Origin of the sequence: Oceanobacillus picturae (genome assembly GCF_000612865.1) — a bacterium.
GTDB classification, from domain to species: Bacteria; Bacillota; Bacilli; order Bacillales; family Amphibacillaceae; genus Oceanobacillus_B; species Oceanobacillus_B jordanicus.
Window position 1 is genome coordinate 807,402 of the sequence record NZ_CCAX010000001.1, and the last position, 57,671, is coordinate 865,072.

Sequence of the window (57,671 nt, forward strand, 5' to 3'; positions counted from 1 at the left end):
TTATACCAAGAACTAAAGGATGAGATTCCAGTCCGAGAACGCACAAAATGTGCATATGTAGAAGCGGACTCTGTTCGAGAAGTTCGTTCCAGTTTAAATGAGAAAAAATTCAACATTGAATATATCCATGTTCTAGACGAGGCACATTTAGAATATGAAAAACAATCAGAAACCTTTAAAGTGGAGAACGCTTAACACATGAAATTTGTTAAGAATGACCAAGCAGCAGTTTTTGCACTCGGAGGTTTAGGTGAAATCGGAAAGAATACCTATGGGGTGCAGTTCCAGGATGAGATTATTTTAATTGATGCTGGAATTAAATTCCCAGAAGACGAACTATTAGGTATTGACTATGTTATTCCTGATTACACATACCTTGTGCAAAACCAAGATAAAATTAAAGGTTTAATCATTACACACGGACATGAAGACCATATTGGTGGAATACCATATCTTCTCCGTGAAATTAACGTGCCGATTTATGCAGGGAAACTTGCACTTGGATTAATCAGAAATAAACTGGATGAACATGGACTATTAAGAAATGCAAAATTAAACACAATTCAAGAAGATGATGTTATAAAATTCCGTAAAACATCTGTAAGCTTTTTCCGTACAACCCACAGTATTCCTGATTCTTATGGAGTAGTCGTTAAGACACCACCGGGGAATATTGTACACACTGGTGATTTTAAATTTGATTTCACACCTGTAGGGGAACCTGCAAACCTTTCCAGAATGGCAGAAATAGGCAAAGAAGGCGTACTTTGCTTACTATCTGATAGTACAAATAGTGAAGTACCTGGTTTTACAATGTCAGAAAAGGTAGTCGGTGCTAACATTCATGATATTTTCGGCAGAGTGGATGGCAGATTAATATTTGCCACATTTGCTTCTAATATCTACCGTCTCCAACAAGTTGTAGAAGCGGCAGTTAAGCACAACCGCAAAGTTGCTGTTTTTGGCCGTAGCATGGAATCTGCGATCAATCTCGGGCAGGAGTTAGGCTACATTCAAGCCCCAAAAGACACGTTTATTGAAGCTAATCAAATAAACCGTCTTCCTGCAAATGAAGTTACGATTTTATGTACCGGGTCACAAGGTGAGCCTATGGCTGCCCTCTCACGTATCGCGAATGGTACACACAGGCAAATTCAAATCATTCCTGGTGACACTGTTGTATTCTCTTCTTCACCAATCCCTGGAAATACAGTAAGTGTTGGTAGAACGATTAATAAACTTTACCGTGCCGGAGCAGATGTTATACATGGGAAACTAAGCAACATCCACACCTCAGGTCATGGTAGTCAAGAAGAACAAAAACTAATGTTACGATTGATTCAGCCAAAATACTTTATGCCAATACACGGTGAATACCGTATGTTAAAGGAACACACCAAGCTGGCAGAATTATGTGCTGTAGATCAAGATAATTCCTTTGTAATGGATAATGGAGATGTTCTAGCATTAGGTAAGGATAATGCTATTATCGCAGGTAAAATACCTTCAGGATCTGTTTACGTAGATGGAAGCGGAATTGGCGATATTGGAAACATTGTATTACGTGACCGCCGCATCCTTTCTGAGGAAGGTTTGGTAATTGTTGTTGTTAGTATTAATATGAAGGAGTTTAAGATCTCTGCAGGTCCTGATATTATTTCACGTGGATTCGTCTATATGAGAGAATCAGAAGACCTTATTAATGAGGCACAGAAGCTTGTCTCCAATCATTTAAATAAAGTAATGGAACGTAGAACAACACAGTGGTCTGAAATTAAAAATGAAATTACAGATACCATTGCACCATTCCTTTATGAAAAGACAAAACGTAGACCAATGGTTCTACCGATTATAATGGAAGTTTAATTAATATGGGAAAAGCCCGGGAATTGTTCCCGGGCTTTTCCCATATTAATAGTCAGCGAAATTAATCTAACTTAATCTTCGATAACAAGATTTTTCTCAAAACGAGAAATATCCTTGTCTGAACCTATTACAATTAGCACGTCCTCTTCTACAAGAACATCCTCGGCAGCAGGAGACACATTAATGTCCTTCCCTTGCTTAATCGCTACAACGTTACAGCCATAGTTCGCACGAATATCTAGATCAATCAACGTCTTGCCAACCATTTTCTCACCAGCTTTTACCTCTACAATACTATGATCATCTGAAAGCTCCAAATAATCCAGTATATTATTGGAGATTATATTATGCGCGATTCTTTTCCCCATGTCTCGTTCTGGGTGAACCACATTGTCTGCCCCAATTTTGTTAAGGATTTTTTCATGATAATCATTTTGCGCTTTTACTGTAATTTTCTTAATTCCTAGATCGGTAAGAATAACAGTAGTCAAAATACTTGCCTGAATATTATCTCCTATAGCAACAATAACATGGTCAATATTTTTAATACCTAACTCTTTTAATGAGGCTTCATCCGTGGCATCTGCGATTACCGCATGAGAGGCTATATTTTTATATTCATTGATTTTATCTTCATCATTATCAATAACTAGTACTTCCATTCCTTCCATGCTTAATTCGCGGCAAATACTTCCCCCAAATCTTCCTAATCCGATTACTGCATAATCACGTTTCATTATTTTTCCTCCATCACTCAACTTAGTCAATATAGCTATCATACATGATGAATCGAAAAAGGAGCAACCTCTTTTCGAGTTGCTCCTTTCATTTTTACATTGCATCAAGCATTTGGAACTGAGATTTCACCAATCCAAAGTACTCTCCTCGCTTAGCCATCAATTCCTCATGGTTCCCGTTTTCGAGCACTTTTCCATTTTCTAGTACAAAGATATTATCCGATTCTCTAATTGTAGATAGTCGGTGCGCAATAATAATTGCAGTTCTACCCTTAAGTAACCTATTTAGCGCCTTTTGTATTTTCACTTCTGTTTCTGTATCTATACTTGCTGTCGCTTCGTCTAAAATGAGGATAGTTGGGTCCGCTAGAAGTGCTCTAGCAAAGGAAAGTAATTGTCTCTCCCCTGCTGATAAGATACTTCCCCTTTCTTCAACTTCGGTACCATATCCTTCTCCCAACCGTTGAATGAAGTCGTCTGCTCCAACTACTTTAGCTGCTTCCATAACTTCCTCATCCGTTGCGTTAGGCTTACCAAAACGGATATTTTCCATTATGGTGCCCGAAAAAATAAAGGTATCCTGTAAAACAACACTGATTTTTTGACGAAGGCTATTAATTTTAACATCTCGTAAATCATGCCCATCAATCTTTACAACCCCTTTAGTAGGGTCATAGAATCTACTGATTAAGTTAGCAATAGTCGATTTTCCACTCCCTGTATGCCCCACAAGAGCGATTGTTTGGCCTTGCTTGATATCAAGGGATATTTCATGGAGAGCAATTCTGCCTTCTTCATAAGAGAATTCCACTTTATCGAATTCTATATGCCCCTTCATTTCATCAATGTGATAAGAATTTTCCTTTTCGTCGACGTTTGGCTTTTCATCAAGAAACTCAAAAATCCTTTCCGAGGCTGCCATTGCCATTAAAAGTTGATTATACATTTGCCCAAGACGTGAGATTGGTTCCCAGAACATACCAAGGAAAAAGGCAAATGCTACAAACGTTCCCAGTGCTATTCCGCCATTCTCTTCACCAAGTAATATAAGATGTGCTCCGTAAGCAATTAATATTACTGTACCAATCGCATTACACATCTCAACGAGTGGTCTAAACATCGCACTCTTCTTTGACGCACCACGAAAACTTTCAAAGAAACCATGGTTCACACCATTAAAATATTCCCCATTCTCCTTTTCTTGTGAAAAAGATTGTGTAATTCGCATTCCTTGGAGACCCTCATTTAAATGCGAGTTCATCCTGGATTGCTGAATGCGCACTTCTTGCCATGAGCGGCGAATGTTTCTCCGCAGTTTTGTAGAAATATAGAACATGATCGGCAATATAACCATGATAGCAAGTGCGAGCTTTGGACTTAATACAAATAAGATAACGATAATGCCGATTAATGTCACAACATCCATTAGCAGGTTAATGATTCCATTTGTAAATAATTCCTGTAATGAATTGATATCATTCATAATTCTTACAAGTATTGAGCCCGCTGATCGCGAATCAAAAAAGCGATGTGATAAACGTTGCACATGAGAAAACAAATGTTGTCTAAGGTCATAAATAACATTTTGACCGAGAATATTTACCCACTTAATTCGGAAGGTGTTTCCTACAAAGCTTAATAAATAAAGAAGGCCGATGCCAACCACGAGATAGGTTAACATTGTGGTATCCTTGTTTTTAATGGCAATATCAATCGCGACCTTACCAATTAAAATTGGTACAGTTAGCCTAACTGCCGTAGATATCATCATGGCAATGATCGCAGCAGGTAAATAATTTTTCGAATATGGTTTCAGATAGACGAGCAAACGCATCATCTGTGTCCAGTTAAATTGTTTTTCAATTGCCTGATCAACCGTATAGTGAAATCGCGTTAGATGTCTGTTTTTATCTTTAGCGTTACTAGTATTCGCCATCGAATCCCCCCTTATATTTGTACAGTTCCCATAATTGCTTCCCGGTCCTGGTATTGAATATCATATATACGTTGATATGTTCCGTTATTTGAAACTAACTCATCGTGTACGCCTCGTTCCACGATTTTTCCATCTTCAAGTACTAATATTTCATCCGCATGCTTTAGAGAAGATATCCTGTGAGCAATTATGAAAGAAGTCCTCCCCTTCATTACTTCCTTAAGGGCTTTTTGTATTTTAAATTCTGTCTCCATATCCACTGCTGAGGTAGCGTCATCTAGTACGAGGATGCTTGGATCCACACAAATAGCACGAGCAATGGCGATACGTTGTTTCTGGCCACCTGAGAGTCCCATCCCCCTCTCTCCTAGCATCGTATCGTATCCTTTCGGCATTTCCATAATAAAATCATGAGCTTGCGCACGTTTTGCAGCATCAATCACTTGCTCATCTGTCACATTGGGATTTCCATATGCAATATTTTCCCTAATTGACGTTGAGAATAAGAAAGGTTCCTGTAAGACGAAACCAATGCTGCTCCTCAGTTTTTTGAGTTCATAATCAACTACTGGGTGGCCATCAATAAGTACGTCGCCTTTTTCCGCTTCGTAAAAACGGGTAATCAATTGCGTAATACTTGTTTTACCTGATCCCGTAGCGCCGATCAATCCAATTACTTTACCAGGAGGTGCATCAAATGAGATATTTTTTAGCGCTGCATCATCATCCTCTATATAGGTAAGTGTTACATCTTTAAACGTCACATGGCCTTTAATATCCGTTTGAAGAGCATTTTCTTTTTCTACAATATCTTCCTTAGCATCTAGAATTTCAAGTAGTCTTTCTCCAGAGGCTTTGGCTTGAGAAAACTGATTTACGACAAACCCTAGATTCATTAGTGGTCCCATAATATACCAAACCAAACTAAAAAATGCGATGAGTTCACCAGGCGCTAGGCTTCCTGAAATAACAAGATATCCTCCAAAGGTCAGTAAGGCTACAGCACATACATCCCCTATGAATTCCATTAACGGGAAATACTTCGCCCAAATGTACGACGTCTTTAAGTAATTCTTTCGGTAGTTATCGTTGTTTTTGGAAAATCGCCCAATCTCGAAGTCCTCTCTTGATAGTGATTTCACTGTGTTCATGCCACTAATATTTTCCTGGACTCTGGTGTTAAGATTTCCAAAGGACTTTCTAATCTTTCTAAAAGCAGGGTGAACCCGTTTATCGAACTTAAATACAACAATAATTAGAAAAGGCATCGCTGCCATTGTTACCAGTGCTAGTGGAACGGAATAGTAAAACATAACAGCTAAACTAAGTCCGATTAATAATACAATCCGGATTAATTCTGCAAAGCCCGCTGAAAGAAAAAAACGGAAACCTTCCACATCTGCTGTCATTCTAGACATGATGTCACCTGTTTTAGCATTATCATAGTATTTAAATGATAATGTCTGTAACTTCCCATACAATGCATTTCTAAGTTTATAAACAGATACTATTCCAAATAAATCTCCCAAATACTGATGAAAATAGGTCGCAAAACCTTTAACAACCATTAAAAGAATAAAGATTCCTGCAATGTAAGGAATCAGAGAGTATTGATCCCCTAAGACAACATTGTCGATGGTTTGTTGCAGTATAATTGGATAAACTACTGTGATTGCCGTTACAAAGATAAGAAATACTAGTGATAAAATGAAGTATTTCTTATACGGCCAATAAAACAGCTTTAACTTTTTAAACGTATTCAAGTTGTTCCCTCCCTTAGGATGTTTATTTCCGTAATTACTAATATAACGGGTTCCGAAATAAATATCTACTGCTTTTGCTTAATTTTTTAAATTATTTTTCAAGTTAGGTTATTTTTACTTCTTATGTAGCATTAAGCAGAAATTCATCGTCGACGGAAGAATATAAAAAGACATCAAGGAAGCACTTACTCTATAGATAAGTGCGCTCTTGATGCCTTTATAAAAGCAAATCGTATTGGCTACGCTGTTAAAATGACTTCACAACACCAATGAAGCTTAATCAACAAATCGCTCAATGCGCTTTTTTAGTAACCTTGCAGAGCCACTAGTCTGTTTATATCTCAGTTGCCCTTCCCCATCGAACAAAAAATAAGCAGGCACTGTCCGAACAGAAAAAGAATGGGCTAGAGAATATTGGTCATCGATTGCAATTGGTTGTACGATATTATATTTTTGGGCTTGTTGGATAACTTGCTTAAGATCTTTATCCTTCTCGGAACGTGGCATATGAACCGCAATGACTTGAATTTTCCCCTTATGGGCTTCCATAACAGAGTTTAAAACTGGAATATTCCTCTTACAGGAATCACAGCTCACAGACCAAAAATGTATAAGAACGGGAAGACCATGTTCTAATTCTTCTTTTCTAATTTCCTGATGAAGCCAATTTGTTGCACCTGAAAGATCCGGAATAGATTCTCGTAGTTGCATAACGAACCTCCTTATTTTGCTCCTTATTCCTTCTATCTATATGTCGTACAACTCCACTTTGGTGCCTATAGAGAGTAATTCTAGTAATTTTTGACGATAATACCTACTCTCAAAAAAAGAAAAGCCCTCCTATAAGGAGAGCTTTGTACCTTCAAAAAACTTTATTATCAGCTAAACTTTTGGTTTACCTGATCACACACTGCAGCTGCATTTGTACCCTGTGCATTTATGACAGGCCCAGAAATAATCGTATCTGCCATTCCCATTAGATCCTTATCCTGGCCAGAAATCACACAGCAATCACAATATGCTGCATCCTCTGCTGATTTTAGGTCAACAACTTCATGCCCCATTTCCATGAGGGCCGCTTTAACATCAGACAACGTACCTTCAACACCAATTCGAGCCATATTATACAGCCTCCTATATAGAAAATCTCCTATATAGTTTCTGCATTCAGATTAATGTTATGCATCATTTACTGTCAATTCTGCAATGGTTTGCACCACTGCCTTTACACCAACAGATAAGGCGTCTTCATTTGGATTTAGTTGCGCATGATGGAGCCCGTAAGGTGAGGAAACCCCAAGCCAAAACATAAACCCAGGAATCTCTTTTAGCATGTAGCCAAAGTCCTCTCCCGTCATCGCTGCAGGCGCTGTATCAAATTTAATATCGTTTTCTTTCATTACTTTGGAAAAAAGATGTACATAGGAAGCATCATTATATACTTGGTAATAGTTTGCTCCATAATCGACATCTATCTCACACTCATAAGCGAGGGAAAAACCATCTATTAGCTTTTGTAGCTTGTCCTTAATAATTGGCATGGTTTGCGGACTAAGGGTTCGAATTGTACCTTCTAGTCGGGCCGTTTCCGCAATGGCGTTCTGTACATAGCCACTTTCCATTTTGCCTATCGTAATAAGGGCACTCTCCAATGGATCAATTCCTCTGGAAATAACCTGTTGGAGTTGCACAACAAATTGACTTGCGGCAACCGTCATATCCTTGGCTAAGTGGGGATACGCAGCATGCCCGCCTTTTCCTTTAAAATCAATGAACAATTCACTCGTATTAGCGAAAAGTAACCCTTCCTTGCTCGATACGGTTCCTACTGGTAGCTCAGGCGCAATGTGTAGCGCAAAAATGATATCTGGAAACCACGCTTGGAACACGTCAGATTGGAGCATGGGCAAAGCGCCACCCGGGCCTTCCTCTGCTGGTTGAAAAACAAATAACAGATTATCTACTGGCGGGTTCTCAACAAAGTAATGGATAGAACCAAGTGCAATTGTCATATGGAAGTCATGTCCACATGCATGCATTCTTCCTGCGTGAGTGGAAGAAAAGGCAAGTCCAGTATCTTCTGTGATAGGAAGCGCATCTATATCAGAACGAAATCCTATTGTTTTTTTCGGATTGGTACCTGCTATTCGGACTAGCAAACCAGTCTTCCATTTTTTTACTTGGACCCGTTCTGTCTGCCACGCTGTCAACTTATCCAATAAATACTGCTGGGTTTTTGTTTCCTGAAATCCTAGTTCGGGTATCTGGTGTAATTCTCGCCGTATCGAACGTAGTGTTTCATCACTCATTGTTTCACCCGCTTAATTATCAAGTTTACGAAGTTCTTGCTTGATTTCTGTCTTAGATTTGGTGCTTTCATCAATTTCTTTAAGTACTTTTGCCGGTGTACCTGCAACAAGAGTATTTGGAGCAACATCCTTTGTAACGATAGCTCCAGCAGCGACAATCGCCCCTTTGCCTACAGTTACTCCTTCCAGAACAACTACATTTGCACCTATCACTACATCATCTTCGATAACCACAGGTTTTGCTGAAGGTGGTTCAATAACTCCTGCAAGTACTGTTCCAGCCCCTATGTGGCAATTTTTACCGACTGTCGCTCTTCCACCAAGTACAGCATTCATATCAATCATCGTGCCTGCGCCTATCGCTGACCCAATGTTAATCATAGCCCCCATCATAATGACACAGCCGTCACCAATTTCTACTTGGTCTCTAATCACTGCTCCTGGTTCGATTCTAGCGTTAATTCCCTTTAGATCTAATAACGGGATTGCAGAGTTTCTTCTGTCATTTTCTACAACATAGTCTGACACAACGGCCTTATTTTGTTCCAAGACTGCCTTAATAGCATCCCACTCACCAAATAAAACGCCGCTTTTATTTTCAACAAAGGCCTGGATACTCTCACCAAATTCTAATGCATCCAGATTATCACCTTTTATGTAGACTTTCACTGGGGTACTCTTTTTACTGTTTGAGATAAAACTAATAATTTCATTTGCATCCATCATGTTCAATATCTTTTCCTCCTAATACTATACTATCTTTACTTTAGCAGACGCCTTTTCCTCAAGCAATTATAAACTATTCTGTATTAGAGAAACTCGCATTTGGCCGTCTTTTGTGAATGTGTATGTATTTCTTATACGGGGACTTCCAAATTTCGAACATATCGTTATTGCTTCCTAGCTAACATTTTATGCTTCTGACCCCGTAAAAAAACGATGACTCATCTCTATGCTTCTTAAGAGTCACCGCCTACTATATTTTTATTCATATAATGATGTATAGATATCTTTCTTGAGCTTTTTAAGTATTGCTCTTCTTGTTAAGATTCCATCAAAGTACCCTTCCTCATCTACTACGCATACGAAAGGGTGATCAATAACTGCATTTAATCCATCCATTATATTATCTTCCTTTTTTAAGCAAGGCAGACCTTCATTCATAATATCTTTCACTTCCATGTGAGCAAGCTTCTCCATCTCAAATCGTTCCAGACCAAGAATTTCATTCAATATTTTCGTCTTACCGACCGTACCTTTTAGTCGATAGGAAGGATCCAAAACGGGGACAGCTGAGTAGCCAGATTTTACTAAGACGAGTAAAGCATGTTCCAACGGATTGTTTACTTGAACATGCGCTACCTTCTCTGAAGAAATCATTAAATCCCCTACTGTACCAGCAGTTAATTGATTAGCTTGAATCATACTCATAGCATGCGCTCCTTTTACATCTATCTTCACAGTTAACAATAATTTTCCGTTTACACGACTAGCGTAAAAATTTCCAGTTACATGTACAGTTTATCATAACTGAACAAATAGAAAAAATATCTTACCACGCGCCTTGATTATTAAAGCGCACTTATATTACAATATGAGCATATGATCATATTGTAAGGGGGAATTGACTTGAACTATACTCCAATTGATGAAGCATTAATAGATAATGTTTCCTTAACTTTTAAAGCACTAGCTGATCCGACGCGAATAAAAATACTCCATTTATTATTTCAACGGGAATGTTCTGTTAGTGAAATTGCAGAAACATTAGATATGAATCAGTCAGCCATTTCACATCAACTAAAATACTTAAAACAACTCCGTCTAGTAAAGAGCCGGCGAGATAAAACAAAGTATTATTATTCTCCAGATGATTACCATGTTATGAACTTGCTTGAACAATCGATTGAACATGCAAAACATATAAGTTAAAGGGGGCGATAAAATGGGCCATAGCCATGAACATACTCATAGTCAGGGACATCACCATCATCATACCTCGAATAAGAGGGTACTATTTTGGAGCTTTGTAACCATTTTTACGTTTATGATTGTGGAAGCAATCGGAGGTTACCTAACAAATAGTCTTGCCTTATTATCAGATGCGGGTCATATGCTAAGTGATGCTGCAGCGTTGGGGTTAAGCTTACTTGCTTTTAAAATCGGTGAAAAGCAAGCCACCTCTGATAAAACATATGGGTACAAGAGATTTGAGATTATCGCAGCATTCATAAACGGTTTAACTCTCATTGTCATTTCGCTCTATATTTTTTATGAAGCCTATCATCGTTTTCTTGAACCACCAGAGGTAAGTGCAGGTATGATGTTTATAGCTATTATCGGCTTGCTTGTAAATATTTTAGTGGCTTGGATGCTAATGCGTGGCGATTCTCATGATAACCTAAATATTAAAAGTGCACTCTTACACGTTTTCGGAGACCTCTTAGGTTCCATTGGTGCTATTATTGCCGGAATATTAATTATGCTTTTTAATTGGAACATTGCTGATCCAATTGCTAGTGTTATCGTGTCCGCTTTAATCCTTTTCTCCGGGGTAAGAATAGTAAAAGATTCCCTTCATATATTAATGGAAGGAAAGCCAGCAAATATTGATGTAACATCCCTTCACGATTCTATTGGAAAACTTGAGGGAATCGCTGATGTGCATGATTTACATGTCTGGTCCATTACATCAGAATTTCCAGCGTTAAGTTGCCATGTAGTTGTTAAGAACAACGTTGATAGGGACCAGTTGCTTGTTAAAATCAATAACTTAGCGAAGAATACCTTTCAAATCTCCCATTGTACGATACAAGTAGAAGGGGAAAATACTTCCATTCATTCTAACTGTGATAATTGTGATTAGTATTACCGAGTTTTTATTCCAGAACCTCCACGTTACTTTCCTGTGGAGGTTCTTTTGTTTCCCTCACAGCATAGGATAGGTATTAGAAAGGAAACTTATTCAGCCATTGGCCCCCGTCTAATGTAATTACCTCTCCATTCATATACGCTGCTTTTTCGGACAACATAAAATGTGCAAGGTCTGCAATTTCTTCTGGCTTACCTAATCTCCTCAACGGAACGGATTGGATGGTACGCCTAGCCGCCTCCTCTGATTCAAATAATTTATCTGCCCCTCCTGTACGCTCGATTGGGCCTGGAGCAATCGCGTTTACCCTTATTCCATATTTAGTCCCCCACTCGACAGCCAATGTTCGTGTCATATTTAACACTCCTGCTTTCGCAGCTGAAGAGTGAACTACACCGGCTCCCGCATTCCAAGCATAAGTTGCTACCATGTTAATAATCGAGCCCTTTATATTCTGTTCTATCCAGTACTGCCCCACTTCTTTGCTACAATAAAACGTACCATTTAATACTATATTAATAACAGAATTCCACCCATTTACCGATAACTCTTCTGCTGGGACAATAAAGTTACCAGCTGCATTGTTAATGAGATGATTGATAGCTCCAAAATGTTCTACTGATTCCTCTACGACTCTCTTTACAGAATCCGGATCCCTTACATCTAATTGGATAGCATGAATCGAGCCCCCGACTTGTTCAAGTAATTCTTGTTTAACCGCTTTCAATTTGTCATTGTCTCTTCCTGTTATGACGACGTTTAACCCCTCGGCTGCAAATTTCGCAGCCATATGCTTCCCCATACCACTTGTGCTCCCGGTTATGAGAACTGTTTGACCTTGCATTGTCATACCCTTCTCCCCTTCCTACTATTCATACTATTCGGAATCCACCCCAAAGTCAAAGAACAATTAATTAGGTGAAATTTTTTTAAAAACTGTTGTCTTAACATGTTATAATTTACTTTTAACGTTTGAAATAGAAAGGTATGACCATATGAATCGACGTTCCTTTTTAAAAAGATCAATTGGCAGCTTACTGGCTCTGATAGGAATAGGTGGAGGTACTTACTATTACGCCAGGGATATCGAGCCAAGGATGCTACAAGTTCAGAATGTGAAAATAATGGATGCTTCAATCCCTGCCTCATTTAATGATTTTAAAGTTGTGCAATTCTCAGATACACATATTGGATTTCACTATAGTGTAGAACAACTACAAAAGCTTGTTAATAGAATAAATGAAGAAAACCCAGATCTTATCGTTTTTACTGGCGATTTGGTGGATGAACCCCACCTATATACATGGAACAATGATTTAATAAATGTTCTTCAATCTCTTGAAGCTCCTCGTGGTAAGTTTTGGATTTATGGCAACCATGACCATGGAGGTTACGGAACAGAAAAAGTAAGAGACGTTATGGAGGCTTCAGGCTTTACCCTCTTACAGAACGAGCATTCTGTAATCGAACAAAACAATGAACGAATCATTCTTTCGGGTATTGATGATGTTATGCTTGGTAGTCCTAATCTAAGACAAGCGTTAGAAAACGTGAACCCTGACCTTTTCACGCTATTACTTGCGCATGAACCAGATTTTGTTGATGTAGCAGTAGACTACTCTGTTAACGTACAATTGTCAGGTCATAGCCATGGTGGACAGGTTCGTTTACCATTTATCGGGCACCTTTATACCCCTAAGTATGCAGAGAAATATGTAGAAGGAAAATACTTACTAAACGACGGAAACCTACAACTTTTTGTTAATCGAGGCATTGGTACTACCCGTTTGCCATATCGTTTCTTATGTAAACCAGAACTTCACGTGTACACCTTACACAAGGAATGATATTAACCCATCCTGCAATGCTTGCATAGACTATAAGGAATATAAGAATGAAAGGGAGATCATATTGTATAATCCCCATTATATGCCTTATCGCCAGTACCAGGACCAAGAAGATACACGTTTTTTTCCTGTCATACCATTTTTGACGGGACTTGCTTTCGGGCCAATACTATACGGTGCCTTCCAAGGTGGAGGATATCCTCCTTATCCTCCCGCACCTTACTATCCATATGGATATGGCTACAGTCCTGGCCCACCGTATTATCAGCCGTATTACAATCCATACTAATGAGCATGCAGTCGATCTATTTAGTCGGCTGCTGTTTTCGTTTACATTTTCGACATGGTTTTTTATCCTCCTTCATGCTAAAATTAATGAGATCTTAAAAGAATGGGGGGCCATACATATGTCTACAAGGTCTAAATTACTTTTTTTATTTCTGGGATTGATATTACTATTGGCAGCTTGTGGTGAAAAAGATTATAATGGAGACTTTTCATACGAAGTAAGTGATTTCTCATACACTAACCAGGATAATGAACAATTCGACAGTGGCGAATTGGAAGGTAAATTCTGGATTGCTGATTTTATTTTTACTAACTGTGAGACAGTCTGTCCCAACATGACTTCTAATATGGTTGATTTGCAAAAAATGCTTAAAGACGAAGGGTTAGAAGATATAGAGTTCGTATCATTTAGTGTTGATCCTGAACATGACACCCCGGAGAAACTAAAAGAATACGCTGCCTCAAGAGGAGCTTCCTTTGACAATTGGAACCTGCTGACAGGGTATGAATTCCAAGAAATCAAGGAACTCTCTATTAAATCTTTTAAAACAATGTTAGAAGAAGCCCCTGATTCAGACCAAATGATTCATGGAATCAACTTTTTCGTTGTAACTCCAGAAGGAAATGCGATCAAAAAGTTTAATGGGACACAACCAGCAGAGATGGAAAATATCGTACAATATTTAAAAGAAGTTTATTAGTAGATGCGTTGTAAAGTTTGCAAGTAAGACCTACAATAGATAAATTTCTTCTTTGCATAACGGCCAATTTGTAAAATAAATCTTCATAAAAAAACTGAGCGGGTTCAGAACATTTTCGAAAAACCGTTCAGTTTTTGCGTTATGTTTACTACAATTATCTCTGTGTATCCGGGTGCAACCGTCTGTTTGACTCCCACTTCAAAACATGAAGTTTCACTTTATAAAAGTCCCCTTCTTTATTTAAGAATAAAACAGAAACGTCCTTATGCTGGTTGCGGTGTGAGAGACTTTGAGGTAGGATGTAGACAAGCTATATATTAGATCGTTTAACAATTTTGCAACAATTTAATTTAAAAGTTCAATGTATTAGAAAGGAGAGAGAGCATGCATAACCAACAACTAAGAGATATTGCCAAAGCGTTATACACTGTAAATAGACATGCAAAAACTGCACCTGAACCACAACACCTATACTATATAAAGAAAGAAACTATAAATCGCCTTCTAAATGAAAAGAAAGCGAACAAAGTTGGATTACATTTTTCTGATCATCCAAAGTTTAGTAATCAGCATTCTACACTCCTTGTCAAAGTAGATGATTACTACTTTCATATTCCACCATCAAAAAAGGATTTTCAACAGTTAAAACATTTGGGAGCACTCGATGAGAATTATCGCAATCCGCAATGCAAAATGTCACTTTCTCAAGCTAAAAAAGTAATCTATGAATATATTGACTGGAAACCACAAGCTCCGTCAACTACCACACCCAAAAAATCATCCTACTATACTCCCTCTTCGCTGGGAAAAATGGAATGGCCACCAAGAAGAAAATCACACCGTTAAATAGGCAGTGATGTTTCAAACTTATATAGATAAGGTATACCTTTAGTAAAAGGAGGCCTTCCGTATGACTGAACTGAAAAATTTCTTGTATGAACTGCATCGTTACGCTGATCAAACCCATACTTTGAAAGATGCCTACGAAAAATTACCTGAAGCAGAAAAACAGAAGGTTATGAAAACAGCACCCGCATCTGTTCGCTCGCCTGAGGAATTTTTTCATCCGGTCTTTTCATGGTTGGAATCAATGCACAGTGAATTTGAAGTAGAAAATGAAGAGTAATCATTATCGAGGGAATCGGCATTACAACAAATAAAAATCAATAAAGCCGAGCGATGACTAAACAACATTCGAAACCATACAAGTGTTTCGAATGTTGTTCGATTATTATTGGGGGAATATTTTTAAGTGGTATACTTTCAATATGAAGTTCGTTGAAAAGGAAAAAGAGAAGCATTTTCCTTGCTAAATGGCTTTGTAACATTGCAATTTTTTCTAAATGAGCCATGCTACTCTCTGAGTTTACGAAGTAAATTCGGAAGTTTTCGTGGCACCTCGCAAATTTAGTACTCCGCTTTTACGTTTTAGATTTGTTTATTGCTACTTTTTAATTATGTTTTATAAACAGTACCCTAATTAGATTCCATATTACTAATCCAGCCCCAAAGTATGCCAATAGCTGGAGTATTACTTTCAGAAAGAGACGGAACATTTCTGGTGAGAGTCCCAGCATAAAATAACTAGCAGATAGCATGATACAGAGAATTAAACTAACCATTATATAACTTAGGAGATCGAACACACGGTTCGTAATAAACCATTTCACAGCTGGTCTTACCATTAGATAACCGATAGCTAAACCAATTGTTACTAAAATATATAGATAACTCGAATCCAGTTTATACTCCTGCACATTTGTAATTATATTTAAGAACAACGCTATACTTCCTTCCATACTCTTTTTAGCATTGTCCACTAATTTATCTAACTTTATACTTCACTTTCTTTAACTCTAGTCGTTAAAAACGCCCATCTTTATTCAGATTGAAAGGTCTTGTTCTGAGCTCGTTCCTTCTTCAACATGACATTGTCGGACTGTCTTTTTTCCAAGCGTACTTCGATTTGCGATAACTCCCTTTTATCTTCCATAAGCTCTTGCTTATTTTGTTGAAAAAGTTGTTCAAAATTTAACGTTTTTGGTCGCATATGATACACTCCTTTTAGTATTCTTTAAAAGTATACCCTATTCTAACTGAATTAGATCTAAATTTTTTGAACATTTTATAACATTTAAAAAATGAACATGCAGGAGGCTACAATGGAACATATGTTGAACCATAAACTTAAACAAATCGAAATATCTGGTATCAGGAAATTTTTTAATATGGTGGCGGATGAAGAGGATGTTATTTCTCTAACAATTGGACAACCTGACTTTCATACACCAGAACATATAAAACAGGCAGCAGTAAACGCCTTATCCTTAAACAGAACAGGTTATACACACAATGCTGGAATCCTTGAATTACGGAAGGCTATCGCTGCATATAATGAAGAGAAATATCATATCAGCTATGATCCAGATAAGGAAATTATCGTTACTACTGGTGCATCACAAGCCATTGATATTACGTTTAGGGGGATTTTAAATAGTGGAGATGAAGTAATTTTACCAGGACCTATCTATCCGGGGTACGAGCCACTTATCACCCTAGCCGGGGCAAAAGCAGTTTATGCGGATACCACAAAAGATGCATTTAAACTTACAAAAGAGAACTTGGTTAAACATATTACAAATAAAACAAAATGTGTTGTTCTTCCCTATCCTTCCAATCCCACTGGTGCTTCTTTTACCAAAGAGGAGCTAAACGAATTGGTGTCCGTATTAAAAGACAAAGATATTTTCATCTTGGCAGATGAAATTTATAGTGAATTAGTGTATGAAAGACCACATTACTCTATCGCTGCGTTTGAATCAATTAGAGACAAAACAATTGTTATAAACGGCTTATCCAAGTCCCATTCGATGACAGGCTTTCGGATTGGTTATCTACTTGCGCCATCATGGCTAGCCAAAGAATTATTAAAAGTACATCAGTACAATGTGTCTTGTGCATCATCGATTAGTCAATATGCTGCTCTTGAAGCATTAACTAATGGTAAAAATGATACGCTAATTATGCAGGAAGCTTATAATGAAAGACGAGAATATGTATATAAAAGGTTAGTATCTATGGGGCTGTCTGTTAATAAACCTGAGGGAGCATTTTACTTCTTCCCTAAATTTCCCATGAAAGAAATGGACTCCTTCCAGCTCGGATTGGAACTTGTTCGTAAAGGAAAGGTTGCTTTAGTGCCAGGTAGTAGCTTTTCAGTGGTTGGAGAAGGATATATGCGTTTATCTTACGCATATGATTTAGAAACAATTAAAAAAGCATTAGATCGATTAGAAGGATTTTTGCAAATGTAAGGAAAGGGGCATCTAGTCAGCTTTACGAGAATTTTGCTTTTTCATATTGTCATAGAGATTCAGTAGGCGATCAAGTTCTTGACTGATTGCTACTGACTCTAAATTTGTGAAACCTTTTTCCAGAGCGACTTCGGTCATTTTTTTACGCAGAAATTCAATACGTTTTAAGAGTTTGTCTAATGCACACATTATCGTAGTTTGTCTGCCCCCTTCTAGTTAATTTACTTTACTTTAGCATAAATTTACAGATTGTGACAAGTTATTTTATACCACATTGTTTATAGGGTATAATATTTTTCCTTGTCATAAATTACAGCGGTTTTGAAACTCGATAACAATTGCTTACTATGCTACTATTATAGAGAAATGTATTTTGGAAAGGATGTCTTCGGTGACCGAACGAAAAAAGAAAAATGAATGGTTCGAATGGGCCAAAGCCATCATTATAGCTGTTTTAATAGCTCTTTTTTTACGTACTTTCTTATTTGCGACATCCATAGTGGATGGGGAAAGTATGGATCCTACTTTGAAAGATGGGGAAAGAGTAATCTTTAATAAGTTTGTTTACCTCGTTGGTGACCCAGAACGTGGAGATATTGTCATCATCGAAAGGCCCCTAAAAAACTATGTGAAACGAGTTATTGGATTGCCTGGAGATACAATTGAAATAAATGGTAGTAGCCTATATATAAACGGGGAAAAATACGAGCAAACATTTCTTAGTGAAGAAGCAGAAATGCAAACCGGAAGCTATGGACCAATCGAGGTCCCTGAGGACAATTACTTTGTAATGGGGGATAATCGTGCGATCAGTAAAGATAGCAGAAACGGACTTGGCTTTATTGAAGAAGATAATATTATCGGCAGATCAGAATTAATCATTTTCCCATTCGATGAATGGTCGCTAACTAGGTAAAGCGCTTGTAGGTTCAGTAGGTTCAGCTACAATAACTTCCATATTTTCTCTAAAAAGACAGACAAGCAGTCTGTCTTTTTCTATCTTTCATTATCATATAAACAAAATCCAATATTCATTAATAGGATACCAAAACAAACAATCCCAAATACTGCTTCAAGCATGCTTATGCACCCCCTGCCCCAAATCTTCTTTCGATCATATCAGCTAATTGTTACCCTTCCATCATATCAATATCTTCTCCCTAAATAAAGCAAAAATGTGATAAAATAAAGTAGTATATTTTCATTTGACAAACTTCGAGAGATTTTGGGAGGCACATAATGCTACACTGCCCTTATTGCGGATCATCTATAAAAAGCGACGAACATTACTGTATTACTTGTGGGGAAAAACTCCCTCCTGATATAAATGAGCGATTTATTACTTCTAAAAAATTCAACAAATTTTGGTTCCTCCCTCTTTCTGCTTTTTTCGCGATACTTCTTTTTTCTGGATTATTCTATTTAATCCTGGAAAATAAGACGAATGAAGCGCAAGCATTATACGCTGAGGGTGAAGAGCTTGTATTAAAAGGGGATTATGCAAAAGCTAATGAAACCTTCGAATCTGCCTTAGAATACAAGCCACATTTCACGCAGGCAGAGATCGCACTGAATTTCTTAAGTAAAGCGATTCAGGCAGAATCTTCCCTAGAAAAGGCCGAAAAATTGTTAGAAGAAGATAAACACCAAGAGGCCCTCTCTCTTATTAATGATTCAGAGAGCGATCTAAATACCTTTAATGGGCCAGGAGTTAATAAATTGATTTCTGATATAGGTGCAACAAGAAATAATATAAAGCTTGAACAAATAAAGAATGTACTGAACAAAGATTCTAACATTGATGAATTAAAAATATTACTTTGGGATGCTGAGGCAATAGATAGTACTGAAGCTATTGCTATTACCACAAGCATTAGAGAGCAAATAGTAGATTATACGTATACGAAAGCGAATGAACAATTAAACAGCAAGCAATTTAATGATGCTCAGATTATTGTGGAAGACGGGCTGAAATATGCGCCTGACTCAGAGAAACTTCTCAGTCTTAAGACAACAATAGATAAGGAACAGGTGGCCTTCGAAACGGCCCAAGAGCAAAGGATTGAGCAGGCTATGACAACTGCTGAAGAGGAAAGGCAGTTGAATGAAACAGATGCGATTGAACTGGTAAAAGTTGGCCTATCAAAAGACGAACAAGGTAAACTTGTTGTACAAGGTGAAGTGAAAAGCGTCGCAACCATTCCGGTAAATTCAGTTTTAATCAATTATTCTCTTGTGACAAAGGAAGGAAACGAAATACTAACAAACGAAGTGTTTGTCTTTCCGGATAAATTATACCCCGGTGAAACAGGTAAGTTTGAATATACTCATTTCGACATAGATGAAAAAGGAAAGGATCTGAATATTGAAGTTCAGAAAATTACCTGGTACACAGACTGATCCCCCCAAAAAGAGGTGTTTTTATTGCAAAAAAAGAAGTATCTTCCTATCATCCTTTCCGTGTTGTTACTAACAGTAGGAATTGTACTTTGTGTTTTGATGTACAATAGTTGGAATGATGAAGAACTCTCTGTTAATAACCCTACTATTAACAAAGTTAACGTTAATGAAGAAACACTAGATCTTAAATCCATAATTCATGAGGCCGAAAAAAACGTTATTCAAATAGAAGCGCAAAATGACGAAAGTACACTTACAGGGTCTGGATTCTTATTTAATGAAAAAGGAGATATAATAACGAATGCCCACGTAATTCGTGATGCAGATACCATATATGTTAGAACAGCTAACGCACAAATATATCCAGCTGCGGTTGTTGGCATTGGAGATAGTCTTGACGTAGCAGTTATCCGCGTACCCCAACTGGCTGGAAAAAATTATTTAGAAGTAGAAAAAGATCTTAACGCGGAGATTGGTGATGAAATTATTGCCCTGGGTAGTCCACATGGTTTTCAAAATACCGTTACGCTTGGAATCATCTCCGGCGCAGAGCGTAATTTTTCGGTTGATGGCTTTGATTACTCTAATGTATACCAAATCTCTGCTCAGATTACCCACGGCAATAGTGGTGGCCCTTTAATTCATAGAAATACAGGAAAAGTAGTTGGAATCAATTCTGTAGGTACTGAGGATGGTACCATTGGATTTAGCATTCCGACAAATGAAGTAATCGGAGACATCGAAAAGTGGTCAAATGAGGCCCAGAATGAGAACTTAGAGTTTACAAGTACAACCGATATTATTGACACGAACACTCCTGAACAATTTATGCAAGATGCAGAATACCTTATTGACTATTTTCTAGAAAGTATTGATATAAGAGATTATGTTAATGCATATACACTACTAGGAAGTAATATGCAATCCCAGACCTCCTACCAAGACTTTCGTGAAGAGTACATTCATATTGTAAAGTTAGAATATAGCGATCTAACTAGCAATGTAACCGAGACGAATACAGTTAAAACAACCGTAGAAGTTGAAATTGAGAGCAAACTAGAAAATAAAGAGAAGACGGAAAAAAAGAAACATACGTTTGAATTTATTACGGATTATGAAAATGACCAACTAAAAATTGTTGAGATTATGGATAATACAGATCAATAATTCCTCTCACTTACCTGTTACCTTTCCTGTGGTAACAGGTTTATTTTTTGAACTGGGCATTCGTCTATACAATTTTAAACGATATACATATAGTAAACTGTAAGAACAAGGGGAGGTGAAAAGAATGGGTTACGGCTATGGCGGATTCGGCGGCGCTGGTTGTGGCGGCGGTAGTGGTTATGGAAATAACTTTGCACTAATTGTAGTGCTTTTTATTCTTTTAATCATTGTAGGTGCAGCTTTTTATTGCTAATTAAACAACAAGCTTGCGCTATTTCATTAATAGCGCAAGCTTGTTTTGATTATCCTGCTGTTAACAATTGAACGAGCTTTGCTGGCGGTAAGGGTTTACTAAAATAATACCCTTGCATTTCATCACAATTTTCTTCCATGAGAAATTCAATCTGTTCATGTGTTTCTACTCCTTCAGCAATTACTTTCATATTTAGGGAGTGTGACATATGTATAATTGACTTTACGATGGCTTTATTTTGCTTTTGCGAAGCATCCATAAATGTTTTATCGATCTTTAATTTCGTAACTGGAAACACACTTAAATATCGTAAGGATGAATAACCTGTGCCAAAATCATCAATGGAGACAAGCACTCCGAGATCCCTTAATTGCTGTAAAGTGTTTAGAATGTAATGTTCGTTTGTCATTGCCATGCTCTCTGTGATTTCGAGTTCTAAATATTTTGGATCTAACCCCGTTTCCTTTAGGGTATTCTTTATTTTGGTAACGAGGTTTTTTTGGTGAAACTGTTTCGCTGACAAATTAACACTTACAATAACAGGGTCATACCCTTTTCCCTGTAAAAGTTTATTTTGCCTACAGGCTTCGTACATAACCCAGTCACCAATTTCTATTATCAGCCCAGTTCGTTCGGCAAGCGAAATAAAATCTAATGGTGGAATATACCCTTTTTCAGGATGATTCCAGCGAAGCAATGCTTCCATCCCGACTATCCCCCCTGTAAGCAAGTTTTTCTGGGGCTGATAATGTAACTCAAACTGTTCTTTTTGTAGAGCTTTCCGTAAGTCACTTTCCATTGTGAGCATTGATTTAAAGTTCTCAGAAATAGATGTTTCAAACATTTTATAATTATTACGGTGTTTTTCCTTAATTACATGCATCGCAGATTGAGCGTGAGTCAGCAAAGCCTCTGGTGATTTTCCATTATTCGGATAGACGCTGATTCCAATACTAATAGACGTATAAATGTCGTGTTCTCCTATTTTGACAGGACTCTCAAATTCCACAATAAGATCTTCAGCAAGTTTTACGGTATTCTCCTTTGCCTTAATCCCATTCTGAAGCAAAAGAAATTCATCCCCGCCAATTCTTGCAATGAACGTATCAGGTCCTAGAAAAGATTTCAATTTATCGCTTATTGCTTTTAATAACTTATCGCCAAAAGAATAACCAAGCGTTTCATTTATCTCTTTGAAATAATCAATATCAAGAAAATATACAGCAAGCTGCTCTTCCCCTAATTTCTTAGACTTATTGATTGCTTCATCAAGTATTTTCATAAAAAAGTTTCGGTTTGGAAGATCTGTCAGCTCATCATAATATGCCATGTATTCGATTCGCTTCTCATTTTTCACCTGATCTGTAACGTTTTTAATGAGAAAAATCCGAGCATCCTCTTTGCCATGATAGCTAGAATAATCTAATACTTGAATATAAACCGGTGAGCCGTTTCTCTTTTTCCCTGCCAGAATCCCGCTCTCGGTCCCCTTCCACCACTCTGCAACTATTGTTCCTTTATTAAGCTGTAAAAGCTCGCCAAGTCGAATCGATTTAAGTTGTGTACGGGAATACTGAAAAATTGTTGCAAACGATTCATTACAATCTAAAATTTGGTCACCGGCGAGAATAAGTAATCCTTCGCTTTCATTTACTGTATCTTTAATATGGAATGTTCCGCCACCTGGTAGCTCGAGGGGCTTAAGAACAATACCATAGGTGTCTTCTTTTAAGAAAACACACTTAGCTTCAAGAAAAGTCGCGTGAGTTCGTTTTAGTGGCAAAATACAGGTGCGATTTACTGCTGCCTGCAATTTTTCGAAATCAAAGTAGTCATTTAGGTTAGCTAAAACATTTTCTTTATTACAGCCTATTAACTTATACGCCGCATTGGTCCCTGCCAAAAGCCTGCCGCTATGATCAACAAACAGTATGGGCTCGTTTAAACTGGATAGCAAATTTTGATTAAATGGAAAAAAAGTGTCTTCCATAGTAATGCTCCCTCCATCTTAGCCAATGATAATTTTCTCTTTAGGATAACGATACTTACCGCTTCTTTTTCTATTTTTAAAAGTAAATAATAATGTAATAATCCCTACACGTCCTATGAACATTAACAACATAAGGATCACTTTGCTAATTGGCTGCAAATCACTGGTAATACCTAAAGATAGCCCAACCGTACCAAATGCGGAAGTCACTTCGTATAATATTTGAGATAGAGAAAAAGGTTCAATGATAGACATAATCATCATGGAAACGAACACAATGACAATAGCCATTAGCGCTACAGCAACTGCTTTAATTAAGTCTTCGTCATACACTTCTCTTTTAAAAATACGAATACTGCTTCCACCACGGGCATATGTAATGATAAAAATGACCACAAGGGCAAAGGTAGTTGTCCTGATTCCGCCTCCAGCACTACTAGGAGAAGCACCGATAAACATGAGCAAGGACATAAATAGATGATTGGACTCTGTTAATTGTGTGACATCCATTGTCGACAGTCCCCCACTTCGCGTTGTGACCGACTGAAACAATGCGTAAAAGAAAGACTCGTGCCAAGATTTATCAGCAAAAAAGTGATTAAAATCAAGAATATAGATGAACAAAGCACCGACAACTACAAGTATTGAGAAGGTAAATGTAGTCAGCTTTGTATATAAACTAAACCGTATCCTTTTTCTGTTTTCTTCTTTTTCGAACAGATATTCTTTTACCTCGATGAGGACAGGAAAACCAATTGCTCCGAAAATAATGAGAAGAATATTAATGAATTGAACAAAATAGTCATTACGATACGGGATTAGGGATTGACCAGTTATATCAAACCCTCCATTGGTGATTGCACTGATTGTCCCAAAAAATCCTTGTAAGTAGGCTTCACTAGGGTTCGGGAAATAACGCAGGAAATATGTACCTAACACCACAAATCCAATTAGTTCAATGGTAAGCAGCACGAAAACAATTTGCTTAATTAAACGGACCATCCCTTCAAAAGTAGTTTGATTTTGATCCGCCATAATAAGACGTCGCTCTTTAAAACCTATTTTTTTACCTAATAATAGCCAGATAAATGTACCAATAGCCATTACTCCTACTGCACCGAGCTGTAGAATAAAGGCTAATACAAGAATTCCTGGTGTACTCAGCGTGTCTGCTAAGGTAATAGTACTGAGCCCTGTAACGCTTAAGGCACTAACTGCAGTAAATAGAATATCAATAAATTCTATTCGTACATTCTCTTGGTATACAAAAGGGAATGACATGAGTATAGTTGACACAATTACCGCGAAAAAATAAAACACAAGTAACACCTGTACCGGTGATAATTTATTTATCCATTTAAAGAATGGATTCCAATAATTCATACTTCCTAACTCCTAACACTTAACGATAATACATAATCCTTACTATGCATTTGAAAGCTGTAATGTCACTAACATTATAACAGGCAGTAGTAAGAATTGCTTGCGATTTCGACAAATTTAGCCATACACCTTAGTGGGCATTATAAAATTCGTTGTTTAAATGCTGGTAAAAGCGCCTTTCCTTGGTACCCTTCATCCATTAAGGTAGTGAGTAATAATTCTACTTTACTGGTTTTTTGCTCGACTAGTTTCCCGAGAAATAACACGTTCATATTATCACCAATATCATTTACTCCTGTTATAGTTGTAATAAAAACAGCAGGTTCATTGCTTTCCGTTGTGATTTTAGCACGAATAATAATCTCACTCTTTTCTTCATAAAGTCTATGCAAAAAAGAGGAGTATTCACGGCTAACATAGGCTTCTATAGTCCATCTAAGCTGATCATCCTCTCTGTTTATAATCAACCCGTCCATAAGGTCTAAGGAATGCCGTTCTATACCTTCGTGGTGCAGTTCCAGTATTTGTAAACTTTTTAATTTAAAGGTCTTCATTGCCTTCCTCCATTCGTTAATGAATTAAAAGCGTTTTTCTATTATCACTAAAAGTGTATCAGAAATGCATTCGAATGAATATATTTATATGAACTTCTTTATATGTTTGGGGAGCTAAGAGGTCGGGTAACTATTTAATAAATAATAGCTATGAGGAGAGATTAAGATGTCAGAACTGTCATCATATAAAATACAATTAAACAAAAATATCCACACCCAAGACATTGTAAAGATTCATCATTACGCTGTTAAGAACGATGTAAATATGTACCTTTATCGCGATCACCTTATTGCTGATACAAAAAACCTGCCAAAACTACTATCCTTTTTCCTTCTTTGCAGAAAAAATCAATCATTGGTTCTTATTATTGATGGACAAGATGCAAAAGAAGTGTACCATACGATTTCCCAATTACTTAATAAGTCAATAAAAGCAGAACTTAGAAAAGAAAACATAATGGAAAAAGATAAGACTGTTCTTATTTAAAAGACATTATAAGATTAGATAAAATGAAAAGGAGCCCTTGCTTTAAAAGCCTGGCTCCTTTTTAATTAAACTCCAACTCTTCAACATGCTCGATCGTAATTCTTTCCTCGGTATCAGTAAATAACCTGGCGTTTACATATAAGGAACTACCCTCTATGTTGTCAATCTCTGTTATTACTACTGGGTCTTGTGGGTAGTAAATATTCCCTTTACTCAGTTTCTTTGTCACCATACTCCCTGTAAAAGTGGGTTTCTTATCTTTCAAGGAAACGGAAACCAATGGTGACTGATGTTTAATTTCAACAGGGTCCTCTCCCACATACTGAATGGACTGACGAACCTCTATTCCTTCTTCTACCTGAATTACACTCATATGTAAAATGAAATCTCCTTGCTGTTTTGAAAAAGATTTGTTTTCTGCAAGGATAGTATGTCCTCCAACAAATTGCTGGTAAATAAATACGAATAAGCAAAGAATAAATAGTACCCCTACAAATATATACCTTCTTTTCATTGTATCTCTCCTACTTTCATAAAGTGACACTTCAATCATTGGGGGTTTTTGTTCTTCCCCCTTCGCTTATATTATAAGACGGATTTGGTAGTGGAAATGTTTCAACTTTTTCAATATTTTTATAAAAAATGGGTATAAAAGGAAATTTAATAACTGTATATAAATTTCTCTTCTTTGTCATTATAAGTAGTGACATTCTTATGAAGGAGGATACACATGACAGTTGGAAGCCAAGTAAAACAGACCATTGCTGGATTAAAGAGTGCTCAGGCAAGCTTCGAGCAGTTTGCCCTACAAACAGAAAACAAACAGGCAAAAAAATTATACGAAGACGCAGCACAGCAAACAATGACGATTCTGCAATCAGTAGAACCAAGGGTTCAACAAATGGAGAAAGAAGAGCCCCAGTATAAGGGTTTCTAAATATAGATAAGTCAAAGGATTGGCTAGCCAGTCCTTTGATTATTCCTTGAGAAAACGGGTGAGAAAATGTCCATGAAGAGATGGCTGCTTCTTATCGGCCTACTTTGTATACTTAGCAGTTGCGGAAACGAATCAGCACTAGAACCATCCAAAAATAAAAATGAGGCACTTGATTTAACTCATATTTCGACAAATGATCAAGATACAAGTCAGCAACAGGCAAACCAGGCAAAAGCAGCCTTAAGTAATTATGAGGAAATCACGGCAATTAAAGCTGTTAATACATCGAAGCAATTAATTATAGCCGTACAAGTGGAACAAAACCAACGTTTTAAACTTGCTAAAATACGAAAACAACTTAGTAAAGAAATGAAAGAAATGTTTCCTGATTTAAAGGTGGAACTAACTACTGATAAAAAAATTGCGATTGAGTTAGAGAAACTGGAAGAAAAACTAAAATCAGGTTCGATGTCAAAGAAAAGTATGGAGAAACGTGTAAAGAAAATTGTTGATCTCTCCAAAGAACAGACTTAACGAAATGAGTGAAGCGAAATGGCAGATAAAAAGAAAAAGAATTTACCACCTGAAGCCCAAAACTACCAGGCATTTCAACAAGATCGTGAAGTAAAGCGTCCCGTAATATTAAATTGTCTTAAGGCGTTCCTTGTTGGCGGTTTCATATGCTTTATCGGCCAATTAATTTCAACCTTTTATATATATTATTTTAATTTCACCGAGCAAACTGCTGGTAACCCAACAACTGCTACGTTAATTTTTATAACCATGCTACTTACAGGGTTTGGTATTTACGATAGAATTGGCCAATTTGCCGGCGCAGGCTCTGCTGTTCCTGTTACTGGTTTCGGTAATGCGGTGATCTCGTCCGCGATTGAATACAAAACAGAAGGATTCATTTTAGGTGTGGGTAGTAACATGCTTAAGCTTGCCGGTCCTGTCATTGTATATGGCGTATTTTCTGCTTTCGTTATCGCATTGATTAAGACCCTTTTAATAAAATGGGGGGTAATCTAATGTTACAGGGTCACCAAACTTGGATTTTTAAAAATAAACCAGCCATCATTTCTACTGGTGTTGTGGGAGGACCATTTGAAGCCAAGGGAAATATCCCAGAGGACTTTGATATCCTTCATGAAGATATGTGGCTAAAGCAGGATTCTTTTGAAAAAGCACAACAAATGCTTATGGAAGAATCATGTCAAGTAGCATTGAAAAAAAGCAGTATTGAGAAAGAACAGGTACAGTTTTTTATTAGTGGAGATTTAATTAATCAAATAACGCCTACAAGCTTTACTGCAAAAACCATAGGCATTCCCTACCTTGGTATATTCAGTGCCTGTGCAACATCTGCAGAAAGCCTTGCCCTTTCAGCCTATCTTATTAATAGTGGTGGTGCTGAGTATATACTTAGTGGTACTTCTAGTCATAACGCAACAGCTGAAAAACAATTCCGCTACCCTACCGAGTATGGAGGACAAAAGCCCCCTACTTCACAATGGACGGTAACAGGAGCCGGGTGTGCGCTTCTTGCAAAAGAAGGTCCCGGCCCTGTTGTTACCTCTGCAACAATTGGAAAAATTGTTGATATGGGAATTACAGATCCCTTTAACATGGGAGGAGCTATGGCAGCTGCCGCCGTAAATACGATAGAAACCCACTTTAAAGAAAGAAATATTGATCCTTCTTACTATGATCTTATTGTTACAGGCGACCTAGGCCATATTGGAAGAGAGGTTTCGCTAGACCTGCTTAAGCAACGAGGTTTATCGATTAGAGACGACCAGTATGTGGATTGTGGGTTAACCATTTACAGAGAAGGACAACCAGTTATGGCTGGAGCTAGTGGACCCGCGTGTTCGGCTGTTGTAACGTATGGGCATTTTTTGAACAAGCTTAAAAGAGGAGAGATTAAACGAATGCTGCTTGTAGCTACAGGATCCTTACATTCCCCGCTAAGCATCCAACAGAAGGACCCTATTCCATGTATTGCACATGCGGTTTCCATTGAGTCAGGAAGTGATGCAACATGATTTTCTTCTGGGCATTTGTTATCGGTGGTGCCATATGTGTAATCGGTCAAATTTTATTTGATGTTTTTAAAATGAACCCTGGACAAACGTTAACCATTCTCGTTATAGCTGGAGCAGTTTTAGACGGAATTGGTCTATACGAGCCACTAATTGATTTTGCTGGCGCTGGGGCAACTGTTCCAATTACAAGCTTCGGTAATTCACTTGTACATGGTGCCATGCAAGAAGCAGAAAAACATGGTTTAGTTGGTGTTGTCACAGGAATGTTCGAGGTAACCAGTGCAGGTATTTCTGCTGCTATTGTATTTGGCGTAATTGGGGCCATTATCTTTAAACCAAAGGGATAGGAGGTATAATCATGACAGTAGGATCCCAGGTTAAAACATGTTTCTCTTCTATAAAGAGTGTTGAAGCATCCTTGCAAATGCTTGCCGAGAAAACATATGAACAGAATTCCTATCAAGCGTTTAAGGATGCAGAAGCCATTATAACCGATGTAAAGAACGATCTGCAGAAACAGGTTATTATGCTGAGCAAGGAAGAACCACAATACAACTAAGATACTGAGGAAGGAAGAAAACGAGATGCCAGATTGGGTCATAGTTATCGGAAAGTCACTTCTTCTCATTACTATTTTGTTTTTTCTAACCAAATGGCTCGGAAAAAAACAACTATCACAGCTAAATATTTTCGAATATATTTCTGGAATTGTGTTGGGAGGCATTGTCGCTATCCATACAATTGAGCCAGATAGTAACATTTTAAATGGTTTAGTCGCCATGGCAGTATGGTTCCTCGTCCCTTATGCAGTAGAGTATATATCCTTAAAAAGTAAGTCATTCCGTAATTTTACTGAGGGTAAAAGTACAGTTTTTATTCAGGATGGTAAAATAATGGAAGATAACCTCAAAAAGGAAGGCTATTCTACAGATGACCTGCTAGAGAAATTACGTGATAACAATGTATTTCTTGCTTCAGATGTTGAATTCGCTGTTTTAGAGCCTTCTGGTACGTTGAGCGTCCTACCTAAAAAGGAGAATCAGCCTCTGACTGCGAAAGACCTTGGTTTGAAGCTAGCTCCACAGAAAGAGCCCCAGGCGGTTATTATGGATGGTAAAGTATTATTAGAACCATTGGCAAATCTATCCTTAAACACGAATTGGCTTGAGACAGAGTTAGATAAAATGAGTGTAAGTATTGAAAACGTCTTTCTCGCTCAAGCAGATAATGATGGCCAATTGACAGTGGATCTTTATGACGACAAGATTGCAGTCGCTGAGCCCACTGAGAAACCACTATTATTGGCTACGATGAAAAAGTGTCAGGCCGATTTGGAGCTTTTTTCCTTAGCAACGAAAAATGAAAAAGCAAAACAAATGTATGAAAAGAACAGCAAAAAACTGCAATCTGCAATTGATCTTGTCCAATTCCACCTCAAATAGCCTTTTACCAACTCGTCTTTTTCGTGTACAATGAAGAACGGCATTCTTGCAATTACACGAAAAGGACTGAACAGAAATGAAAGAAAAATTAAAAGCATATCGTTTCCCTCTTATTCTCCTTTCTTCAATTATTATTGGCTCCATTATTGGATTGGTCTTTGGGGAAGATGCTACCGTTATTAAACCATTAGGAGACTTATTCATAAATTTACTATTTATGATCGTAATCCCTCTCGTATTCTTTACTATATCCTCCGCCATTGCGAGCATGGATAGTATGAAGCGATTAGGTAAAATCATGAGCTCCATGATGGGCGTGTTTATCGTCACGGGAATTATTGCAGCTGTCTTCATGCTTGTAGCTACCGTGATTTTTGAGCCAGGTCAAGGTGTTGATATCCCTTTAGAAACTCCTGAAAACACAGAGGATTTGACGCTCTCTGAACAACTAGTAAATACATTTACGGTATCTGACTTTGTAGACCTATTCTCTCGTCAAAACATGCTTGCACTTATTATATTCTCTGTTTTAGTAGGTATATCTACCGCATTAACTGGTGAGAAATCAAAAGGGTTTAGCAAATTCTTGACAAGTGGATCTGAAGTATTTATGAAGCTTGTTCAGCTTGTCATGTATTATGCACCAATTGGATTGGGTGCATATTTCGCTTCTTTGATTGGAGAGTTTGGCGCTGATTTAATTGGGGATTACGCCAAAGCAGTGATCGTTTATTATCCAGTGGCAGTACTGTACTTTGCGATTGGCTTTACTCTATACGCATTTATAGCCGGCGGGAAGCTTGGAGTCATCCGTTTTTGGAAAAACATCCTCTCCCCTGCAGCAACGTCTCTAGGAACAGGCAGCAGTATTGCTTCCCTTCCTGTAAACCTACAGGCAGCGAAACGAATTGGGGTACCCAAAGATGTAAGGGAAACAATCTTACCTTTAGGCGCCACCATTCATATGGATGGTTCCTGCCTCTCTGCTATGTTAAAGATTGCTTTTGTATTTGGCGTCTTTAACATGGACTTTAGTGGTTGGGATACATTTTTAACGGCGATCGGTATTTGTCTCCTCTCCGGGATCGTGATGAGTGGGATTCCAGGAGGCGGATTTATGGGTGAAATGATGATCATCAGCTTATACGGACTGCCGATGGAAGCATTACCAATAATTTCGGCAATTGGAGTAGTAGTTGACCCACCGGCAACGATGGTAAATGTTACTGGTGATACTGTCTCCAGTATGCTTGTTACAAGGCAGATAGAAGGTAAAGATTGGATAAAACAAGCTGAGGTATAAACAAAAAACAAGACCTATCTTATAACCAAAAGAAAGAGAATCATATTGTAGCACTAGACATTAGTTAGCTACTCATGATTCTCTTTCCTTTTTTATATCATACTTACTTCTATAGTTTTATGGCAATCTTGCCAAATTGTTTATTAACCTCAAGATAATCAAATGCCTCTTGCATATTGTCTATTGTAAATGTCTTATCGACAATAGGATGCATATCAAAGTTTTTCATATGATCCAAGAGCGCTCTCAATTCCTGTCTACTTCCCATTGTAGAGCCAAAAAGCTGGTATTGCCCATAGAAAAAGGAACGAAGATCAAAGTCGATGGTGTCCTCTGTCGTGGCACCAAAAATAACCATGCGTCCACCTTTTTTTAATACATCCAAAGAACGTTTAAAGGTAGCCCGTCCCACACTATCAATCACGAGATCAACTGTTTCGTTCTCTAATTGTTTTACCCAATCTTCGCTATCAAGCAAGACAACATCTGCTCCTAATGCTTTTGCTTTTTCAAGCTTTTCTTCACTTCTTGATGTAACAATTACCCGTGCTCCAACGTTTTTAGCGAATGAAATAAGATAAGTAGACACACCGCTTCCAGCACCTGGAATAAATACAGTTTCCCCTTCTTTAATCTGACCTTTTGTAAACAATGCTCTATATCCTGTAAGGGCTGATAAAGCGAGAACTCCTGCTTCCTCCCAAGATAAATGGGATGGTTTTTGTTCCACTTGTTCACTGGATATAACAATTTTTTCGCCGAAGGTTCCATGGTCAGGCATACCTAAGATATCAAATTCTGCTGGTGGAGCATCACTATTGTCATACCAACGCAAACCAGGATTGATGATAACTTCATCACCTTCTTTAACATTTTGAACGCCTTTGCCAATTGATTCGATTATACCCGCTCCATCTGAGCCAAGAATCAATGCTTCTTTATCTTCTCCGCGCCGATTTGGAATGTAAAGATCACGTCTGTTTAAACCAGCCACTTTTAGGGCCACCACAACCTGACCTTCCCCTGCGGTTGGTGTTTCCATATCCTTTACTTTTAACTCGCCATATTCATGTACAAATGCTTTCAATTGCTTTTTCCCCTTTCCACGTATGTACTAAATTTCGATAATTGTGCCTTCGTAATAATATCCTCTGTAAACAATGGGACAAACATAAGGTGCTGGCTCTGAAATTCTTGCTTTATTTTTGAAATATATTGTTTCTCATGTTTCCTGCGTTTTTCATAAAATGTCCCTTCCACATCATTAGGTAATAGTTTATTTACCACTAAAGTATTCACAGAGAGTTGATACTTTTCTAGTAACTCAATCGCCTTTTTCGTTTCAAGTATAGGAAGTTTTTCTGGATTTAATACAAAAATGAATTCCGTCTTTCTAGGGTTAAGCAATATTTCTCTTGCCTGATAGAACCGCTCCTGTCTTGCTTTTAGTACTTCGTATATAGGATCATCTACCGGTTCACCGTCATGCAATAATCTGGAATAGTTTTCATTCGTTTTTTGTCTCTTTTGTAGCAGACCATCAATCCATACACCCATCAACTCAGGAAGAGAAAGCAAGCGGATGGTATGCCCTGTTGGAGCAGTATCAAAAACTATTTTATCAAAATTCGCCCTCTCTTCCAAAATAATTGAAATTAATTTTTCAAATAAGGCTGCTTCCTCCGCTCCTGGTGAAGCTTTAGCGGTATCAAGCTGACGATTCACCTCTTCTACCATCCCTACATGTACGATACCCTTAATCGTTAATTTCACACGTTGAATGTAAGAGGATGCCTCATGATCAGGGTCAATTTCGATTGCTGTTAAAAATTTGGAAAGGCGTTTCATGGCTCCACCTATTTTCTGATCAAATATATCACCTGTATTATGGGCCGGGTCTGTTGATACGAGTAATGTCCGGATCCCTTTTTCAGCAAAACTCCAAGCTAAGGCAGCTGCTGTTGTGGACTTCCCCACTCCTCCTTTTCCACCAATAAAGATGATCTCCTTTTCTGTGTTCATATAGCACCTCCTATTCTATTTTAACAACAACGAATCCCTGATAAGGGGGAGTTTTCCATGCCCATGCGCAAGTGCCAATCATGAAACTTCTCTATTATGTGTGGATAAAGTTCTAGCGTATAGTAAAACACTGGGTTAGGGATGCCAACCATTTCAGAGTATAGTAATAGCAGAAAAAGATCTTCTTCCTTTCTTAATTCTCTGGCAATTTCCTGTCGATGCGGCGTACTAAGCACTTCCTCATAAAATTCAATTGCCTTCTTTAGCTTGTCAAGCACTCTATCCCCTCCCTTTAGTATGAAATTCTATGCTTAATTGCTATGGTGAAATACAAAAAGGAGCTAGTTTGCTCCTTTTTGTCATCACACTCAGTTGCTAATTATTCCTCTTCTGTTGAATTGATAATCGGTTTTGTTAACACATTAAAGGCGGTTAAGATAATCCAAACAGCAAATACAAAAATAATAGCGCCGAGTACGAACAATAATGTGTTTGCGTCATTCCCTGCCCATGACCATTCAAACACCACCTGTTGAAACATTGCGTATAGTGTCATAAACATAAGGAAAATCATAGGTATTAACACCACTGCATAGTTTCTCCCTTGCCTCCTGAGCCATACGGCAATTAACATTAAGCTGATGCCTGCTAGTAACTGGTTAGCCGTACCGAATAGAGGCCAAAGCTGATAACCACCAGAACCGAACCCTTTCGGTCCTTCTGGCAAGAGTACTAGGGCAGCACTAGACACAACAGCTACCGTTGTCGCAACATGTTTTTTGGTTAACGCTGGAACTTTGTATTCTACACCGAGCTCAGAAATAATGTAGCGCATTAATCGTACAGAAGTATCGAGCGTGGTTGCAGCAAAGCTTACTACAATGATCGATACAATGGTTGTAGCAATATCTGCCGGTAACCCGACTCCAGAGGCCAGGTTTGCGGCGCCTTCAATAAACACTCCCAATCCAGCACCATTTGCATCTGTAAAACTTGCATAAGTAGCAAAGAAGTCATCTTTATTCGCAAAGAATGTAGCCACCGCAATAATCGAAATAAGTGCAAGGATTCCTTCACCAACTGCACCAAAATAACCAACAAAGCGTGCATCTGTTTCTTTATCTAATTGTTTAGAAGAAGTTCCAGATGAAACTAGTCCATGAAAACCAGAGATCGCACCACAGGCTATTGTAATAAACAATAATGGAAGCAATGATTTATCAGGATTTGCGTTTGTGACAGGAGCCGTCATTTCTGGATTCAAAAATATTAATCCAAGGTACAAGATTCCAAGACCTACAACAAGCTGGTGCGAATTAATAAAGTCTCTTGGTTGCAATAGTTTCCAAACTGGAAGTGTTGAGGCAATGTATACATAGACCATTAAGATGATGATCCAGATGAGGAAAGCTGAAGAAGTGGCACCAAGTCCAAACAGTCCACTTGCCCCCTCTCCGCCAAAGTATTTAACTATGTCAATTTGTAAGAAACCTACTTTGCTAGCTAAGATAGCCGTGGCATACATAACACCAAGCGCAAAAAGAGATGGAATCAGCATTCGTTTATTCCGTTTGTATACTGCATATCCAATCCAAATAGCCAATGGAATTTGAATGAACACTGGTAGTACACTAGCCGGATAGGAGATAAATAGATTCGAAATCACCCAGGCAAAAACTGCGTTTACCATCAATACTAGAATTAATATGATAAACAAAAATAATATCTTGGCACGCTGTCCAACTAGTCTGTGTGCTAATGTTCCAACAGACTGGCCCTTATTCCGAACAGAGAGAACCAATGTACCGAAGTCATGGACACCTGCAGCAAAAACGGTCCCAAGTATCACCCATAAAAACGCCGGAAGCCAACCCCAATACACGGCGATTGCTGGTCCTAATATGGGTGCAGCTCCCGCAACAGAGGTAAAATGATGCCCCCACAAGACGAACTTATTTGTAGGAACAAAATCTACTCCGTCCTTATAACGGTGTGCAGGTGTTACATAATTCGGATCAAGCCTGAAGATCTTTTCTGCTACAAACTTGGAATAATATTTGTAGCCAAGAGCAAAAATGACCATACCAATAAGTGCAACTAAAATACCTGACATACCTTATTCCTCCTATACTAAGTAGTTAACACACCTTCGAAAAGAATACATGGACGTGTTTCTTTAAACCATATGTGAAAGCGCTTTAATTTAGTATGGTTTTCTATGCTTTTTTAGAATATTTTAGTGCTCAAATGGTAGGTTTCAAAGCGTGGAAAATTTATCCATCATTATTGTGAATACAATAGAGTGTCATAGGTTTAAAAGTAGACAACAAAGTTATTTTATATGTAATTTCAGAAGGAATGAAGAAGGAGAATCTAAACAAGGAAAAAGCCGTCCAAAACGTGAATTATCTAAGATAAATTCAAGTTTTGGCCGGCAATTAAATCCTTTTAGGTAATTGAAACAAAAATACTTCTTTTGACATAGCCTTCCTTGCTAATGAGAACATAGGGCAAAGCGTAATAACTTTAGTAAAGCTTTCCTTGTTTAAATAAGATTGTGGAGAGTTTCATTACAGAGTGGATGTAACAATTTTGCCTTAGTGGAAACGCGTCTCCAAAATACTGCGGATAGACTGTTTCAAAGGTGTGTTGCATTTTATCATATAATTTCTCATAAACTTGCTCTTCACTATAAAATTGTGTTTCTCTCCCTTGAAGCCACTCAAAATAGGAGACGATAACACCACCAGCATTTGCCAAAATATCCGGAATAACAACTATCCCTTTTTCACTGAGATAGCTGTCTGCTTCCCCTGTAATTGGTGCGTTCGCTCCCTCAACAATAATCTTTGCTTTAATTTGCTTCATATTTTCCTGGTGAATTTGCCCACCAAGTGCAGCCAATACTAATATGTCTGTATCCATTGTAAGCAATTCGTCCCTATCGCAAATAGTGGCTTTTACATTGGCCTCTTCCAGGCTTTCTTCATCTATTGGAAGATCACCATTCCTCGATTTTGTATACTTTATTAATTCTGGGATGTCTAGCCCATCAGAATTACGCAATGTCACGTTTCTATCACTCACAGCTACTACTTTATTGTTTAAAAAGTTACACTTATTTGCTTCAGCTGCTACAACAGATCCAACATTCCCGAAACCTTGTATCGCAATTTTAAGGGACTTGTCTTTATGATCAAGGACAGTTTTAGCAAAAATATTGTCCCGTTCGTTTAACCATTTATACTTATCTTTTGTAAAATCATGTAGCATATAGCGAAGGGAGAAATAGACTCCCTTTCCCGTCGCCTGTCTTCTCCCCAAAGAGCCACCGTTTACAACACTTTTACCAGTAAAACTACCTCTATACTTCATACCTGGATGGATGCTCTTGTATTCTCCCATCATCCAGTCCATTTCCCGTTCTCCTGATCCGACGTCAGGCGCCGGAATATCTTTTTCCGGACCAATGATCTGACTGAAATATTGGACATATTTTCTACAGATTTGGTTTAGTTCTTTCACCTTAAATTTTCTCGGATCAATTACCACTCCGCCCTTCCCTCCTCCAAAGGGAACTTCATGCAAGGCGTTTTTTAACGTCATTAAGGCAGCAAGGTTACTTACTTCTTCTTCCTCAACAGATTCATGAAAACGAATACCTCCTTTATAAGGCCCTATAATATTATTATGTTGGACACGAAATGCCGGTATCCGAGTCACTTTGCCATCCTCTAACGCGATTCTAAGGAATGATTTATGAATATGATTAGGGGTGGACAAGATAGAGGTGAGAGAAGTAAAAGCTTTTTTTCTTGTTTCTCCAGAAAGTTCTGGTAAAAATGATTGATCATCAAGCAATGCATCTAGAGATTGTTCGATAATAGTAGAAGTATTGCTTACCATTTTAGTTCCTCCTGACTAAGATTTGCCAAATGAGGTATAGATCAGCCACCCCTAGGGGCATGCCAGAAACCGATGGCTGTGCTGCCTTTTGGTTTATGCCCCTTTCCCTAAGTAATTTACGGCTGATCAAGCCCCACTTTTTTACGATTCTAACAAATCCAGCCTCAAAGGACCATGAAAACGGTTTATCACCAAAGAAAAATAGCGAAAAGTGTTGCTGCTAAAAGACCAATTATGACTGGAATAAAATTTTTGCGAACGAGTTCCATTACGGAAATACCACAAAAACCTGCGATTGCAATAAGCGAAGACCAGGCTACAATTGTTCCTCCCCCCGTCCAAATAGACCCCATTTGCCCAATAGCTGCTAATGTAGCAGCATCAATTGAACCGTTTTCCAACGATGCAGCTAAGGCACCTGTAAGAGGGAGACCAGAGAACCCCGAACCATCCAAACCTGTAATAATCCCAATGATTAAGATACTTAGCGCAGCAAGAAGGGCATTTTCAGGTAAAAAAGTCTGGCTAGTTTGGACAAGGTCAAACAGAAACGCTGGTTGACTTTCCTCCATTCCCAAAATGCTTCCTGAGAAGTCCGAGCTTCCTAGAAAAAAGAAACCAGCAATTGGTATAACTGGGCCCATTGCCTTAAAGGCAAACACAAAACCATCCGTTATATGTGTTGTTATATAATCAAGAGAATGCTGTTTACCAAAGGCTACAGTTGAGAGTAGTAAAAGAATGACTGCTACTCCACCGACAAAGGCAGCTCCATCTCCCCCTTCAAGTCCACTCATTCTTCCAGATAACAGCTTTTCATATACCATATAAATAACAACACCTAACAGTGTTAGTGGTACAACCACTGCAAATATTTTACTCCACGCGGTTAAATTTTTGGTATGTGCCTTATTCGTTGTCTCTTTTACGGATTGCATTTGCTCCAATTCTAATTCAATTAATGGATCATTTTTATGGCGTATTGTTTTCCGGTATAGCAAGTAAGCTAACGCTATGGCGATGACACCAGCAATCACAGACAATACAAGGGCACGATCAGCCACTATAGCTGTCTCAATCCCGGCCGCAGTAGCTGATAAGCTTGGTGCTACCTGTACAATATAATCCGATGATAATGCCATTCCTTGACCAGCAAGCGCAATGGCAACTGCTGCCATCATAACCGGCAAACCTGCTCTAATAGCCGCTGGGACTAGCAACGCACAAATTAATGGAACAGCAGGAGTTGGCCAGAAAAATAATGAAATGATATACGTAATGACCGCTAGGACAAAGAAGGAAATATGCCCATTAATCATCATTTTTTGGATGGGTTGGATCATTCGTTTATCTGCACCTAAATCACGTAATGAATGTAAAAGCGCAAGCATGAATGTGATGATTAGGAAAATACTAAACAGTTCCTGTGCAGCAATTAGGTTCGCATTAAAAATGGCTTTAAAGCCTGCTACAAGGTTTCCATTGTAAACCCACGCTACAATGAACGTACCGAGTAATGTTGGTAACACAACCCCTTTTCGAAAAATCATTGTTCCTATAATCAACAAAGTAAACAGTCCATATATCCAATGAGAAATGGTGAGTTCCATCATACATCTTCCTCTCAATAATGGTTGTATAGCCTATGCATTAAGGAAATGTTTAGTTCTTTGGTTACCGGGAATATAAAAACCATAGAACATTATTAGGAGGTAGAAAAAGATGAAACCATTTATCAAAGAATATACAAATGACGAAGTATTAAAAACAGATGTGAGTATTTTAAAAGACAAAGGGATTAACAAAGATGATGTTTATGTATTGTCCCACGATGATGACCGTACGAAACGAATTGCTGGAAGTGTTGATGCCAACACAATCGGCATAAAGGAAATGGATTTTGGGAACGCAGTCGGAAACTTATTTAATAGTAAAGGTGACGAGTTGCGCTCGAAACTTCAGGAAGTAGGTTTCTCTCAAGCAGAAGCGGAAAATTATGAAGAGGATATGGACGAAGGAAAAGTATTACTAATTGTAACAAACAACGAAAATGCAGCTAGCTACTTAATGTAGTCTTATTACAAAGTCATTTGTCTTAAGGCTAAAAAAACGAGCATGCCAACCAATAATCTAGTTGGCATGCTCGTTTTATATGTAGTAAAGAAGGTAGTCTCCCTTAATAAGAGAGACACCCACATGTGAGCGGAAAAACTTTTTAATTTGTATTCATTAATGTCCTTGGCTGTTTGTGAAATAAGAAAAAGACAAGTACAGCACTAAGCAGGAAAGCAGGCAGCATATAAGAGCCATTATATAATAGGGAATACAACCATACAGGTTGCCCTTCTATTGCTGACTCAAAAAATGTAACTCCTGCAATATAATGTGCACCAAAGCGTAGGATTGATCCTAAAAACACTCCTGCCACTATATATCCCAAATACTTCTTGGTTTGACCTTTTTGAAGAGCCTGTTGAATTTTTTTAGAAAACATACCTGCAAAACCTAATACAGTAAATGCTACAGCATAATCAAAAAATCCTTGAAGTGGGTATAATACATAAGCAGTTCCTACGGCAATTTGTAACATCCCCCAAAGAAAACCTGCCAATAACCCTCCCTTAACTCCCCAACGAAAAGCCACAATAAAAATAGGAATCATAGCAAAGGATATTGATCCTCCCTGGGCCCATATCTTAAATGATAAAAATGGAATAATATCCAACAAAAGTGCAAAGGCAGCAAATATGGCTACCTCAACTAAAAATAATGTGCGCTTTCTATTCATTTCTCTCTCCCCTTTTTAAAGCGAATTTTAAACAAACAAAAAAAGCAATGCCAAGGGGAAGACTTCCTGATGGGAATCCGCTCACATTGCTTTTATTCCATCAAAAAAGCCACCATCCCTACGTTAGTACTAACTAACAGGTTCAAAGGGTAAGAACATCACTGTTCACTCTCAGCCATTGGCTCCCCCTGTAGGCTTTTCAAACTATGCTTTTCTTATTAATTTCATTGTAACCCACATTCTGTAAGCTTACAACTATTGTGTAAGCTCGATAAATTCCTCAACATCCTTTACACATAATTGAATAGCTGCTTCCCAGAAATCAGGTTTCGTTAAGTCGACATTCATATGCTTCATGGCAAGATCTTCTACATTCATTCTACCAGTATCACGTAGCAACGCAATGTATGCATCCTCAAAGTTTTCGCCTTGTTCTTTGGCGGCCGCATAGATTCCAAGGCTGAATAAATACCCAAAGGTGTACGGGAAGTTATAGAATGGAACACCAGTAATATGGAAATGTAGTTTGGAAGACCAGAAATTAGGATCATATTCGTCCAGTGCATCCTGATAAGCTTCCTTCTGCGCCTCTACCATGATCTCATTCAAGCGGTTAACCGACACAAGTCCTTCTTTTCTTTCTTCATAAAAACGGTTCTCAAAGATAAAACGCGCATGTATATTCATAAAGAATGCTACACTACGTTGAATTTTATCTTCAAGCAGTCCGATTTTCTCCTCTTTATTTTGCGCATTTTTAACCGAAGCATCTGCTACAATCATTTCTGCGAACGTGGAAGCTGTCTCCGCAACATTCATAGCATAACGTTGATTTAGCCCATTCACATCATTCATAACATGCTGGTGATAAGCATGGCCTAGTTCATGAGCTAAAGTAGCAATATTTGAAGACGTCCCAGAAAAGGTCATAAAGATTCTTGTTTGCTCACTATCAGGGAAGCTTGTACAGAACCCACCTGGGCGCTTTCCAGCACGATCCTCTGCCTCAATCCAGCGTTTGTCAAAGGCCATCTGAGCAAAGTCGGCCATTTTGGGACTGAATTTACCGAAATGGTCTACAATAAACTTACTGGCTTCAGTATAACTCGACTTATTCACAGTATTGGTTAAAGGTGCCCCAATATCATACATGCTCATTTTATCTAGCCCAAGAAGATCTGCTTTTTTCTCTAAATATTTAACAAAGTGCTTTTTGTTATTCGAAATAGCTGTCCACATTGCGTCAAGTGTTTCCTGCTTCATTCGGTTAATCGCAAGCGGCTCCTTAAGAACACTCTTCCAATTACGATGCTTATAAGTTTGCAGGCGGAATCCAGCTAAATGGTTTAATGTCTGACCAAATAGGGCGGATTGTTCCTTCCATGCCTCTCCCAGCTTATCAAAAACGGCCTTTCTTACTTTACGATCCGGATGACCTAATTTATTAGATGCCTGCCCGACAGATAGAGACTTCACTTTATTATCTTCTTCTACTTCCACTGTCATTTTTCCAACGATTGTATCATACATTTGACTCCAGCCGTGATAGCCATCAACTCCAAGATCATTGATGAGCACTTCCTGTTCAACATTTAGAAGCTCCTTTGCCTGTTCTCTGTATTCGTTAAGGACAAAGGAAAGCTCCGTTAAACCATCATGCTGAAGTAATGTAACCCATGTGGTATCTTCTATGGCAACTAGCTTTTGTACAAACTTCGACATGATAGCATCCAATTCTGCCCGCAGTTCACTACGTTTACCAACTAGAAGACTTGCTTTCTCATCTGTTACATCTTGGGCGCTTAGACAGCTGATAAACGCGGAAGCTTCTCTTAACTTTTTCATTACACTCTCAAGCTCGTTGACTACACCAATTAACTGTTCTGCTTCCACATTACCATCTTCTGGAGAGAATGCCTCTACCTCAGCAGAGAATGTTTCTTTATCCTTTTCGATCTCTTTAAGATATGTACGAAATGCTTCTGAATCGCTTCCCCCTGGAAAAATCACATCTAAATCCCATGTTGGGTTATACGTTTGTTGCATAAAATCTCTCCTCATTCCATTATTTATATTTTTTACATTTTACCCTATCTTTTCATTATAACGAAAAATGAAATAATTTTCACCTCGGGGAATTTTCTTTTTTCAAGAAATTTAGTAAACTTTGTTTCAGGAAACTTTAAATGATCATCATCTTGAAAGATAGCAAAGGCTCCCCAAGCAGGTGCTCAAGGAGCGATGATTATTTTGTTTTCTTTGTTTGCTTCGTTAACCCATTATTCTCAAGCGTTTTCCTTTGTTGCTTACCCTTTTCTGTAATGTAATTATTTTTAAACCACGCAATGAGTGAAGATACCACTGTAAACGTTATTGCAACAAACTGCTCTACTAATTCACTATCTAGTGGTAAAGGGGATTTGCCAAATATGACGAGCGTTTGATTAATGAGGGCAACGAATAAAACAAAAGATCGAATAAGAGTACCTCGGTCCACTTATTTCCCCCTCCTATCTTTTACTCCATACTACGATTTCGCTTAGCATTTGGAACGGCAAACTATTGTGTAAAAGAAAAATAGGGATAATTTTTATTACTTGACAATACAAGTTTATGATTTTATACTAAGTAACATAAAGTAACTAACGCATTAATAACTTACCTTTGGAGGGATTTTTAAGATGACAAGAACAGTATGGAATGTAGACGCAGTACACAGTGAAATTGGCTTCTCCGTAAAGCACATGATGATTTCAAAAGCAAAAGGAGTCTTCAAAGAATTTGATGCTGTTATCGAAGCAGATGTTGAGGACCTTACAGATTCTAAAGTAGAAGTAACGATTGATGTAAATAGCATCGAAACACGTAATAAAGATCGTGACGATCATTTGCGTTCAGGTGATTTCTTCGATGTAGAAAATCATCCTAATATCACATTTGTTGCAACAGATATTAAGAAAAAATCTGACAGTGAATATGATGTTACTGGTGATCTAACTATTCGCGGAACTACGAAGCCTGTTACGGTGGATGTAGAGTTTGAAGGACAAAGTAAAGACCCAATGAGCGGAAATATTGTTGCTGGATTCAGTGGGAAAACAAAAGTAAACCGTAAAGAGTTTGGACTTACATGGAATGCTGCTGTTGAAACAGGTGGCGTTCTAATCGGTGAAGATGTTACAATCAATTTTGAAATTGAAGCACATAAAGCAGAATAATTTAACTTAAAGAACAGCAGGCTCCTATAAGGAAGTCTGCTGTTTTATTATACGATAGTGGTTACTTAGGAAGATTCACCCGTGAAATGATCTACAGATTCTGATGATAGGATTCTAACAACCATTCTCCCCTCATTAGCATGTGCTCTGATTAATAATGGTTGATTATATCTGTTTTTAAACACAAAGTCTGGACCCCACCAGCTAACGGTAGCATCTCTTCCCTCAGGTACGTAGGGAACACTTCTACTGTGGGCATATCGTTCCAAGATTTGAATACCCTTCAAATCTACAGCATTAAAAAGGGTCGAGGAAACCTGGCAAATGCCTCCGCCAATATCTTCAGCAAGCTCTCCTTTAACAATGACAGGAGCACGTTTATAACCTCTTTGCGCTGTTCTCTCCCCTACTACATCATTAAATGAAAAAGATTCACCTGGAAAAACGACGTGACTATCAATCGCTGCCGCGGCTAATGCAATGTTATCCGCCCTCTCTTTGTTCCCCTTTTTATAAAAGGTGGTATAGCTTCCCAACTCTTTTGTCTGTATTTCTTTGAGTAGTGATTGATCAACTTTTGGGTATACTGGCATAGTCGGGACCGTAATATGCTTCATATTCTGCTCATAATAAGCACTTCGAAATAATAATTGAAAGGCTTCTTTATCCAACATCCTGCCAGGTACCTCTGTAATGAGCTCATTATTCTCTGACCAATGGGCGTTTTTCGGTTCAATGGCAACCTTCTTTTCTAATTCACTTATTAATGCCTGCAATTTAACTTCATCAATAAATGGCGTTTGTTGAAAAGGATAGAGTCCGTATTGGCTGATTTCAACCTTATCAAGTTTCACGTTAGCTGTAGCAAACACATTTGAAGCCATACAACTTAATAAAAATACAAGAAGTAAAAGAATACGCATATCGCCAACCTCCTTCACTTAGTATGAGGAAAGAGGTTGTATTACATTCCTTTATTTAAAAAAGGTATATAAAAAAAGCGAGCAGTGCAAGCGTAATCGTTATCGAGTAGATCCAGATTTGGCTACGTACATTTGATTTCAAAGAGGTAGATTCATATTCTAAAGAACGGGACAATTGATCTTCAATCGTGTCCCCTTCTTCTTCATACTTTTTCATTTTTCGCTCCTCTTGCTTTAGTGCAAAGAACGTTCCTAATATTGCAAGTATAAACAGGAAAATTAAAAAGATAATTAAGCCGTTATGCACCAGACTTCCCTCCATAGTAAAAAGCCAGCCAGCTAAACTGGATGGCCTTGTATTTATCTGAAATCCCTTGAATCTTCCATGTAGTCACTGAGTAATCTAAACCCTACCAACGAAGCAAGTACAAGTAAAAACCCACATAATGTTTTATTCTTCATTCATTACTACCTCCTCGTAATTATCTCGTTCAATTATGACTATTTTTTTATATTAGAATGGACGGAACTTACCTTTTTTAAGAACCAGCTTCGCTCCACCAAGTAAGAATAGGGAACGGTTATCTACAACTTTCTTCATAGCTGCAGCTGATTTACCAGAAAGCTTATATCCAGACATAACATTACCGATACCGTCAGAGTGTCCTAGAGAAGCTACAGTACCTTTATCACTAAATACAAACTCCTCTACTGGTTGATTTGTGATTAGTGCTTTAAGATTCGCTGCAACAACGTCTGCTTCCTGCATTGCCAATTGGGCAGTTGATGGATAAGGACGATCTGCTTCTTTGTTCCATACCCATGAGCAGTCCCCAATAACAAACATGTCCTCTACGCCTTCTGGACGAAGATCACTATTTACGTTAACTTTTCCTTTTACTAGTTCAAAACCAGATTCACCAAGAACAGAGCTAGCTTTTACGCCACCAGTCCAAACGATTGTTCCAGCTTTGATTAATTCTTTGTCATCACCAACAACGAATCCTTCAGGTGTAGCTTCAGATATTGCGGCACCGATTTTAAGCTCAACTCCACGATCTTCTAAAGATTTTTTAGCATAATCTACTAGTTCTTTATCGAACATTGGAAGAATAGAAGGTGCTGCCTCTACGTTAATAATACGGACCTTACTACGGTCAATGTCGTATTTTTTGCATAGCTCTGGTACTTTTTGAGCTAGTTCACCAACAAACTCAATTCCAGTGAAGCCTGCTCCACCTACAAGAATGTTTAAGCTTTCTTCACTTACATTCTCTTCATTATTATATTTTGCGAATTGATATTCAATGTGCTCACTAATTAGACGGCTTGAATCGATGTCTTCAATAGCGAAAGCATGTTCAGCCATCCCTTTAATTCCAAAGTCATTAGATTCAAACCCTAGAGCTACGACTAAATAATCGTATTCAATTTCGCTGTTTTCTAGAACAACGCGCTTTTCATCTTTGTTAATTTTAACTACAGAATCGTATACGAGTCTAACGCGATTCGGGCTCACCACATCGCTGATCATCACACGTGCCTGATTCGGGTTAATTGTTCCCGCAGCTACTTCATGCAGCCAAGTTGTTTCATAGTGGTAGTTATGTTTGTTTACCAGTACGATCTCTGCCTGTTCTGCTGTTAGTTGTTTTGTTAGTCGTTTTGCTGTAGTAAGACCTGCGTAACCAGCTCCTAGTACAACTATTTTTGGAATGCTTGTACTCATTAAAACTTCCACCTTTCTTGAATATACTCTATAATACAAAAGTTAAAGCGTTCAGAATAATAGATAATATACTTGAATCCTATTCAAGCTCGCTAAAAACTTTTTTTATAATACCTTTATAATAGCAAAGATTTATTAAATAGGCTAATAATCAGTTGTATATATTAGATTACAAAACGTCTTAATAAGGTTTTATATTAACTCTATTAGCCCTTATATTACTGATTTTCTTGAGCTTCATTGTCTTGTTGAGAATTTGCCTTTTTACCTGGTTTTTCCTCTTTAGGTTCATCATCTTCCTTATCGGAACCTTCCTCTTTCTCGTCATCTGGATCAGGGGGATTATCCTCTTGATCATCCTTGTTCTCAGAATTAGTCGGTTTCGTATTTTCAACAGGTTTTTCTTCTTTTTCCTCTTCCTCTACTGACTCACTAGGAGATTCCCCTTCTCCCCCTTTATCTTGCTCTGTTTCTTGATCAGTACCACTATTTGTATTGTCACTATCACTTGATGATTTTTCAGTCTTTTTATCAGCAGTGTTTTCAATTTTGTTACTCTTGTTTCCTTGATTTGTAGAGTAAGATTTCTGGTTATGTGTAGTCGCATTTGGGTAAGTAGAAACTGTAGTGCTAGCTTCTGCGTCATCTTCTTCTATAGAAAGTTCTTCCGATTCATCGTCAACCTGTTCATCCTCTGTCTTTTCTGCCAACAAGCTTGCTTCTTTCATTGCCTCGACAAACAGGGAACTTTTTTGACGCATTAGCTCCCCTGCAGCCGTGGTTTTTTCTACTGCCGGTTCATCAAATTCATCATTTTCTACGTGGGTAATGATAAGGGCTTCTTCCGCACCCTTCTCCTCTTCTTTGTCAACTTCTTCGACCTTTACTTCTTTACCATATTTATTCTGCTTTAGCTCAGACTGGTAAATTCCAGTTATCACAACAGCTACAAATGCTGTTAAGGTGAGCAAATTAATGACAAGTAATTTTTTATTTTTCACAACACCGCTCCCTCATTCTATGTATAAAGATGTCAAATTAACACGAACGCTAGTATCTCTTATTATTGTAAGCATATTTGCCTATTATTTACAATGTTTTATACTAATAAAGTGGAAGAATTTTCTGTTTCAATACAACTTTTATTTTATTGGGAATAAAAATACTACCCACTTTTATTAGTGTTGCGTACTATTTGTCCGATTCGCTAATAGAGAAAGGGATTGACAGCTGACTATTTATGCGTAATAATAAATAGAATAAATTTTACGGTTACCTTTAATCCAGTCCTGTGAGGCTGGCAAGGTGGAACAGATTAGGTCTGTTAAAAGGATCAACCACTGGGAACAGTTACCCAGTGGCTCTATTCTTTCGATGCAAACACCTTGCCCATCTTAAGGCAAGGTGTTTTTTTCTTGGTTCCAAGGTAACCCGTTAATTCAAGGGGGAAATAAAGATGGCAACATATCGTGAAATTAAGGTGGATGAACGCCTACCAATACTAAAGAGCTTACCGCTTAGTTTTCAGCACTTATTTGCAATGTTTGGATCCACCGTACTGGTTCCTGTTCTGTTTGGAATAAATCCTGCTACCATTTTGTTAATGAACGGAATTGGTACATTAATTTACTTATTTATAACAAAAGGAAAAATTCCAGCCTATCTGGGATCGAGCTTTGCCTTCCTTTCACCTGTAGCAGTGGTATTAGGTAATTATGCTGGAGGTGAGGGATATAGCTACGTTCTTGGTGGTTTTCTGGCAGTAGGGATTGTGTTAACCCTTGTTGCCTTTATAGTGAAAATGGTCGGTACAAGTTGGATTGATGTTATTTTTCCACCAGCCGCAATGGGTGCTATCGTAGCAGTTATCGGACTGGAGCTCGTACCAACAGCTGCCGAGATGGCAGGTTGGATTGCCCCAGCCGATGCAGGAGCTAATTGGGCGATGGATACGGATGTAGCAATTGTTGCGTTATTAACCCTTACTATTACGATTGTTTGCTGGGTTACCTTACGGGGGTTTTTAAAAATTATACCTATTTTAATTGGAATTATCGCTGGTTATATTATTGCTTACTTCTTCGGGTTAGTAGATTTCACACCTGTGAAGGAAGCGGCTTGGATTTCTCTACCTGAATTTTATCAAATGAAATTTGACTGGTCTGCAATCGTCGTGATCCTCCCAGCAGCGCTAGTTCTTATTCCAGAGCATATTGGGCACTTATTTGTAACTGGAAACATAGTGAAAAAGGATCTTGCAAAAGACCCTGGTCTTGACCGCTCATTAGCTGGTAACGGTATTTCTACAATAATTTCCAGTCTTTTTGGGTCTACACCGAATACGACGTATGGAGAAAACATTGGAGTACTTGCGATAACACGTGTTTATTCAACTTGGATCATTGGTATAGCAGCCGTTATTGCAGTGGTTCTTTCTTTTGTCGGGAAGCTGGCAGCTCTTATATCTTCTATCCCTAGTGCCGTAATGGGAGGAATCTCACTCCTATTATTTGGTATTATAGCAGCAAGCGGAATCCGGATGCTTGTCGAAGCAAAGGTAGATTACAACCGTTCCACCAACTTAATCCTTACGTGTGTTGTGCTTGTTATTGGGATTAGTGGTGTTACCATCCAGATTGGCGAAGTTGCTTTAAAAGGGATGGGATTGGCAACTATCGTAGCAATAGTCTTAGGAATTTTCTTCAAATTGCTAGATACTTTTAAACTGTCAAATGAAGAATAATAGATAAAGCAGAACAAAACAAGCAGGCGGTATCACGTGTATCGCCTGCTTGTTTTTTAGTTTGCATTTACTAGGATCTGACGTAAAAACGTTTATTTAAAATTGCAGGTTTAGCCCAATCATAAAGGTATACCTGCCTGTTTTTTGCGACTTACACATTATTTCCTCAGTAAGTATTGAGAATTACTCCAACATCTACATTAATTCTAATGCATGCCACCCCGCTCCTAACAGGATCTGCTCCTCTTTTTTAGTTTAGTAGTTTGGAAGCTAACACGTTTATCTTTATATGTGCAAGAGTCTATTGTCACTTCCCGATCACAACATCTGTATGATTCAGAAGATTATTAAAGACATCAAGTTATTTGTTCAACCATTTCTCTTATTTCATTTATCGTAAGAATAAATACCAAGTATTTACCACTCGGATTACGTCTTATCGTTGCGTTTATTTGACAATTTCTGCAGACTTTTTAAGGAGTATACATACCCTACCACGCTTAACATCTCCAGGGAATAACCCAATTATAATAGTACTTTGTTTTAGTTATCTATTTTCTATATATCGGATAGCTGACCTGGTATAAACCAAGCCCTATCCGAAGCCGGCCCATCTCATGATTGAAGCATCAAGTGTTATCTGCTATTTAAGAAAATAGAGCGAAACAAGTACTTTACCCCTTTTTTATAGCACAGTCCGTACGATTCCGCATATGGCAGTTCAATTTATATTCAAGTTTGTACTCTTAGATAGCATTTTAGCATTTTAGGGCAAAGGGAGCACTCTGTGACTTATCCCCCCATCTCACTTGCCAATAACAAGCTGTAAACCGTATCTAAACAAGGGGTATATAAATCATGCTCTCTGCTTTTTTGATAAAGAAACCCTTGTATAAAATCGATTTCCATTGCTTGCCCATTTATCATATCGTAATACATACTTGTTCCCATATAAGAAGGGTACCCACCATAAATCCCCATTATTTCTTCTGTTGTTTTTTCCTCAAAATGAATACCCTCGGCCGCTGCAATTGCTATTCCTTCTTGAATCAACTTTTCACATAGCTTACGTACTTTTTCTTCCTGCAGAATTAATGCCGTATTTCTGCTGAGCGCTGTTACCGAATTAATCGCTAAGTTAACAATTAATTTATACCATACCTCATAATGATAATTGGAGCTTAATTGGATATCGAGATTACTTTCTGTGACTGCTTCTTTCAATTTCGTTGTTACTTCATTTTCCGGTAAAATCAATATGCGATCTCGAAAATGAGTTGCAATTTGCCCTTTTTTCTGTCCACTAATATACACAACAGCTTGATATGCATGAGGGATCTGAAATTTTTCCAGCTGCCCGAATCCATTTTGACAAAGAATGCAAACCGTATTAGGCTGAGTGAGCTGTTCTAAAAAAGGCAGAACCCCTTCTAATTGTGTCCCCTTGACAGTAATAAATAAATAATCAAATGACCCCGTCGCTTCCGAAATTCCTTCAACAGGAAGAATGACAGCCTTGGATGATTTAACCCGTTCAATATGAACTTTCCCTGCTTTTCTTCCCAATAGCGTTACATTGCATCCACTTTTCTGTAGCGACTCACCAATCACAGCTCCTACAGCACCAGGTCCAATAACACCAAATTTATACATCCCAATTTCCCCACCTTTTCAAGCTAATAACTTGCCATTGTGAATCTATACAGATAATTGAGTCAATTTCATAATTGCTCTTTTTAAAAATACAAAGACGAGCCGAATTCTGATCTTGTATTCTTAAAAACAGGAATCATGCAGTTTTATGTTGGTTTAATCGTGCATTCATACGGTCTGCAGCTAATTTTGAAGCATTGTAAATAAGCGTGATCATATCAAAATGAACCTTGGCGCGCTTTCCGGTACGATAACGAACATTATTAAGTTGAAAAAACTCCTTAAGATATGCGTTTACGCGCTCAACAGCTGTACGACGTTTAAAGATTGTTCTCCAGGCTTTAGATCCACGAGCTGGCGCTGTGTATCTTCTGAGGTCTTGCGTTATCTTTACTTTATATACCTTTTGACAGATGCCTTCGTTAGCTAAAGGACAGCTACTGCACTCCTTTGGCCTCGTGAATTTCAGCGTTTCATAGTTGGCATCAAAGCTATCGTAACGGTAAGAATGCTCACGAAAACAAGTTGGGGCAAAGTATTTATCAAAGCCAATTGGTTCCCTTTCATTTTTCTTATTATAGGCAATGATAGACTGATTTCCCATTCGATGTACTTGTTCATAAATAGGTTCATAGTCGTAACCCGCATCCATTGTTTGGTAGCGCAAAGAAGAAAGAGCTAGTTCCTTCACCCCTTTTAATAAGGGAATGGCGGCTTTTCCGTCATTCAAACTTCCTGACGAAAAGAGTGACTGTAAAATATATTGACTAGATGTCCCAACAGCTAAATGGCCCTTGTAGCCGTACCAGAAAACATTTTTTCCTTCACTGTTCTTTTTTATGCCCCATTTTGGGGCTTGGGGGACTTCAGCCCGTAAGTCGGTTAAAGGTACGTCTAATTGCGCTTCTATTTTCTTTTCATAAAGAGGCAAGTTTGCTTCTATTTCAGCCTGTTCAAGTAACCATTGTTCCCGTTCTTCCTTGGGTTTGCGTCCACGTTTTTTAGGTTCTGTTTTGGGCTTATCTTCTTTGGGTGGTGCTTGATCACGTGCTTCGAAGTGAGTGGCATCAATGGCGACGGTGTTGTCACTAATAAAGCCTTCCACAATGGCTTGTAGGACTACTTTTTTCTGTTCTTCTTCTAGAACGCTAGAGTCACTAAGTTTCGTCAGCAGGCGAGAATAGGCAGCTTCGGAAGGTGTCTCGTCCGAGACAAGAAAACCACAGTTCAATTTAAAAACAAAATCATCATTCAGGCGTTTCACCAAATCTTTAATCGTTGGAATACGTTCAACTATGCGAATGAAAGAGCTGATAATCATCGCTGCATAATTAAGCTCCACAGGAGCGCCACGTCGTGATTTTTTATTCACTTCATGGAAGATTCGATCCACGTCTATCTCGGATATAATTGAATCATACCGTTGGGTAGGTTCCATCTTGTATAATTCTTGGATGCCAAATAAGCTTGTTTGTCGTATAATAGTCATAAGAAGTGCTCCTTCAGTCTTTTTATGGTTTTATAGTCAACTACCATTATACAAGATTTGGGGAGGTACTTCTTTTTTTGTCTCTCAAAAGCGTTGAGACAGAAGGATTAATAATTATGAAATTCATTCAATTTTATAATAATAATAATAATAATAGTAGGTGATCCGAAAGTGAAACCCCTTAATCATTTCATAGAAATGAAAAAAAATGGTGAAAAGATATCGATGCTCACTGCATACGACTATCCGAGTGCAAAGCAAGCAGAACAGGCAGGTATTGAGATCATCCTTGTGGGTGACTCGCTTGGCATGACTGTTCTTGGTTATGATAGCACGGTCGGTGTCACTATCGATGATATGAAGCATCATGCATGTGCTGCACGCCGGGGAGCAAAGGATACATTTATTGTCGTTGATATGCCATTTGGTACAGTTGGTGTCGATGACAAAACGGATATGCAGCATGCGATTGAACTATATAGAGACACCCGGGCCAACGCACTGAAAATTGAAGGAGCGCACATTACTCCACTAGTTAGAAAATGCACACAAATAGGAATCCCTGTTGTAGCCCACCTTGGACTGACACCACAAAGCTTTGGAATCACTGGCTATAAACTACAGGCAACCTCTAAAGAGGCAGCAGAAAAGCTTATTAAAGATGCCAAACTAATGGAACAGAGCGGTGCTGTGATGCTTGTTTTGGAAGCAATCCCGAGCGACCTTGCTGCAGCAATCACAAAATCCTTATCCATTCCAGTAATCGGTATTGGTGCTGGCTCTGAAACAGACGGACAGGTGCTCGTCTATCATGATGTATTAAATTATGGCGTAGACCAGAAACCAAAGTTCGTGAAATGTTATGGAGACTTTTCCGGCGGTGTCGATGCTTTAAAAACTTATCACGAAGAAGTCAAAACAGGTGTATTTCCTTCCCTTGAATTTACGTACAAGAAACAAATAATGGACGAGATAGACACATGATAAAACGAATTACAACGATCAAGAAAATGAACGAAATTATTACAATGTTAAAGAAAGAACAGAAGCAAATCGGCTTTATCCCCACAATGGGCGCTTTGCATGAAGGTCATTTAAGCATGGTTAAAGCATCTCTGACGAATAACGACATTACAATAGTAAGCGTTTTTGTGAATCCGCTTCAATTTGGCCCTAATGAAGATTTTGCAGCTTATCCAAGAGATATAGAAAGTGACCAGGCAAAACTGGAAGCAGTCGGAGCTAATTATTTATTTTATCCCGCTGTGGAGGAAATGTATCCGGAGTCCTTAGCAATTTCCCTAAAAGTGAACCATATGGCTGAGGTGCTAGAAGGAGCCAAACGCCCTGGTCATTTTGAGGGTGTTATTACAGTAGTAAATAAATTATTCAATATCATTAGTCCGGATACAGCCTATTTTGGAAAAAAAGACGCACAACAGCTTGCGATTATTGAAAAAATGACTACTGAGTTCAACCATCCAATTAAAATTATCGGTGTCGATACGATACGGGAGGCAGACGGTCTGGCGAAGAGCTCACGAAATGTCTATTTGACCGACCAGGAACGGCAAGAGGCAGTTCATTTATACCAAAGCCTCGTGAAGGCAAAAGAAATGTACGACGCCGGTGAAAGAAACAGCGCTTCCTTGATAAATGCTATTTGCAAGCATCTATCAGAAAACACCTCTGGAAACATTGAAGATATTGCTGTCTACAGTTACCCAGAATTAGTGGAACAAAAAAAAATCACCGGTCAAATTTTTATATCGCTGGCTGTGAAGTTTTCCAAAGCCAGGCTGATTGATAATATTATTATCAAAGGAGAAAACCATGATTAGAACAATGATGAACAGCAAGATACACCGGGCCCGCGTAACAGAAGCTAACTTAAACTATATCGGCAGCATTACGGTTGATGCGGACATTTTAGATGCAGTTGATATTCTGCCAAATGAGAAAGTTGCAATTGTCAATAATAATAACGGCGCACGCTTGGAGACCTATGTGATTGCAGGAGAACGTGGCAGCAGAAAAATCTGCCTAAATGGCGCGGCTGCCAGACTGGTCCAGATTGAGGATGTTATTATCATTATTTCTTATGTGCAGTTAAATCAAGACGAATTGAAATCACATACCCCTAAAGTCGCCGTGATGAATGAAAAGAACGAGATTGTTGAATTGATTGAGGAGAAGGAAAATCAAGTTATTTTGTAATGATAGAAAGTAAGCTATCTATATTAAAAGGATTCCATCTATTTTTTAGTGGAAACAACCCTAAAACCTAACTCGAACTAACAGTTAGGTTTTTTCCTATTTATAAGGATAAGAAAGTGGAAAGACGTTTATACAAGTTTTTATTACGTGAGGTGCCTGTCCTATCAATCTCAGAAATCTTGATGACCTATCCGTACTTATGGGCTGGTCAGTTGTCCATATGAATGAAGGTGTTTCAAACCAAAATCACCAGTGTGAACTGGTGGTTTGCTCTGCGGGAGAGCAGGGGATAGTGTGCTAAACAGTGTTACAAAATTCCTCGAAACAGACTTGAAACTTACGGTTAACCATAAGAAAAGTAAAGTAGGTTCACCAGCTAAGATGAAGTTTCTAGGGTTCTGTTATACACCGTACAGTAAATGAAGTAAGATGTCACCCCGATAATTCTGCAAAGAAGAAATTTAAATCAAAGCTGAAAACTCTTACTAGACGGGATCACCAAGGTGATTCGAAGAAATCATCCAAGAAATTAACTAAGTCACCGTTGGATGGATTAAATATTATGGAATCAGCTTTATGAAAAGTTTTATAAAGGCAACGGCTCAATGGCTAAATCATCGACTAATACAGCTTGTTTGTAAAATTGGGAGAAAATCAAAACCAGATTCATCCGATTAAAACGGTTAGGAATAGAGGAAGAAGTTTGGAAAGTTGCCAATATCCGAAAAGGATACTGGAGGGTGTCACATAGCGAAACGCTCCATAAAGCTATTAAACTTAAAACGCTCATACAATGGGTACTGAAAGACTTTAACCATTTATATGAGCGCACATACTCAAACTATAGTCACCTACTCGATTTTTATGGACTTATTTAAAGTCCATTTTCCAACTGTAATAGCCTTTTTCAGCATTTTTCTCATAGGTTAGATAGGCGTTGAATTTCTTTCCTTTTTTACTAGTGAGTCCTTTTACAAAAGCCTGCTTCTTAGTCAATAGATTTTTCACTAATGTTTTCGTAGGTTTCTTTCGCATTGCAGCTAAATACTTGTCATTTTTCCAAATGATAAAATTGCAGCCTTTTTTCCACTTACTACAGGCAAAACCCATATAAACTTCCGTGACAGTTTCTCCACATTCCGGGCATTTCCCTAGTGGTTCATTGGAAATTTTGGCAGGAGTGATTTCATTAATAACCTCACTTTCATCCGCCTTTATTTGATTAACAGAGCTTGTAGTAAACTGTGAAATTACTTCAAGAAATTCTTGCTTACTCCCGTCCCCTTTTTGAATATCTGCCAGTGACTTTTCCAGGCGACCTGTAAACTCTAAGTCAAACAGTTGCTTTACTGGGAACGTTTCTACAAGGGTCTTTCCTAGCTTTGTACAAGTAAGGTTTTTCTGTTGTGCAGTTATATATCCTACATCTTTCAGTTTTTTAATAGTTTCAGCCCGTGTAGCTGCTGTACCAATACTAAAACCATCTAAGACTGCCTCCACATCTGCTTCGCCATCAGACTCTTCCTTTAAGTGCTTGCCGCATGTCTCCATCACTCGTAACAATGTCCGCTCTGTATGCTGTTTTGGTGGCTTTGTTACATGCTTGGTAACTTCCGATTTTATCACTGAAACGGAAGCCCCCTGCTCGACCGGAGGCAATAAAGTGTCCTTGGAAACTATCTTTTCAACCTTTTTCCAGCCTTCAATCAGCTGTACTTTTCCTTTTGTATGAAACATGCCTTCTACGTCTGCCACAGTCGTTACAAGCTTTGTCTCTTCATACACAGCAATTGGCATGAACTGCATGATAAAGCGGTTTTTTATTGCCATATAGACAACCCGCTCATCTGCGGTCAGCCGTTTAGGAAGCAAATATGTAGGTGTGATAGCACTATGACTTTCCACCTTTGCATTATTAAATACACGCTTTGTCTTTTGGAACTTTACCTCATCCTTATAAGGAAGATCTTGTATATGATTATCCAATACTTTTTTCATTTTTGCGGTAAGGCTTTCTTCTAAGGCAATACTGGAGGTTCGTGGATACGTAATATACTTTTTCTCATACAACGATTGCGCTACCTTTAGAACCTTATCCGACGTCCACCCATTAAACTTATTGGTGATGTACCCTTGTAAGCTTGATAGATTAAATAAAAAAGGAGGGAATTCCTTTTTCTTTTCCACTTGCTTATCTGTTACACTGCCTTCTTTTCCTTCTAAAACACGTTGGAATTCATCGAGTTCACTTCGTTCCTTAAACTTCTCTTGTTTTCCCTTCTTATATGTTCCTGTGTATTCTTTTCCGTCTTTTGTATGGAATGTCGCATGCAGCCTAAAGTAATCTTCAGCAACAAAGGATTCTATTTCTTTATCACGGTCGTAAATAATTTTTAAAGTAGGCAAAAGAACTCGTCCTATATTAAGGGCCTTCCCTTTCCCTTTTTGATACTTTAATGTTGCCACCGAGGTGAGATTAATTCCGATCATCCAGTCTGCCCATTGTCTACTAATCCCTGCATCTCTTAATGGTTTCATCACATCATTTTGCTTCACTTCTTTTAATCCCTTAATAACTTCTGCAGGTGTCCACTCATTTAAAAGCAGACGGTAAACGGTTTTATTGGGTTTACTACCTCTATAAATAATACTATCACCGATCAATTGACCTTCCCGATCATAATCACAAGCTGAAATGATGGCTTCAACATCGTTTCGTTTCATCAGTTTATGAATAGTTTTGAGCTGTTTAGCAGCACCACCGTCTGTCTGGCTTCTGTTTCGGGGGTTGCTTTTCACTTTGTACTTCAATTGAGGAGGAATAAAGGGGAAGTTATCCATTTTCCACCGAGCCATTTTGCTATCATAATCTTTCGCATCGTAGAGCTCTACTAAATGGCCGAACGCCCAAGTAATGATGTAGTCAGCACCTTCAAAGTAACCATCTTTCTTTGTTTTCACTTTAAGCGCATCTGCTATGTTTTTTGCAACAGATGGTTTTTCAGTTAGTATTAACTTCAAATAAATCACCTTTTTTCATTTATTGGGATGGTAATCAGGAGAGTGTGAATGGGGGGGTTAGCCTATTATACTATATATCTGTTATTAAGAGAAACAAAGAAAAAAAGCAACTTTACGAGAAAGCTGCTTTTTAGAACTTCTGATTTTACTTGCTCAATTTCTTGGTAAGCGGGTAAACCCCGACGCTTTGGATAACGAGAGAGAGCATAATTGCTGCAAAGGTTAGGGAAATTAGCATGCTACTTCCGTTATTTTCTGCTTCTAATCCCATTAATAGTGCCACTGACATGGTTCCCTTGATTCCTGTCCATGCTATTAACGTCGCATCCTTAACAGAAAAACTTCTTCTCCATTTCGGGATTCCT

62 protein-coding genes, 1 pseudogene and 1 riboswitch (2 of these 64 cut by a window edge) are annotated in these 57,671 nt (G+C 38.2%); of the genes and pseudogenes, 30 read left to right on the forward strand and 33 right to left on the reverse strand.

The window, feature by feature from the left end; translation table 11 throughout:
* A protein-coding gene (locus tag BN988_RS04090; protein WP_036573377.1) for a DNA-dependent RNA polymerase subunit epsilon crosses the window boundary here: on the forward strand, positions 1 to 195 show its 3' portion. It extends 15 nt beyond the left edge of the window; only the last 195 of its 210 coding nucleotides appear in the window; its start codon lies off the left edge, out of view; its stop codon occupies positions 193 to 195.
* 3 nt (positions 196 to 198) lie between these two features.
* Entirely contained in the window at positions 199 to 1,866 is a 1,668-nt protein-coding gene (rnjA, locus tag BN988_RS04095; protein ID WP_036573379.1) for a ribonuclease J1, read from the forward strand.
* A 71-nt stretch (positions 1,867 to 1,937) separates the two neighbouring features.
* Here rnjA and BN988_RS04100 read toward each other — a convergent pair whose 3' ends face one another.
* From BN988_RS04100 to cbpB, 8 genes are all read right to left on the reverse strand, one after another.
* On the reverse strand, positions 1,938 to 2,603 hold the full coding sequence (locus tag BN988_RS04100; protein WP_036573381.1) for a potassium channel family protein: 666 nt from the start codon (positions 2,601 to 2,603) through the stop codon (positions 1,938 to 1,940).
* A gap of 94 nt (positions 2,604 to 2,697) precedes the next feature.
* Positions 2,698 to 4,539 carry an ABC transporter ATP-binding protein gene (locus BN988_RS04105; RefSeq protein ID WP_036573382.1) on the reverse strand — a complete coding sequence of 614 codons (1,842 nt, stop codon included), beginning with the start codon at positions 4,537 to 4,539 and terminating at the stop codon, positions 2,698 to 2,700.
* An 11-nt stretch (positions 4,540 to 4,550) separates the two neighbouring features.
* Positions 4,551 to 6,302, reverse strand: a complete 1,752-nt coding sequence (locus tag BN988_RS04110) for an ABC transporter ATP-binding protein (RefSeq protein ID WP_036573384.1) — start codon at positions 6,300 to 6,302, stop codon at positions 4,551 to 4,553.
* 276 nt (positions 6,303 to 6,578) lie between these two features.
* Positions 6,579 to 7,013: a TlpA family protein disulfide reductase gene (locus BN988_RS04115; RefSeq protein ID WP_036573386.1), complete on the reverse strand. Its 435-nt coding sequence runs from the start codon at positions 7,011 to 7,013 to the stop codon at positions 6,579 to 6,581.
* 167 nt (positions 7,014 to 7,180) lie between these two features.
* Positions 7,181 to 7,423, reverse strand: a complete 243-nt coding sequence (locus BN988_RS04120; protein ID WP_036573388.1) for a YkuS family protein — start codon at positions 7,421 to 7,423, stop codon at positions 7,181 to 7,183.
* 57 nt (positions 7,424 to 7,480) lie between these two features.
* Positions 7,481 to 8,611 (reverse strand): N-acetyldiaminopimelate deacetylase, encoded by a 1,131-nt coding sequence (locus BN988_RS04125; RefSeq protein WP_036573390.1) that lies wholly within the window; start codon positions 8,609 to 8,611, stop codon positions 7,481 to 7,483.
* A 12-nt stretch (positions 8,612 to 8,623) separates the two neighbouring features.
* Positions 8,624 to 9,343, reverse strand: a complete 720-nt coding sequence (gene dapD, locus BN988_RS04130; RefSeq protein ID WP_036573391.1) for a 2,3,4,5-tetrahydropyridine-2,6-dicarboxylate N-acetyltransferase — start codon at positions 9,341 to 9,343, stop codon at positions 8,624 to 8,626.
* 252 nt (positions 9,344 to 9,595) lie between these two features.
* A complete protein-coding gene (gene cbpB / locus BN988_RS04135) occupies positions 9,596 to 10,042 on the reverse strand; it encodes a cyclic-di-AMP-binding protein CbpB (protein ID WP_036573394.1) in 447 nt (148 codons plus the stop codon).
* Between the two features lie 192 nt (positions 10,043 to 10,234).
* Here cbpB and BN988_RS04140 point away from each other — a divergent pair, with 192 nt between their 5' ends.
* Positions 10,235 to 10,543, forward strand: a complete 309-nt coding sequence (locus BN988_RS04140) for an ArsR/SmtB family transcription factor (protein ID WP_036573397.1) — start codon at positions 10,235 to 10,237, stop codon at positions 10,541 to 10,543.
* 13 nt (positions 10,544 to 10,556) lie between these two features.
* Positions 10,557 to 11,477, forward strand: coding sequence for a cation diffusion facilitator family transporter (locus BN988_RS04145; protein ID WP_036573399.1), 921 nt, complete (start codon positions 10,557 to 10,559; stop codon positions 11,475 to 11,477).
* Positions 11,478 to 11,559: 82 nt separating this feature from the next.
* Here BN988_RS04145 and fadH read toward each other — a convergent pair whose 3' ends face one another.
* Positions 11,560 to 12,327: a 2,4-dienoyl-CoA reductase gene (fadH, locus tag BN988_RS04150; RefSeq protein WP_036576329.1), complete on the reverse strand. Its 768-nt coding sequence runs from the start codon at positions 12,325 to 12,327 to the stop codon at positions 11,560 to 11,562.
* A gap of 151 nt (positions 12,328 to 12,478) precedes the next feature.
* Here fadH and BN988_RS04155 point away from each other — a divergent pair, with 151 nt between their 5' ends.
* The 5 genes from BN988_RS04155 to BN988_RS04170 all read left to right on the forward strand — a co-directional run bounded on the left by BN988_RS04155 (position 12,479) and on the right by BN988_RS04170 (position 15,445).
* Positions 12,479 to 13,330, forward strand: a complete 852-nt coding sequence (locus BN988_RS04155) for a metallophosphoesterase (RefSeq protein WP_036573402.1) — start codon at positions 12,479 to 12,481, stop codon at positions 13,328 to 13,330.
* A gap of 64 nt (positions 13,331 to 13,394) precedes the next feature.
* Positions 13,395 to 13,619 carry a penicillin-binding protein gene (locus BN988_RS18540; RefSeq protein WP_231495185.1) on the forward strand — a complete coding sequence of 75 codons (225 nt, stop codon included), beginning with the start codon at positions 13,395 to 13,397 and terminating at the stop codon, positions 13,617 to 13,619.
* Between the two features lie 118 nt (positions 13,620 to 13,737).
* Positions 13,738 to 14,319, forward strand: coding sequence for an SCO family protein (locus BN988_RS04160; protein WP_036573405.1), 582 nt, complete (start codon positions 13,738 to 13,740; stop codon positions 14,317 to 14,319).
* Positions 14,320 to 14,703: 384 nt separating this feature from the next.
* A complete protein-coding gene (locus tag BN988_RS04165) occupies positions 14,704 to 15,165 on the forward strand; it encodes a YkyB family protein (RefSeq protein ID WP_036573406.1) in 462 nt (153 codons plus the stop codon).
* A 64-nt stretch (positions 15,166 to 15,229) separates the two neighbouring features.
* On the forward strand, positions 15,230 to 15,445 hold the full coding sequence (locus tag BN988_RS04170) for a hypothetical protein (protein ID WP_036573409.1): 216 nt from the start codon (positions 15,230 to 15,232) through the stop codon (positions 15,443 to 15,445).
* Positions 15,446 to 15,770: 325 nt separating this feature from the next.
* Here BN988_RS04170 and BN988_RS04175 read toward each other — a convergent pair whose 3' ends face one another.
* Positions 15,771 to 16,100 carry a hypothetical protein gene (locus BN988_RS04175; protein ID WP_036573411.1) on the reverse strand — a complete coding sequence of 110 codons (330 nt, stop codon included), beginning with the start codon at positions 16,098 to 16,100 and terminating at the stop codon, positions 15,771 to 15,773.
* Between the two features lie 98 nt (positions 16,101 to 16,198).
* The gene (locus BN988_RS18545) at positions 16,199 to 16,369 is read right to left on the reverse strand and encodes an FbpB family small basic protein (RefSeq protein WP_081779348.1); all 171 of its coding nucleotides are present in this window, start codon (positions 16,367 to 16,369) and stop codon (positions 16,199 to 16,201) included.
* Positions 16,370 to 16,481: 112 nt separating this feature from the next.
* On the opposite strand from BN988_RS18545, the gene BN988_RS04180 reads away from it, so the two are divergent.
* Positions 16,482 to 17,633, forward strand: a complete 1,152-nt coding sequence (locus BN988_RS04180) for an aminotransferase A (protein WP_036573414.1) — start codon at positions 16,482 to 16,484, stop codon at positions 17,631 to 17,633.
* A gap of 12 nt (positions 17,634 to 17,645) precedes the next feature.
* Here the strand turns inward: BN988_RS04180 and BN988_RS18550 are convergent, their stop codons facing one another.
* Complete coding sequence (locus BN988_RS18550) at positions 17,646 to 17,822, reverse strand: aspartyl-phosphate phosphatase Spo0E family protein (RefSeq protein ID WP_081779349.1); 177 nt, start codon at positions 17,820 to 17,822, stop codon at positions 17,646 to 17,648.
* 202 nt (positions 17,823 to 18,024) lie between these two features.
* Here BN988_RS18550 and lepB point away from each other — a divergent pair, with 202 nt between their 5' ends.
* From lepB to BN988_RS19130, 4 genes and pseudogenes are all read left to right on the forward strand, one after another.
* Positions 18,025 to 18,549, forward strand: coding sequence for a signal peptidase I (gene lepB, locus BN988_RS04185; protein WP_036573417.1), 525 nt, complete (start codon positions 18,025 to 18,027; stop codon positions 18,547 to 18,549).
* Between the two features lie 323 nt (positions 18,550 to 18,872).
* On the forward strand, positions 18,873 to 20,033 hold the full coding sequence (locus BN988_RS04190; RefSeq protein ID WP_036573419.1) for a hypothetical protein: 1,161 nt from the start codon (positions 18,873 to 18,875) through the stop codon (positions 20,031 to 20,033).
* A gap of 15 nt (positions 20,034 to 20,048) precedes the next feature.
* Entirely contained in the window at positions 20,049 to 21,200 is a 1,152-nt protein-coding gene (locus tag BN988_RS04195; protein ID WP_231495186.1) for a S1C family serine protease, read from the forward strand.
* A gap of 175 nt (positions 21,201 to 21,375) precedes the next feature.
* Positions 21,376 to 21,453 (forward strand): annotated as a pseudogene (locus BN988_RS19130) (YjcZ family sporulation protein); the annotation flags it as partial.
* Positions 21,454 to 21,502: 49 nt separating this feature from the next.
* On the opposite strand, the gene BN988_RS04200 reads toward BN988_RS19130, so the two are convergent.
* The 3 genes from BN988_RS04200 to BN988_RS04210 all read right to left on the reverse strand — a co-directional run bounded on the left by BN988_RS04200 (position 21,503) and on the right by BN988_RS04210 (position 25,380).
* Positions 21,503 to 23,443: a putative bifunctional diguanylate cyclase/phosphodiesterase gene (locus BN988_RS04200; protein WP_051557639.1), complete on the reverse strand. Its 1,941-nt coding sequence runs from the start codon at positions 23,441 to 23,443 to the stop codon at positions 21,503 to 21,505.
* An 18-nt stretch (positions 23,444 to 23,461) separates the two neighbouring features.
* Positions 23,462 to 24,826, reverse strand: a complete 1,365-nt coding sequence (locus tag BN988_RS04205) for a TrkH family potassium uptake protein (protein ID WP_036573423.1) — start codon at positions 24,824 to 24,826, stop codon at positions 23,462 to 23,464.
* A gap of 140 nt (positions 24,827 to 24,966) precedes the next feature.
* Positions 24,967 to 25,380: a YwpF family protein gene (locus tag BN988_RS04210; protein ID WP_036573425.1), complete on the reverse strand. Its 414-nt coding sequence runs from the start codon at positions 25,378 to 25,380 to the stop codon at positions 24,967 to 24,969.
* Between the two features lie 166 nt (positions 25,381 to 25,546).
* On the opposite strand from BN988_RS04210, the gene BN988_RS04215 reads away from it, so the two are divergent.
* Entirely contained in the window at positions 25,547 to 25,867 is a 321-nt protein-coding gene (locus tag BN988_RS04215; RefSeq protein WP_051557641.1) for a hypothetical protein, read from the forward strand.
* Positions 25,868 to 25,928: 61 nt separating this feature from the next.
* On the opposite strand, the gene BN988_RS04220 is transcribed toward BN988_RS04215, so the two are convergent.
* Positions 25,929 to 26,381 carry a hypothetical protein gene (locus BN988_RS04220; protein ID WP_036573428.1) on the reverse strand — a complete coding sequence of 151 codons (453 nt, stop codon included), beginning with the start codon at positions 26,379 to 26,381 and terminating at the stop codon, positions 25,929 to 25,931.
* A gap of 216 nt (positions 26,382 to 26,597) precedes the next feature.
* On the opposite strand from BN988_RS04220, the gene BN988_RS04225 reads away from it, so the two are divergent.
* From BN988_RS04225 to BN988_RS04260, 8 genes are all read left to right on the forward strand, one after another.
* Positions 26,598 to 26,804: a DUF1657 domain-containing protein gene (locus BN988_RS04225; RefSeq protein WP_036573431.1), complete on the forward strand. Its 207-nt coding sequence runs from the start codon at positions 26,598 to 26,600 to the stop codon at positions 26,802 to 26,804.
* 72 nt (positions 26,805 to 26,876) lie between these two features.
* Positions 26,877 to 27,338 carry a YhcN/YlaJ family sporulation lipoprotein gene (locus tag BN988_RS04230; protein WP_036573432.1) on the forward strand — a complete coding sequence of 154 codons (462 nt, stop codon included), beginning with the start codon at positions 26,877 to 26,879 and terminating at the stop codon, positions 27,336 to 27,338.
* Positions 27,339 to 27,356: 18 nt separating this feature from the next.
* A complete protein-coding gene (gene spoVAC, locus BN988_RS04235; RefSeq protein ID WP_036573433.1) occupies positions 27,357 to 27,836 on the forward strand; it encodes a stage V sporulation protein AC in 480 nt (159 codons plus the stop codon).
* Entirely contained in the window at positions 27,836 to 28,852 is a 1,017-nt protein-coding gene (gene spoVAD / locus BN988_RS04240) for a stage V sporulation protein AD (protein ID WP_036573437.1), read from the forward strand. The genes spoVAC and spoVAD overlap by 1 nt, the downstream gene beginning before the upstream one ends.
* Positions 28,849 to 29,199, forward strand: a complete 351-nt coding sequence (gene spoVAE / locus BN988_RS04245; RefSeq protein WP_036573440.1) for a stage V sporulation protein AE — start codon at positions 28,849 to 28,851, stop codon at positions 29,197 to 29,199. The genes spoVAD and spoVAE overlap by 4 nt, the downstream gene beginning before the upstream one ends.
* Before the next feature lie 11 nt (positions 29,200 to 29,210).
* Positions 29,211 to 29,411, forward strand: coding sequence for a DUF1657 domain-containing protein (locus BN988_RS04250; protein ID WP_036573443.1), 201 nt, complete (start codon positions 29,211 to 29,213; stop codon positions 29,409 to 29,411).
* Positions 29,412 to 29,436: 25 nt separating this feature from the next.
* Entirely contained in the window at positions 29,437 to 30,294 is an 858-nt protein-coding gene (locus tag BN988_RS04255; protein WP_036573446.1) for a DUF421 domain-containing protein, read from the forward strand.
* Positions 30,295 to 30,370: 76 nt separating this feature from the next.
* Positions 30,371 to 31,597, forward strand: coding sequence for a dicarboxylate/amino acid:cation symporter (locus BN988_RS04260; protein WP_036573448.1), 1,227 nt, complete (start codon positions 30,371 to 30,373; stop codon positions 31,595 to 31,597).
* Positions 31,598 to 31,706: 109 nt separating this feature from the next.
* On the opposite strand, the gene BN988_RS04265 is transcribed toward BN988_RS04260, so the two are convergent.
* The 6 genes from BN988_RS04265 to BN988_RS04290 form a co-directional block, all read right to left on the reverse strand.
* Positions 31,707 to 32,684, reverse strand: a complete 978-nt coding sequence (locus BN988_RS04265; protein WP_036573450.1) for a zinc-binding dehydrogenase — start codon at positions 32,682 to 32,684, stop codon at positions 31,707 to 31,709.
* Positions 32,681 to 33,619 (reverse strand): ArsA family ATPase, encoded by a 939-nt coding sequence (locus tag BN988_RS04270; RefSeq protein ID WP_036573452.1) that lies wholly within the window; start codon positions 33,617 to 33,619, stop codon positions 32,681 to 32,683. The genes BN988_RS04265 and BN988_RS04270 overlap by 4 nt, the downstream gene beginning before the upstream one ends.
* 20 nt (positions 33,620 to 33,639) lie before the next feature.
* Positions 33,640 to 33,897 carry a cory-CC-star protein gene (locus BN988_RS04275; protein WP_036573454.1) on the reverse strand — a complete coding sequence of 86 codons (258 nt, stop codon included), beginning with the start codon at positions 33,895 to 33,897 and terminating at the stop codon, positions 33,640 to 33,642.
* 101 nt (positions 33,898 to 33,998) lie between these two features.
* Complete coding sequence (locus tag BN988_RS04280) at positions 33,999 to 35,732, reverse strand: carbon starvation CstA family protein (protein WP_036573457.1); 1,734 nt, start codon at positions 35,730 to 35,732, stop codon at positions 33,999 to 34,001.
* A 413-nt stretch (positions 35,733 to 36,145) separates the two neighbouring features.
* Positions 36,146 to 37,525: a Glu/Leu/Phe/Val family dehydrogenase gene (locus BN988_RS04285; RefSeq protein WP_036573458.1), complete on the reverse strand. Its 1,380-nt coding sequence runs from the start codon at positions 37,523 to 37,525 to the stop codon at positions 36,146 to 36,148.
* Between the two features lie 188 nt (positions 37,526 to 37,713).
* On the reverse strand, positions 37,714 to 39,135 hold the full coding sequence (locus BN988_RS04290; protein ID WP_036573461.1) for a hypothetical protein: 1,422 nt from the start codon (positions 39,133 to 39,135) through the stop codon (positions 37,714 to 37,716).
* Positions 39,136 to 39,247: 112 nt separating this feature from the next.
* Here BN988_RS04290 and BN988_RS04295 point away from each other — a divergent pair, with 112 nt between their 5' ends.
* The gene (locus BN988_RS04295; protein WP_036573464.1) at positions 39,248 to 39,598 is read left to right on the forward strand and encodes a general stress protein; all 351 of its coding nucleotides are present in this window, start codon (positions 39,248 to 39,250) and stop codon (positions 39,596 to 39,598) included.
* Between the two features lie 142 nt (positions 39,599 to 39,740).
* Here BN988_RS04295 and thiT read toward each other — a convergent pair whose 3' ends face one another.
* The 3 genes from thiT to BN988_RS04310 form a co-directional block, all read right to left on the reverse strand.
* Positions 39,741 to 40,313 carry an energy-coupled thiamine transporter ThiT gene (thiT, locus tag BN988_RS04300; RefSeq protein WP_036573466.1) on the reverse strand — a complete coding sequence of 191 codons (573 nt, stop codon included), beginning with the start codon at positions 40,311 to 40,313 and terminating at the stop codon, positions 39,741 to 39,743.
* 98 nt (positions 40,314 to 40,411) lie between these two features.
* A riboswitch (TPP riboswitch) is annotated at positions 40,412 to 40,512 on the reverse strand.
* 56 nt (positions 40,513 to 40,568) lie between these two features.
* On the reverse strand, positions 40,569 to 42,359 hold the full coding sequence (locus tag BN988_RS04305; RefSeq protein ID WP_036573468.1) for a M3 family oligoendopeptidase: 1,791 nt from the start codon (positions 42,357 to 42,359) through the stop codon (positions 40,569 to 40,571).
* A gap of 199 nt (positions 42,360 to 42,558) precedes the next feature.
* Positions 42,559 to 42,810, reverse strand: a complete 252-nt coding sequence (locus BN988_RS04310; protein ID WP_036573470.1) for a phage holin — start codon at positions 42,808 to 42,810, stop codon at positions 42,559 to 42,561.
* 184 nt (positions 42,811 to 42,994) lie between these two features.
* Between BN988_RS04310 and BN988_RS04315 the strand changes: the two genes are divergently transcribed.
* Complete coding sequence (locus BN988_RS04315; RefSeq protein ID WP_036573472.1) at positions 42,995 to 43,531, forward strand: YceI family protein; 537 nt, start codon at positions 42,995 to 42,997, stop codon at positions 43,529 to 43,531.
* A 65-nt stretch (positions 43,532 to 43,596) separates the two neighbouring features.
* On the opposite strand, the gene BN988_RS04320 is transcribed toward BN988_RS04315, so the two are convergent.
* The 4 genes from BN988_RS04320 to BN988_RS04335 form a co-directional block, all read right to left on the reverse strand.
* The gene (locus tag BN988_RS04320) at positions 43,597 to 44,454 is read right to left on the reverse strand and encodes a VanW family protein (protein ID WP_036573473.1); all 858 of its coding nucleotides are present in this window, start codon (positions 44,452 to 44,454) and stop codon (positions 43,597 to 43,599) included.
* Between the two features lie 55 nt (positions 44,455 to 44,509).
* On the reverse strand, positions 44,510 to 44,761 hold the full coding sequence (locus tag BN988_RS04325) for a hypothetical protein (RefSeq protein WP_036573475.1): 252 nt from the start codon (positions 44,759 to 44,761) through the stop codon (positions 44,510 to 44,512).
* 207 nt (positions 44,762 to 44,968) lie between these two features.
* Positions 44,969 to 46,183, reverse strand: coding sequence for an NAD(P)/FAD-dependent oxidoreductase (locus tag BN988_RS04330; protein WP_036573478.1), 1,215 nt, complete (start codon positions 46,181 to 46,183; stop codon positions 44,969 to 44,971).
* Positions 46,184 to 46,401: 218 nt separating this feature from the next.
* On the reverse strand, positions 46,402 to 47,184 hold the full coding sequence (locus BN988_RS04335; RefSeq protein ID WP_036573480.1) for a hypothetical protein: 783 nt from the start codon (positions 47,182 to 47,184) through the stop codon (positions 46,402 to 46,404).
* Positions 47,185 to 47,639: 455 nt separating this feature from the next.
* Between BN988_RS04335 and uraA the strand changes: the two genes are divergently transcribed.
* Positions 47,640 to 48,926, forward strand: coding sequence for a uracil permease (gene uraA / locus BN988_RS04340; RefSeq protein WP_036573482.1), 1,287 nt, complete (start codon positions 47,640 to 47,642; stop codon positions 48,924 to 48,926).
* A 792-nt stretch (positions 48,927 to 49,718) separates the two neighbouring features.
* Here uraA and BN988_RS04345 read toward each other — a convergent pair.
* On the reverse strand, positions 49,719 to 50,579 hold the full coding sequence (locus BN988_RS04345; RefSeq protein WP_036573484.1) for an oxidoreductase: 861 nt from the start codon (positions 50,577 to 50,579) through the stop codon (positions 49,719 to 49,721).
* A 136-nt stretch (positions 50,580 to 50,715) separates the two neighbouring features.
* Positions 50,716 to 52,068, reverse strand: coding sequence for a transposase (locus BN988_RS04350; RefSeq protein WP_036573490.1), 1,353 nt, complete (start codon positions 52,066 to 52,068; stop codon positions 50,716 to 50,718).
* A gap of 171 nt (positions 52,069 to 52,239) precedes the next feature.
* On the opposite strand from BN988_RS04350, the gene panB reads away from it, so the two are divergent.
* From panB to BN988_RS19135, 4 genes are all read left to right on the forward strand, one after another.
* A complete protein-coding gene (panB, locus tag BN988_RS04355) occupies positions 52,240 to 53,052 on the forward strand; it encodes a 3-methyl-2-oxobutanoate hydroxymethyltransferase (protein WP_036573492.1) in 813 nt (270 codons plus the stop codon).
* On the forward strand, positions 53,049 to 53,909 hold the full coding sequence (gene panC, locus BN988_RS04360; RefSeq protein WP_036573495.1) for a pantoate--beta-alanine ligase: 861 nt from the start codon (positions 53,049 to 53,051) through the stop codon (positions 53,907 to 53,909). The genes panB and panC overlap by 4 nt, the downstream gene beginning before the upstream one ends.
* Complete coding sequence (panD, locus tag BN988_RS04365; RefSeq protein ID WP_036573497.1) at positions 53,902 to 54,285, forward strand: aspartate 1-decarboxylase; 384 nt, start codon at positions 53,902 to 53,904, stop codon at positions 54,283 to 54,285. Before panC ends, panD begins: the two co-directional genes overlap by 8 nt.
* A 576-nt stretch (positions 54,286 to 54,861) precedes the next feature.
* On the forward strand, positions 54,862 to 54,963 hold the full coding sequence (locus BN988_RS19135; protein ID WP_231495187.1) for a hypothetical protein: 102 nt from the start codon (positions 54,862 to 54,864) through the stop codon (positions 54,961 to 54,963).
* Positions 54,964 to 55,155: 192 nt separating this feature from the next.
* Here BN988_RS19135 and BN988_RS04370 read toward each other — a convergent pair whose 3' ends face one another.
* Together BN988_RS04370 and BN988_RS04375 are read right to left on the reverse strand one after the other, a co-directional pair.
* Positions 55,156 to 57,306, reverse strand: a complete 2,151-nt coding sequence (locus BN988_RS04370; RefSeq protein WP_036573498.1) for a type IA DNA topoisomerase — start codon at positions 57,304 to 57,306, stop codon at positions 55,156 to 55,158.
* A gap of 145 nt (positions 57,307 to 57,451) precedes the next feature.
* Positions 57,452 to 57,671 carry the end of a cation:proton antiporter gene (locus BN988_RS04375; protein ID WP_036573500.1) on the reverse strand. Its footprint extends 965 nt past the window's final position, so 220 of the gene's 1,185 nt are visible here — the last part of the coding sequence; its start codon lies off the right edge, out of view; its stop codon occupies positions 57,452 to 57,454.

Excerpts from the sequence above, each read along its gene's own strand:
- panC (WP_036573495.1), top strand. The coding sequence starts at position 53,049 with ATGATAAAACGAATTACAACGATCAAGAAAATGAACGAAATTATTACA.
- BN988_RS04225 (WP_036573431.1), top strand. The coding sequence starts at position 26,598 with ATGACAGTTGGAAGCCAAGTAAAACAGACCATTGCTGGATTAAAGAGT.
- fadH (WP_036576329.1), bottom strand. The coding sequence starts at position 12,327 with ATGCAAGGTCAAACAGTTCTCATAACCGGGAGCACAAGTGGTATGGGG.
- BN988_RS04305 (WP_036573468.1), bottom strand. The coding sequence starts at position 42,359 with ATGCAACAAACGTATAACCCAACATGGGATTTAGATGTGATTTTTCCA.
- BN988_RS04250 (WP_036573443.1), top strand. The coding sequence starts at position 29,211 with ATGACAGTAGGATCCCAGGTTAAAACATGTTTCTCTTCTATAAAGAGT.
- BN988_RS04200 (WP_051557639.1), bottom strand. The coding sequence starts at position 23,443 with ATGGAAGACACTTTTTTTCCATTTAATCAAAATTTGCTATCCAGTTTA.
- BN988_RS18545 (WP_081779348.1), bottom strand. The coding sequence starts at position 16,369 with ATGCGACCAAAAACGTTAAATTTTGAACAACTTTTTCAACAAAATAAG.
- BN988_RS04125 (WP_036573390.1), bottom strand. The coding sequence starts at position 8,611 with ATGAGTGATGAAACACTACGTTCGATACGGCGAGAATTACACCAGATA.
- BN988_RS04270 (WP_036573452.1), bottom strand. The coding sequence starts at position 33,619 with ATGAACACAGAAAAGGAGATCATCTTTATTGGTGGAAAAGGAGGAGTG.
- BN988_RS04260 (WP_036573448.1), top strand. The coding sequence starts at position 30,371 with ATGAAAGAAAAATTAAAAGCATATCGTTTCCCTCTTATTCTCCTTTCT.
- BN988_RS04120 (WP_036573388.1), bottom strand. The coding sequence starts at position 7,423 with ATGGCTCGAATTGGTGTTGAAGGTACGTTGTCTGATGTTAAAGCGGCC.
- BN988_RS04330 (WP_036573478.1), bottom strand. The coding sequence starts at position 46,183 with ATGAGTACAAGCATTCCAAAAATAGTTGTACTAGGAGCTGGTTACGCA.
- BN988_RS04165 (WP_036573406.1), top strand. The coding sequence starts at position 14,704 with ATGCATAACCAACAACTAAGAGATATTGCCAAAGCGTTATACACTGTA.
- BN988_RS04145 (WP_036573399.1), top strand. The coding sequence starts at position 10,557 with ATGGGCCATAGCCATGAACATACTCATAGTCAGGGACATCACCATCAT.
- uraA (WP_036573482.1), top strand. The coding sequence starts at position 47,640 with ATGGCAACATATCGTGAAATTAAGGTGGATGAACGCCTACCAATACTA.
- BN988_RS04105 (WP_036573382.1), bottom strand. The coding sequence starts at position 4,539 with ATGGCGAATACTAGTAACGCTAAAGATAAAAACAGACATCTAACGCGA.
- BN988_RS04290 (WP_036573461.1), bottom strand. The coding sequence starts at position 39,135 with ATGGAACTCACCATTTCTCATTGGATATATGGACTGTTTACTTTGTTG.
- BN988_RS04190 (WP_036573419.1), top strand. The coding sequence starts at position 18,873 with ATGCTACACTGCCCTTATTGCGGATCATCTATAAAAAGCGACGAACAT.
- BN988_RS19135 (WP_231495187.1), top strand. The coding sequence starts at position 54,862 with ATGAAAAGTTTTATAAAGGCAACGGCTCAATGGCTAAATCATCGACTA.
- BN988_RS04220 (WP_036573428.1), bottom strand. The coding sequence starts at position 26,381 with ATGAAAAGAAGGTATATATTTGTAGGGGTACTATTTATTCTTTGCTTA.
- spoVAC (WP_036573433.1), top strand. The coding sequence starts at position 27,357 with ATGGCAGATAAAAAGAAAAAGAATTTACCACCTGAAGCCCAAAACTAC.
- BN988_RS04350 (WP_036573490.1), bottom strand. The coding sequence starts at position 52,068 with ATGACTATTATACGACAAACAAGCTTATTTGGCATCCAAGAATTATAC.
- BN988_RS04155 (WP_036573402.1), top strand. The coding sequence starts at position 12,479 with ATGAATCGACGTTCCTTTTTAAAAAGATCAATTGGCAGCTTACTGGCT.
- BN988_RS04205 (WP_036573423.1), bottom strand. The coding sequence starts at position 24,826 with ATGAATTATTGGAATCCATTCTTTAAATGGATAAATAAATTATCACCG.
- BN988_RS04295 (WP_036573464.1), top strand. The coding sequence starts at position 39,248 with ATGAAACCATTTATCAAAGAATATACAAATGACGAAGTATTAAAAACA.
- panD (WP_036573497.1), top strand. The coding sequence starts at position 53,902 with ATGATTAGAACAATGATGAACAGCAAGATACACCGGGCCCGCGTAACA.
- BN988_RS18550 (WP_081779349.1), bottom strand. The coding sequence starts at position 17,822 with ATGTGTGCATTAGACAAACTCTTAAAACGTATTGAATTTCTGCGTAAA.
- BN988_RS04215 (WP_051557641.1), top strand. The coding sequence starts at position 25,547 with ATGTCAGAACTGTCATCATATAAAATACAATTAAACAAAAATATCCAC.
- cbpB (WP_036573394.1), bottom strand. The coding sequence starts at position 10,042 with ATGAGTATGATTCAAGCTAATCAATTAACTGCTGGTACAGTAGGGGAT.
- BN988_RS04100 (WP_036573381.1), bottom strand. The coding sequence starts at position 2,603 with ATGAAACGTGATTATGCAGTAATCGGATTAGGAAGATTTGGGGGAAGT.
- BN988_RS04345 (WP_036573484.1), bottom strand. The coding sequence starts at position 50,579 with ATGTATAAATTTGGTGTTATTGGACCTGGTGCTGTAGGAGCTGTGATT.
- BN988_RS04180 (WP_036573414.1), top strand. The coding sequence starts at position 16,482 with ATGGAACATATGTTGAACCATAAACTTAAACAAATCGAAATATCTGGT.
- BN988_RS04255 (WP_036573446.1), top strand. The coding sequence starts at position 29,437 with ATGCCAGATTGGGTCATAGTTATCGGAAAGTCACTTCTTCTCATTACT.
- BN988_RS04210 (WP_036573425.1), bottom strand. The coding sequence starts at position 25,380 with ATGAAGACCTTTAAATTAAAAAGTTTACAAATACTGGAACTGCACCAC.
- BN988_RS04315 (WP_036573472.1), top strand. The coding sequence starts at position 42,995 with ATGACAAGAACAGTATGGAATGTAGACGCAGTACACAGTGAAATTGGC.
- BN988_RS04285 (WP_036573458.1), bottom strand. The coding sequence starts at position 37,525 with ATGGTAAGCAATACTTCTACTATTATCGAACAATCTCTAGATGCATTG.
- rnjA (WP_036573379.1), top strand. The coding sequence starts at position 199 with ATGAAATTTGTTAAGAATGACCAAGCAGCAGTTTTTGCACTCGGAGGT.
- BN988_RS04115 (WP_036573386.1), bottom strand. The coding sequence starts at position 7,013 with ATGCAACTACGAGAATCTATTCCGGATCTTTCAGGTGCAACAAATTGG.
- BN988_RS04230 (WP_036573432.1), top strand. The coding sequence starts at position 26,877 with ATGAAGAGATGGCTGCTTCTTATCGGCCTACTTTGTATACTTAGCAGT.
- BN988_RS04320 (WP_036573473.1), bottom strand. The coding sequence starts at position 44,454 with ATGCGTATTCTTTTACTTCTTGTATTTTTATTAAGTTGTATGGCTTCA.
- BN988_RS04280 (WP_036573457.1), bottom strand. The coding sequence starts at position 35,732 with ATGTCAGGTATTTTAGTTGCACTTATTGGTATGGTCATTTTTGCTCTT.
- thiT (WP_036573466.1), bottom strand. The coding sequence starts at position 40,313 with ATGAATAGAAAGCGCACATTATTTTTAGTTGAGGTAGCCATATTTGCT.
- BN988_RS04160 (WP_036573405.1), top strand. The coding sequence starts at position 13,738 with ATGTCTACAAGGTCTAAATTACTTTTTTTATTTCTGGGATTGATATTA.
- spoVAE (WP_036573440.1), top strand. The coding sequence starts at position 28,849 with ATGATTTTCTTCTGGGCATTTGTTATCGGTGGTGCCATATGTGTAATC.
- BN988_RS04170 (WP_036573409.1), top strand. The coding sequence starts at position 15,230 with ATGACTGAACTGAAAAATTTCTTGTATGAACTGCATCGTTACGCTGAT.
- spoVAD (WP_036573437.1), top strand. The coding sequence starts at position 27,836 with ATGTTACAGGGTCACCAAACTTGGATTTTTAAAAATAAACCAGCCATC.